The following is a 57,671-nucleotide window of genomic DNA, read 5'->3' as shown; positions in this document are numbered from 1 at the left end:
CGCACGGGTCGTGTGCGGGGTAGGCCTCGTAGACCGGGTCCTGGCCGACCCGCTCGCACCACCGCAGGTAGGCGCTGGTGGACAGATGCGTGTACGTGTCCGTCGTGGTGCCCGTGAGCAGGCCGATGCGGCGGGCGCCGGCGTCGGCCAGGTGGTCGAGGATGTCGAGGACGGCGGCCTCGTGGTCGTTGTCCACCCATGCGGTGACCGGGAGCGTGCCGGCCGGGCGGCCGTCGGAGACGACCGGTAAACCCTGCCGGACGAGCTCGCTGACCACCGGATCCTGGTCGGAGGGGTCGATGACGACCGTGCCGTCCAGGGCAACGTTCGACCACACGTCGTGGCGTGAGGTCGCCGGGAGGATGACGAGCGCGTAGCCGCGGGCGAGCGCGGCCGACGTCGCGGCGCGCGCCATCTCCGCGAAGTACGCGAACTCGGTGAAGGTGAAAGGTTCATCCCCGTACGTGGTCACGGTCAGGCCGATGAGTCCTGACTTGCCGGTACGGAGTGTTCGGGCGGCCGCTGAGGGGCGGTAGCCCAGTCGGTCGGCGACCTCGCGGACATGGCGTCGGGTGGCGTCGGGGAGCCTGCCCTTGCCGTTGAGGGCGTCGGAGACGGTCGTGATGGAGACTCCGGCGGCGGCGGCCACGTCCCTGATGCCCGCCCGGCCCGGCCGGCTGCCTCGGCGTGAGGTTTCCGCGCGGCTCACCTGGTGCTTCCCTGCTGCTGTCATGGCGAGCCGATAGTAGGGCTCATTCGGTGGGGTAGGGCGGACGCATATGCACGCGTTGACAGGCACGTTTCTGCAAGGCTGAACGGCCTCAAGTTCCTTGGAAACAAAGGTAGTTGGCCGTTCCAATGCCAAGACGTGATGTGTCGACACGCATGAGCCTGCCAAGGCACCGATGTTTCGAAGAGGTCTCAACTCACCTGCACGAGGGATGCGCGCCACGGCGTGAGCTACCGGCGCGTAGATATATGTGCAGCGCGCCCCCTGGGGCGTACGCCTTCGTACGCCTTCGTCCTCAGAAGTCGCGGAGGTCCCTCCGATCCGTGCCGAGGTCTCTCCTCTGCGGTACGCAAGCTGTACGCAGCCGCGCCGAATCCTCATAAGGTGAGCAGTATTGAAGCCGGTGGTGGTCCGGTGGTGGTCACGAGGAGGACTGCGGTGAGCGAGACGAGCCCCAAGCTGCGCGCCGAGCTGGAGGGGATCCCCACCTACAAGCCGGGCAAGCCGGCCGTGTCCGGTGGTCCCGCGGCCTACAAGCTTTCGTCCAACGAGAACCCCTATCCGCCGCTGCCGGGCGTGCTGGAGAGCGTGACGGCCGCGGCCGCCTCCTTCAACCGCTACCCGGACCTGGCCTGCACGGTCCTGGTGAACGAGCTTTCCGAGCGCTTCGGCGTCCCCACCTCCCACCTGGCCACGGGCACCGGCTCGGTCGGCGTGGCCCAGCAGCTCGTCCAGGCGACCGCGGGCCCCGGCGACGAGGTGATCTACGCCTGGCGGTCGTTCGAGGCGTACCCGATCATCACGCGGATCAGCGGCGCGCGGGCCGTGCAGGTGCCGTTGACGCCGGGTGATGTGCACGACCTGGACGCGATGGCCGACGCGATCACCGACCGGACCCGGCTGATCTTCGTCTGCAACCCCAACAACCCCACAGGCACCGTTGTGAAGCGGGCCGAGCTGGAACGGTTCCTCGACCGGGTGCCCAGTGATGTGCTGGTCGTGCTCGACGAGGCCTACCGGGAGTTCATTCGCGACCCCGAGGTGCCGGACGGCGTCGAGCTGTACCGGAAGCGGCCCAACGTCTGCGTGCTGCGGACCTTCTCCAAGGCCTACGGCCTCGCGGGTCTGCGCGTGGGCTTCGCCATCGCCCACGAGCCGGTGGCGGAGGCGCTGCGCAAGACGGCGGTGCCGTTCGGCGTGAGCCAGCTCGCACAGGAGGCCGCGGTCGCCTCGCTGCGCGCCGAGGACGCGCTGCTCGGCCGGGTGGGCTCCCTGGTGTGCGAGCGCCTGCGGGTGGTCGAGGGGCTGCGGGCGCAGGGCTGGACGGTGCCCGAGACGCAGGCCAACTTCGTGTGGCTGCGGCTGGGCGAGCAGACGGTCGCCTTCGCGGCGGCGTGTGAGCAGGCGGGCGTCGTAGTGCGGCCGTTCCCGGGCGAGGGCGTGCGGGTGACGGTCGGGGAGAACGAGGCGAACGACATCTTCCTGAAGGTGGCGGAAGGGTTCCTCAAGGAGCTGTAGCCGGCGCTGCACTGGGGGGTTTCCGCGGGTAAGCGGGACCCCCCTTCCCCTGTCGAAAATCAGTGCTGCATACTAGCTTGTGAATGTGAACGCTTTCACAAGCGGCTCTCTCGCAAGCGGCTGAGGTAAGGAGTGACGACGTGGACCTGGCTCTGGCGCCGGAGACACTGGCGCGCTGGCAGTTCGGCATCACCACCGTCTACCACTTCCTCTTCGTGCCCCTGACGATCTCCCTCGCGGCCCTCACCGCCGGGTTGCAGACCGCCTGGGTGCGCACGGAGAACGAGAAGTACCTGAGGGCGACGAAGTTCTGGGGCAAGCTCTTCCTGATCAACATCGCGATGGGTGTCGTCACCGGCATCGTGCAGGAGTTCCAGTTCGGCATGAACTGGTCCGACTACTCGCGCTTCGTCGGCGATGTCTTCGGCGCCCCGCTCGCCTTCGAGGCCCTGATCGCCTTCTTCTTCGAGTCCACCTTCATCGGCCTGTGGATCTTCGGCTGGGACAAGCTGCCGAAGAAGATCCACCTGGCCTGCATCTGGATGGTCTCGATCGGCACGATCCTGTCCGCCTACTTCATCCTCGCGGCCAACTCGTGGATGCAGCACCCGGTCGGCTACCGGATCAACGAGGAGAAGGGGCGGGCCGAGCTCACCGACTTCTGGGCCGTACTGACCCAGAACACCGCGCTCACCCAGGTCTTCCACACCCTGACCGCGGCCTTCCTCACCGGCGGCGCCTTCATGGTCGGCATCGCCGCCTTCCACCTGTACCGCAAGAAGCACATCCCGGTGATGAAGACCTCGCTGCGACTGGGTCTCATCACCGTGGTCATCGCCGGTCTGCTCACCGCCGTCAGCGGCGACCTCCTCGGCAAGGTGATGTTCAAGCAGCAGCCGATGAAGATGGCAGCCGCCGAGGCGCTGTGGGACGGCGAGGCGCCCGCGCCCTTCTCGGTCTTCGCCTACGGCGACGTCGAGAAGGGGCACAACACGGTCGCCATAGAGATCCCCGGCCTGCTGTCCTTCCTCGCGAACGACGACTTCACCTCGTACGTCCCCGGCATCAACGACGTCAACAAGGCCGAGCAGGAGAAGTTCGGGCCCGGCGACTACCGGCCCAACATCCCCGTCGCCTACTGGGGCTTCCGCTGGATGATCGGCTTCGGCATGACGTCCTTCGCGATCGGCCTGGCCGGACTCTGGCTGACCCGTAAGAAGTTCCTGCTGCCCCAGCACCTGAGGGTCGGCGAGGACGAGGTGCCGCATGTGGTGCTGTTCAGGAACAAGGCGCTCAACCCGAAGCTCACCAAGCTCTACTGGCTGACGGCGATCTGGACCCTGGGCTTCCCGCTGATCGCCAGTTCCTGGGGCTGGATCTTCACCGAGATGGGCCGCCAGCCCTGGGTCGTCTACGGCGTCCTGCAGACCCGCGACGCGGTCTCCCCCGGGGTCTCCCAGGGCGAGGTCATCACCTCGATGATCGTCTTCACGACGCTGTACGCGATCCTCGCCGTCGTCGAGGTCAAGCTGCTGGCGAAGTACGTGAAGGCCGGCCCGCCCGAGCTGACCGAGGCCGATCTGAACCCGCCCACGAAGATCGGCGGCGACCCCCGTGACGCCGACAAGCCGATGGCCTTCTCGTACTAGGCCGAGGGAGCTGCACAGTCATGGAACTGCACGACGTCTGGTTCGTCCTGATCGCCGTCCTGTGGACCGGCTACTTCTTCCTGGAGGGCTTCGACTTCGGGGTCGGCATCCTCACCAAGCTGCTCGCCCGCAACCGGCCCGAGCGGCGCGTGCTCATCAACACCATCGGACCCGTCTGGGACGGCAACGAGGTGTGGCTGCTCTCGGCGGGCGGCGCGACCTTCGCCGCCTTCCCGGAGTGGTACGCCACGCTCTTCTCCGGCTTCTACCTGCCTCTGCTGTTCATCCTGGTCTGTCTGATCGTGCGGGGCGTCGCCTTCGAGTACCGGGCGAAGCGGCCCGAGGAGAACTGGCAGCGCAACTGGGAGACCGCGATCTTCTGGACCTCGCTGCTCCCCGCGTTCCTGTGGGGCGTGGCCTTCGGCAACATCGTGCACGGCGTGAAGATCGACCGGAACTTCGAGTACGTCGGCGGCTTCTGGGACCTGCTCAACCCGTACGCGCTGCTCGGCGGCCTGGTGACGCTGACGCTGTTCACCTTCCACGGTGCGGTGTTCACGGCCCTCAAGACCGTCGGTGAGATCCGGGAGCGGGCGCGGAAGCTGGCGTCCCAGGTCGGTCTGGCGACCGCTGTGGCCGCGCTGGTCTTCCTGTCGTGGACGCAGGTCGACGGCGGAGATGCCAAGAGTCTGGTCGCGCTGGTCGTGGCGGTCGCCGCTCTGGTCGCGGCGCTGGTGGCGAACCAGGCGGGGCGTGAGGGCTGGTCGTTCGCCTTCTCCGGCGTCACCATCGTGGCCGCCATGGCGATGCTCTTCCTGACGCTCTTCCCGAACGTCATGCCGTCCTCGCTGAACGAGGACTGGAGCCTCACGGTGACCAACGCCTCGTCGAGCCCGTACACCCTGAAGATCATGACCTGGTGCGCGGCGATCGCCACACCGCTCGTGATGCTCTACCAGGGGTGGACGTACTGGGTGTTCCGCAAGCGGATCGGTACGCAGCACATCGCCGAGCCAGCGCACTGAATCCCGGTTGGGGTGTGTTTCACGTGAAACACACCCCATGAGGAGAGAGCGTGTTTCACGTGAAACATGCTCTTTGAGAAGAGGGTGTTTCACGTGAAACCGATCGACCCGCGTCTGCTTCGGTACGCCCGCGCCACTCGCCTCTTCCTGGTGGCGGTCGTCGGCCTGGGTGTCGTCGGAGCGGCGCTGGTCATCGCTCAGGCGATGCTCATCGCCGAGGCGGTGGTCGGCGCCTTCCAGCACGGCATGTCGGTCGCCGAGCTGCGCACTCCCCTGCTGCTGTTGGCGGCGGTCGCACTCGGCCGTGCGCTGGTCGCCTGGCTCACCGAACTCGCCGCACACCGCGCGAGCGCGGCGGTGAAGTCGGAGCTTCGGGGGCGGTTGCTGGAGCGGGCCACCACCTTGGGGCCCGGCTGGCTGAGCGGGCAGCGCACCGGATCGCTGGTCGCCCTCGCCACGCGGGGCGTGGACGCTCTCGACGACTACTTCTCGCGCTACCTGCCGCAGTTGGGGCTGGCGGTGGTCGTCCCGGTCGCGGTGCTCGCGCGGATCGTGACGGAGGACTGGGTGTCCGCCGCGATCATCGTCGGCACCCTGCCCCTGATCCCGGTCTTCATGATGCTCATCGGCTGGGCCACCCAGTCGCGGATGGACCGTCAGTGGCAGCTGCTGTCCCGGCTGTCCGGGCACTTTCTGGACGTCGTCGCCGGGCTGCCCACCCTGAAGGTGTTCGGGCGGGCCAAGGCACAGGCCGACTCGATCCGGCACATCACCGGTGAGTACCGGCAGGCGACCATGCGGACCCTGCGGATCGCGTTCATCTCGTCGTTCGCGCTGGAACTGCTGTCGACGCTCTCGGTGGCCCTGGTCGCCGTGACGATCGGCATGCGGCTCGTGCACGGGGAGATGGACCTGTACATCGGCCTGGTGATCCTGGTGCTCGCGCCCGAGGCGTACCTCCCGCTGCGGCAGGTCGGGGCGCAGTATCACGCGGCGGCCGAGGGACTGGCGGCCGCCGAGGAGATCTTCGAGGTGCTGCAGACGCCGGCGCCGGTATCGGGAACGGTCGCGGTGGTCGAGGGCGGGGTCGCCTTCGAAGGCGTTACCGTCCGCTACCCCGGACGCTCCGCCGATGCCGTCTCCGACGTCTCCTTCACCGTCGACGCCGGCGAGACGGTCGCGCTCGTCGGACCGAGCGGCACGGGCAAGTCGACCCTCCTGAACGCACTGCTGGGCTTCGTGCGGCCGGCCGAGGGCCGGGTGCTGGCCGGGGGAGTCGACCTCGCGGTGGCCGACCTCGAGCAGTGGCGGTCCCGGATCGCATGGGTGCCGCAGCGCCCGCACCTCTACGCCGGGACGATCGCCGAGAACGTCCGGCTGGCCCGTCCCGACGCCGACGACGCGGCCGTCCGCAGTGCGCTGGCGGACGCGGGGGCGCTGGAGTTCGTCGACGCGCTGCCCGCCGGGGCCGACACCGTGCTCGGCGAGGACGGGACCGGGCTGTCCGCCGGGCAGCGGCAACGGCTCGCGCTGGCCCGGGCGTTCCTCGCGGACCGGCCCGTCCTGCTCCTGGACGAGCCGACGGCCGCGCTCGACGGGGAGACCGAGGCGGAGGTCGTGGCCGCCGTACGGCGGCTCGCGGCCGGGCGGACGGTCCTGCTGGTCGTGCACCGGCCGGCACTGCTGGCGGTGGCGGACCGCGTCGTGCGGCTGGCCGACGCCGAGACGTGCGGGCCCGTGGAAGCCACCCCCAGGCACGCTCCCGCGCCGCTGGAAGAGGCGGCGACGGCATCCGTCACCAGTGAGGCCGAGACGGGCCCCGCCGCGCCCCGGGGCAGCGTCCTCGCCCGGGTCCGTGCCATGGCCGGAGCCCGGCGCGGCCGGCTCGGCCTGGCGCTGCTGTTGGGGAGCCTCGCCCTCGGCAGTGCCGTGGGACTCATGGCCACCTCCGGTTGGCTCATCTCGCGGGCCTCGCAGCAGCCGCCGGTGCTCTACCTGATGGTAGCCGTGACGGCGACCCGGGCCTTCGGGATCGGACGGGCGGTGTTCCGGTACGCGGAGCGGCTCGTGTCGCACGACGCCGTGCTGCGGATGCTGGCCGACACCCGGGTCGCCGTCTACCGGCGACTGGAGCGACTGGCGCCCGCGGGGCTGCGTACGACCCGCCGGGGCGATCTGCTCAGCCGGCTGGTCGCCGACGTGGACGCCCTGCAGGACTATTGGCTGCGCTGGCTGCTGCCCGCCGGGGCCGCCGTGGTCGTGGCGGCCGGGTCCATCGCCTTCACGGCCTGGCTGCTGCCCGCGGCCGGGGCCGTGCTCGCCGCCGGGCTGCTCATGGCCGGGGTGGGCGTCCCGCTGGTCACCGGCGCCGTGGCGCGCAGGGCCGAGCGTCGGCTCGCGCCCGCCCGAGGGGTGCTCGCCACCCGCACGGCCGACCTGCTCACCGGCACCGCCGAACTGACCGTCGCGGGCGCCCTGCCCGCGCGCAGCGCCGAGGTGCGTGCGGCGGACTCCGTGCTCACCCGGATCGCCTCGCGCGCCGCGACCGCCACCGCGCTCGGCGACGGACTGATCGCGCTGCTTTCCGGGCTGACCGTCGCGGCGGCCGCCCTGGTGGGCGCCCAGGCGGTCGCCGACGGTCGACTGGGCGGCGTGACCATGGCCGTCGTCGTCCTCACCCCGCTGGCCGCCTTCGAGGCCGTCCTGGGACTGCCGCAGGCCGTGCAGTACCGCCAGCGGGTCCGGAGAAGCGCGGAGCGGGTGTTCGAGGTGCTGGACTCCCCCGAGCCGGTGCGCGAGCCGGAGCGGCCCCGCCAGAGCCCCGCGTCGCCGTTCCCGCTCGTCGTCGACGGGCTGGCCGCGCGCCACGCCGGACAGGACCGGGACGCGCTCACCGGAGTCGGCCTCACCCTGACGCGCGGGCGCCGGATCGCGGTCGTCGGACCCTCCGGCTCCGGGAAGACCACGCTCGCGCAGGTGCTGCTGCGGTTCCTGGACGCGGGCGCGGGCTCGTACACGCTCGGTGGGGTGGACGCCCGCTCCCTGGACGGCGACGACGTACGCCGACTCGTCGGGCTGTGCGCGCAGGACGCACACCTCTTCGACAGCTCGGTGCGAGAGAACCTGCTGCTCGCCAGGAAGGGGGCGAGCGAGGAGGAGCTGCGGGACGCGCTGGCGCGGGCCCGGCTGCTGGAGTGGGCCGACGGGCTGCCCGACGGGCTCGACACCCTCGTGGGCGAGCACGGTGCCCGGCTGTCCGGCGGGCAGCGGCAGCGGCTGGCGCTGGCCCGGGCGCTGCTCGCGGACTTCCCGGTCCTGGTGCTCGACGAGCCCGCCGAGCATCTGGACCTGCCGACCGCCGACGCGCTCACCCGGGACCTGCTGGCCGCGACCCAGGGCCGCACGACGCTGCTCATCACGCACCGGCTGGCCGGTCTCGAGGCGGTCGACGAGGTGGTCGTGCTGGACGAGGGCCGGGTGGTGCAGCGCGGTCCTTATCTGGCGCTGGCCGCCGAGGAGGGGCCGCTGCGGAGGATGGCCGAGCGGGAGGAGGCCTCGGAGCTGCTGGCGGGCGCGCGGTGACCGGCGCGCACCTGCACTTCGAGTCCGGACAGCGGTGACTACAGCTCGGCGAGCAGTTGCTCGATGACGACGGCCACGCCGTCCTCGTTGTTGGCGACCGTGTGACCGGAGGCCGCCGCGAGCACGTCCGGGTGTGCGTTGCCCATCGCGTACGACCGGCCGGCCCAGGTGAGCATCTCGACGTCGTTGGGCATGTCCCCGAACGCGACGACCTCCTCGTGGGAGATGCCGCGCTCCGCACAGCACAGGGCCAGCGTGCTGGCCTTGGAGACGCCGGGGCCGCTGATCTCCAGCAGGGCGCTGGGGCTGGAGCGGGTGACGTTGGCGCGGTCGCCGATGGCCAGTCGGGCGAGCGTGAGGAAGGCGTCGGGGTCGAGCGTGGGGTGGAAGGCGAGGATCTTCAGCACCGGCTCGCCGGCCCCAGGGCCGTCCGGCGCCAGCAGCCGCTCGGCCGGCGCGAGATGGTCGGGGATCTCCATGTGCATCTTGGGATACTCCGGCTCCTGGTTGAAGCCGTACGTCTGCTCGATGGCGTACATGGTGCCCGGCGCCGCCTCACGCAGCAGCCGTACGGCGTCCAGCGCGTTCTCCCGCGCCAGCTCGCGCACCTTCACGAACCGGTGGGCGCCGGGGCCGCCGTGCAGGTCGACCACGGCGGCGCCGTTGCCGCAGATCGCCAGGCCGTGCCCGTGGACGTGGTCGCTGACGACGTCCATCCAACGGGCCGGGCGGCCGGTGACGAAGAAGACCTCGATGCCCGCCTCCTCGGCGGCGGCGAGGGCGGCGACGGTGCGAGGCGACACCGACTTGTCGTCGCGCAGCAGAGTGCCGTCGAGATCGGTGGCGATCAGCCGCGGCGGAAGGGCGGCGGCCGGGGTCTCGGGCTGTCGAGTCGCTGAGGTCACCGGGCCATTCTCGCGCATATGCCCGCACGGCCGTGCGGGAGCCCGCACACATGAGGCACAGAGCGGCACCGATGGCCTGCTGCCCAGGTCAGCGCAGCTGAGCCGGGGCCTCCATGGCGATCTGCTCGAAGATCTTCTCGTCCACGGCGAAGTCGGAGTCCGGGATGGGCCAGTGGACCACGATCTCCGTGAAGCCGAGCTCCTGGTGTCGGCCGGCGAAGTCGACGAAGGCGTCCAGGGACTCCAACGGACGGCCGCGGTCCGGCGTGAACCCGGTGAGCAGGATCTTGTCCAGCTCCTGCACGTTCCGCCCGCGCACGGCACAGGCGTCGGCCAACCGCTCGACCTGGCCGCGAAGGGCCTGAACCGACTGCTCGGGGGTGCCGTTCTCGTACAGCTTGGGGTCGCCCGTGGTCACCCACGCCCGTCCGTACCGAGCCGCGAGCTGCAGCCCACGCGGTCCGGTCGCGGCGACCGCGAACGGCAGCCGGGGGCGCTGGACGCAGCCGGGGATGTTGCGTGCCTCGTGCGCCGAGTAGTAGTTGCCCTCGTAGGACACGGAGTCCTCGGTGAGGAGCCGGTCCAGCAGCGGTACGAACTCGGCCAGCCGGTCGGCCCGCTCGCGCGGGGTCCATGGGTCCTGGCCCAGAGCGGTGGCGTCGAAGCCGGTGCCGCCCGCGCCGATCCCCAGGGTCACCCGGCCGCCGGAGATGTCGTCCAGGGAGATCAGTTCCTTGGCGAGGGTCACCGGGTGCCGGAAGTTCGGCGAGGTCACCAGCGTGCCCAGGCGGAGGCGCTCGGTGGCGGACGCGGCGGCGGTCAGCGTCGGGATCGCGCCGAACCACGGACCGTCGCGGAAGCTGCGCCAGGACAGGTGGTCGTAGGTGTACGCGGTGTGGAAGCCGAGCTGCTCGGCCCGTGTCCATGTGGAACGGCCTCCCTCGTTCCAACGGAGATACGGGAGGATCACGGTGCTCAGACGCAGACTCATGTCATCGAGCGTATGCGGCCGACCGTGTTTCACGTGAAACGGTCACCGCACGCGGCCGACCCGCCACGGGCTGAGGCCGACCGGGATGACTTCCTTGTGCACTCAGTGCTGCTTGGGAAAGCGCAGATAGCGCGCCGGTACGGCCTGTGTCAGCCACACTCCGTTCGCGCTGACGTGGAAGACATGGCCGTCACGGTGCATGGCGCCCGCGTCGACGGAGAGCACCACCGGGCGGCCCCGGCGGGCGCCGACGCGGTTCGCGGTCTCCCGGTCGGCCGAGAGGTGCACGTCGTGCCGGTTCATGGGCCGCAGCCCCTCGGCCCGGATCGCGTCCAGGGAGCGGGCCACGGTCCCGTGGTACAGGTACGGCGGTGGGGTCGCCGGGGGCAGCCCGAGGTCGACCTCGACGCTGTGGCCCTGGCTGGCGCGGATCCGGGTGCCGTCGATCGCGAAGCGCTTCTTGTCGTTGGCGTCGATGACGTGGTCCAGTTCGTCCCGGGTGAAGTGGAAGCCGTGCGCGGCGCACGCCGCGATGAGCTCGTCGATCTCGACCCAGCCGGCCTCGTCGAGGGTGAGGCCGATGCGCTCGGGCTGGTGCCGCAGATGCTTCGAGAGGTACTTCGACACCTTCACGGTGCGTCTCTCGTCCATGCCCGCTTTCTGCATGTCCTTTTCGTTCATCCGCTCAGCATGACGTGAGAGACGCGGATCACGCATTTTGTTTTGGGCGGAGGTTTGATCCACAGCCAACTGTAGTTATCCACAGGCCAATTGGCGATTCTGTGGACAACTGGAGGACGATTCAACGGGCTTCATCAAGATCATCTGACGGACGGTGACTTGAGGCAAGGCGGTCCAAGGCGCGGGCCCGCACCTCACGTTCGGCCGCGAGCACGAGGAACTCCGCGGCACGCTCCGCGCCGACCAGCGCCTCCACGGCCCGTATTGTCGCAGCCGGGATCGGCACGGAGCGCTGCTCGGCGGAATCGGCGGAACCGGGCGGGGGACCGTCTCCGCCAAGGTGCCGGCGCAGCTGACGGGCGGCGAACAGGCGCATGGCACGGGCCAGTTCGGCGTCCACGGTCTGCTGGGCGAGCGGGCGCAACCGTCGTACCAGCGAGGCGGCCTCGGCCGCGTCCGCGTCGGTCGGCCGGTGCGGACCTTCGAGGTACCGCGCGAAGACGTGCTCGGTGGTGAACTCCAGGAAACGGGAGGCGATGTGCTCGACCTGGACCCTCAACTCCCGCAGATGCGCGGTGATCGCCCCGAGCGGAACCCCGGCCGCGTGCAACTCCACTGCCACGGCCAGCTCCTGGGGGCTGGGCACGAGGAAGGCGTCGTCGTCGCCGGGCACCGGCTCCAGCACGCCCAGCGCCACGGCGTCGGCGATCGCCGTGGCGTCGGTGGTGCCGGCGAAGCGGGCGGCGAGGTCGGTGCGGGAGACCCGGGAGGGCTCTTCGTCGGTCCACGGGCCGTCGACCTCGGCGACCAGCCCCAGGACGCCGCCCAGGCCGCGGCCGGTGTCGTGGGCGTCGAGGAGTTCCTTGATGGAGGCGAGGGTGTAGCCGCGGTCGAGGAGGTCGGCGATCCGGTGGAGCCGGGTGAGATGGACGTCGGAGTAGTGGTTGGCCCGCCCACGGCGCTCGGGGCGGGGGAGCAGACCGCGGTCCTGGTAGGCGCGGATGGTCCGGACGGTCGCCCCGGAGAGCTGGGCGAGGGCCTCGATGCGGTACGCGGGCCGGGCCGCCGAGGGGGCGGCGGTCAAAGTGCCGCTCCCCGGACCGGCGTTGTCGCGGCCCGGGCCGAACCGGCTCCCGCGCGCGCTCGATCGACGCGGCGGCTCACAGGGGCGGTTCCATGCGCGCCAGCGCCCTCAACGCCCGCGGCAGGAACCGCGACAGCGCGTACGCGCCCTTGGCCTCCACCGTGACCGGAACCACCGCCTCGTTGCGGGTGACCGCCCGCAGGATCGCGTCCGCGACCTTCTCCGGCGGGAAGTTGCGCAGCCCGTACACGCGCGTGGAGCGTTCCTGGCGGCGCTGCTCCTCCTGCGCGTCCACACCCACGAAGACGGCCGTGGAGGTGATGTTGGTGTTCACCAGGCCGGGGCAGATCGCCGTGACGCCGATGTCCCGGCCGGCCAGTTCCGCGCGCAGGCACTCGCTCAGCATCAGGACCGCCGCCTTGGAGGTGCTGTACGCGGGCAGTGCCTTGGAGGGCTGGTAGGCGGCCGCGGAGGCGATGTTGACGATGTGGCCGCCCTGTCCGCGCTCGGCCATCCGCCGGCCGAAGAGACGGCAACCGTGGATGACGCCCCACAGGTTGACGTCCAGCACCCTGCGCCAGTCGTCCGACGACGTGTCGAAGAAGGAACCCGAAAGACCGATGCCCGCGTTGTTCACCAGCACGTCCAGCACACCGTGGTCGGCATGGACCTTCGCCGCGAGCTTCTCCATCGCCTGCTCGTCGGAGACGTCCACCGCCTCCGCCCAGGCCCCGGACGCGCCGATCAGACGGGACAGCTCGGCGGTGCGGGCCGCGCCCTCCGCGTCCCGGTCGACGGCGATCACCCGGGCCCCGGCCTCGGCGAACGCGAACGCCGTGGCCCGCCCGATGCCGCTGGCCGCGCCGGTGACCAGCACCAGCCGCCCGCCGAAACGCTCGGCGTACTCGCCGGCCGCGGCCTTGCGCACCGGCCCTGCGCCGCTGTCCTCCCGGTCCTCCCCTGCCCGTTCCCGCTCGATCGCCGTGACGAAGTCGTCGATCCAGGAGGCGAGCTGGTCGGGGCGGGTGCGCGGGATCCAGTGCCCGGCGGGGAGGGCGCGCCGGGTCAACCGCGGCACCCACTCCTCCAGTTCGTCGTACAGCCGCTCCGACAGGAACCTGTCCCCCAGCGGCGTGATGAGCTGCACGGGCGCGTGCGCGTACGCGTCGGGGCGCGGGCGGCGCAGCCGGGTCCGAACGTTGTCCCGGTACAGCCAGGCGCCGTGTGCCGCGTCCGACGGCAGCGACGGCGTCGGATACGCGTCGCCCCGGACCTTCTCGACGCGTCGCAGGATGCCCGGCCAGAGCTTGCCGAGCGGCCCGCGCCAGGCGAGTTCGGGCAGCGCGGGCGTGTGCAGCAGGTACACGTACCAGGACTTGGCTCCCTGACCGAGGAGTTGACCGACCCGGCGCGGAGTCGGCCTGGCCAGACGCTTGTTGATCCAGTGGCCGAAGTGGTCGAGGGACGGTCCGGACATCGACGTGAAGGACGCGATCCTGCCCTCGGCGCGGCGCACGGTGACGAACTCCCAGGCCTGCACCGATCCCCAGTCGTGCCCCACCAGGTGCACCGGCCGGTCCGGGCTGACCGCGTCCACGACCGCCAGGAAGTCGTCCGTCAGTTTCTCCAGGGTGAAGCCGCCCCGCAGCGGCTTCGGCGCGCTGGAACGGCCGTGGCCCCGGACGTCGTAGAGGACTACATGGAAGCGCTCGGCCAGCCGGGGCGCGACCTCGGACCACACCTCCTTGCTGTCCGGATAGCCGTGCACCAGGACGACCGTCGGATCCGAGGGGTCCCCCAGCTCGGCGACGCACAGCTCGATCCCGCCGGTCCGCACCCGGCGCTCGCGCGCACCTTCGAACGACACCGCTGCCGTCACCTCTCCTCCGCCCAGCGCCGCGTGTGCGGCAGATCGTCGTCCAGCCAGAAGGCGCTCTCCTCGAGATCCTTCGAGTCCGTGACGACGAGGATCTCCTCGAACTTCGCGCCCGTGCGCCGGAAGCCCAGGTGGGGCTCGACCGCCCACAGGCCCGGCCGGGGCGGATGGTCGGAGAAGCGGTACGGCGACCACAGCGGGGACCAGCCCTCACGGTGGCCGTGCAGCGCGTCGGCGGCGAGGCCCTTCAGGGACTGCGTCCCGAACCCGAAGAGACGCGGGGACCAGCGGCGCGGTGCGACCCGGTCCACCTTGTGCGCGATCACGCCGAAGGGGTACGCGCGGTGCCGGTTGGCGTAGCCCTGGCGGGCCATGAGGCGGTCCACGTCCTCGTAGATCTCCCGCAGCGACCGGCGCTCGCGCACCTCGCGCAGGATCAGCTCGCGGTGTGCCTCCAGGTCGGCCATCAGCTGCTCCTGCACCGGGTGGCGGCCGAGCGCGCCCGAGTAGCCGATGTCCGCCGTGTAGCCCCGGTACACCGGGGCCAGGTCGAGGATGAACGGCATCCCGGGCTCCAGCCGGCGGCCGGTCGGGAAGAACTGGAGCGGGATGCGGAAGTCCACGAACGCCGTGCGGTCGCCGAACCAGGCGAAGGGGAGATGGAACCAGTCCCGGACCCCGCGCTCGCGCAGCCACTCCCGCTGCATCCGAGCCGCTTCGCGCTCCGTCACCCCCGGTCGCAGTTCGGCCGCGACCGCCTCCGCGCACTCGTACGCGAGCCGCTGGACCTGCCTGAACCCGCCTAGTTCCGCGGCGAGTTCGCTGTTCACTGCCGTCGCCATGCCGCCCCGTCCCCATCGACTGCGGTACGTGTCCGTAACGTGACACCGGTGAATGTGACAGTTGTTAGAGGCGGCGTCAACAGGGGGTGAGCGCAGCTGTGGACAAGTCAGGGACAGGTAGCTCTCAGGGTGGGGATCCCCTAGGGCCCCGTACATCTGAGGTGTGATGCGAAGACGGCTCTCCGGGGTGACGCCCGGAGTGGTCCAGGTCACTACCGTTTGTGCCGTGACTGTGATCGCGACCGAAAGCCTGAGCAAGCGGTTCCCCCGGGTGACCGCTCTTGACCGGCTCTCCGTGGACGTCGGGCCCGGTGTGACCGGGCTCGTCGGAGCCAACGGGGCCGGCAAGTCCACGTTGATCAAGATCCTGCTGGGTCTGTCGCCCGCCACGGAGGGCCGAGCCGAAGTGCTCGGTCTCGACGTCGCGAGCAAGGGCGCCGACATCCGCGAGCGGGTCGGCTACATGCCGGAGCACGACTGTCTGCCGCCCGACGTCTCGGCCACCGAGTTCGTCGTGCACATGGCGCGGATGTCCGGCCTCCCGCCCACCGCCGCCCGCGAGCGCACCGCGGACACCCTGCGCCACGTCGGTCTGTACGAGGAGCGCTACCGCCCCATCGGCGGCTACTCGACCGGCATGAAGCAGCGGGTGAAGCTCGCCCAAGCCCTCGTCCACGACCCGCAGCTGGTCTTCCTGGACGAGCCGACCAACGGCCTCGACCCGGTCGGCCGCGACGAGATGCTCGGCCTCATCCGCCGTATCTACACCGACTTCGGCATCTCGGTCCTGGTCACCTCCCACCTGCTGGGCGAACTGGAACGCACCTGCGACCACGTCGTCGTCGTGGACGGCGGCAAGCTCCTGCGCTCCAGCTCCACCACCGACTTCACACAGACCACGACCACCCTCGCGATCGAGGTCACCGACACCGACGACCACCCGGACGGCACCCGCGCGGTGCGCGAGGCGCTCCACGCGCGCGGAGTGGACGTCCTGGACGCCAACAGCGGTCTGCCGGGCGCCGGGCACATCCTGCTGCTGACCGCGCAGGGCGAGGAGACATACGACGTCGTTCGGGACGTGGTCGCCGACCTGGGCCTCGGCCTCGTCCGCATGGAACAGCGCAGGCACCACATCTCCGAGGTCTTCACGGACAGCGACGCCGCCACCGGCACCGGCACCGGCAACGACCAGCAGCGAAAGGAGGCCGTCGGCCATGGCAGTTGAGCACCCGGTCACCGCCCCCTCGGGTGACCAGACCCGGATCCACAACATCGGCTACCGCAGCTACGACGGCCCCCGGCTGGGCCGCGCCTACGCCCGCCGCTCCCTCTACTCGCAGTCCCTGCGCGGCTCCTACGGCCTCGGCCGTTCGGTGAAGTCCAAGGTGCTGCCGATGCTGCTGTTCGTCGTGATGTGCGTGCCCGCGGCCATCATGGTCGCCGTCGCCGTCGCCACGAAGGCCAACGAACTCCCGGTGGACTACACGCGCTACGCGATCGTCATGCAGGCCGTGCTCAGCCTGTACATCGCCTCCCAGGCGCCCCAGTCCGTCTCGCGCGACCTGCGCTTCAAGACCGTGCCGCTGTACTTCTCGCGGCCCATCGAGACCGCGGACTACGTACGCGCGAAGTTCGCCGCGCTGGCCTCGGCGCTCTTCGTCCTCACCGCCGCCCCGCTGCTGGTGCTCTACGTGGGCGCGCTGCTGGCCAAGCTGGACTTCACCGACCAGACCAAGGGATTCGCTCAAGGACTCGTCTCCGTGGCACTGCTCTCGCTGCTCTTCGCCGGCATCGGCCTGGTCATCGCCTCGGCGACCCCGCGGCGCGGCTTCGGCATCGCCGCCGTCATCGCCGTCCTGACCATCTCCTACGGCGCCGTCTCCACGCTCCAGGCCATCGCCGAGGCCCAGAACAGCAGCAGCTCCATCCCCTGGATCGGTCTGTTCTCGCCGGTCACGCTGATCGACGGCGTGCAGTCGGCCTTCCTGGGCGCCTCCTCCGCCTTCCCCGGCGGAGTCGGCCCGTCCACCGGAGAGGGCGTGGTCTACGTCCTCGTCGTCCTCGGCCTGATCGCCGCGAGCTACGGCCTTCTGATCCGCCGCTACCAGAAGGTGGGCCTGTGACCACGCTCAACATCGACCATGTCTCCCGCTGGTTCGGCAACGTGGTCGCCGTCAACGACATCACCATGACCATCGGCCCCGGCGTCACCGGCCTGCTCGGCCCCAACGGCGCCGGAAAGTCCACCCTCATCAACATGATGGGCGGCTTCCTGGCCCCCTCCACCGGCACGGTCACCCTCGACGGCCAGCAGGTCTGGCGCAACGAGGACATCTACAAGCACATCGGCATCGTCCCCGAGCGCGAGGCGATGTACGACTTCCTCACCGGCCGCGAATTCGTCGTCGCCAACGCCGAACTGCACGGCCTGGGCGCCAAGGCCGCCCAAAGGGCACTGGCCACGGTCGAGATGGAGTACGCGCAGGACCGCAAGATCTCCACGTACTCCAAGGGCATGCGCCAGCGTGTGAAGATGGCGTCCGCCCTGGTCCACGACCCGTCGCTGCTCCTGCTCGACGAGCCGTTCAACGGGATGGACCCCCGCCAGCGCATGCAGCTCATGGACCTGCTGCGGCGCATGGGCGACGAGGGCCGCACCGTGCTGTTCTCGTCCCACATCCTCGAAGAGGTCGAGCAACTCGCCTGGCACATCGAGGTGGTCGTCGCCGGGAGGCACGCGGCCAGCGGCGACTTCCGCAAGATCCGCCGCCTGATGACCGACCGCCCGCACCGCTACCTGGTGCGCTCCAGCGACGACCGCGCCCTCGCGGCCGCGCTGATCGCCGACCCGTCGACCTCCGGCATCGAAGTCGACCTGGCGGAGGGCGCGTTGCGCATCCAGGCCGTCGACTTCGGCCGCTTCACCGCGCTGCTGCCGAAGGTCGCCAGGGACCACGGCATCCGGCTGCTCACGGTCTCGCCTTCCGACGAGTCCCTCGAGTCCGTGTTCTCGTACCTGGTCGCGGCGTAGGAGGCCCAAAGATGTACGACCCCACAGTCGCCCGACTCACCTACCGGGCCCTGCTCGGCCGTCGCCGGGCCCTCATCCTGGGCGCCCTGCCCCTGCTGCTGATCGCGATCTCCGTGGTCGTGCGCGGCCTGGCCGGCGCCGACGATCAGACGGCGTCCGACCTGCTCGGCGGGCTCGCGCTCGCCACGATGGTCCCGATCATCGGCGTCATCGCCGGCACGGGCGCGATCGGCCCGGAGATCGACGACGGCTCCGTCGTCTATCTGCTGTCCAAACCGCTGAAGCGGCCGACGATCATCTTCACCAAGCTGATCGTGGCGATCGCGGTGACGATGGTCTTCTCGGCCCTGCCGACGCTGATCGCCGGGTTCATCCTCAACGGCAACGGCCAGCAGATCGCCGTGGCCTACACGGTGGCCGCCCTGGTCTCGTCGATCGCCTACGCGGCGCTGTTCCTGCTGCTGGGCACGGTGTCCCGGCACGCGGTGGTCTTCGGCCTCGTCTACGCCCTCGTCTGGGAGGCGCTGTTCGGCTCCCTGGTGCCGGGTGCGCGCACGCTCAGCGTCCAGCAGTGGTCGCTGGCCGTCGCCCACAAGGTGGCCGGCGGAGACCTCGTCACCTCGGACGTCGGCCTGACCACGGCGACGGTGCTGCTGGTCGCGGTGACCGTGCTGGCCACCTGGTACGCGGGCCAGAAGCTGCGGGCGCTCACGCTCGCGGGCGAGGAGTGAGGGGCCCTGCCGGGCGGGCCGTTCGTTCTTGACGGCGGCTTCACCCGCGCTTCTGCACACTGGGCGAAGCGGCCACCGCGCGGACGGTGCGCGGACATTGCTGGGAGGACGGGGATGGCGGACGACAATGCGGTGAGCGGCGGTCGCGGGCCGTCCGAGGGCGAGGTCTGGGACGACCTCGTCCTGGACGAGGACTTCATACGGGCCGCCGAGACGTCCGAGCCGTCCGCCCGGGCCCGGATGCTGGCCGCACGGTGGCGGGCGGAGGAGCCCGAGCCGCAGCCCTGGCGCTCCGACGATCCGCCCGCGGGCTGGTTCTTCAGCAAGGCGCGTCGACGCAGGTGGCGCCGCCGGTAGAGCCGCTGTGGGTCCATCGGTAGAGCCGCTGTAAATCCGTGCCCGGTCCTGCTCGTCGCACGGTTGTTTTATTCGGTGGCGTCCAACTCGTCCCCCGGGCACAGTGGTTGTACCCGCGGGGCCGGGAAGGGATCCGGCGCCACAGACCGGGGACAGACCGGGAGAGGGAAGCTCGACGATGTCCATGCACGGCATCGCGTCGAGTCACCTCGAGGGCAGCCAGTGGCGGGTTCGGGTTCCGGAGTAGTTACTCCTCCGTCGAATCCGCCCCGCACAGGGGAGCTGCCCGGGGCGGCCGCTTCGAGCACGCGATGTCGCTCTCGCGTGGGCCGCCCTCCCTCCCGGCAGTCGCACAGGTGCGGGAGCGTCGTGACTGGTCGCGCAGTTCCCCGCGCCCCCGATCGCCTGCGGCGATCGGGCGACCGCCGGGGGCCGACCGTCGGGCTCCGACCGCTCGGGTTCAGCTCAGCAGGCGTTCCAGGACGACCGCGATGCCGTCGTCCTCGTTGGACGACGTCGTCTCGTTCGCCACAGCCTTCAGTTCCTCGTGGGCGTTGGCCATGGCCACACCGTGCGACGACCAGCCGAACATCGGGATGTCGTTGGGCATGTCGCCGAAGGCGATCGTGTCGGCGGCCTTCAGACCCAGCCGGCGGGCCGCCAGGGAGAGGCCCGTGGCCTTGGAGAGGCCCAGGGGGAGCAGCTCCACGATGCCCTCGCCGGCCATCGCGACCGTGACGAAACCGCCCGCGGCCTGCCGGGCGGCCTCGGCCAGCGCGTCGTCCGACAGCTCGGGATGCTGTATGTAGATCTTGTTCAGCGGCGCGGACCACAGGTCGGACACGTCCGTGAAGGGGGTCGAGGGGAGCGCGCCGGTGACCGCGTAACCCGGTCCCACCAGCACGTCTCCGTCCAGGCCGTCCCGGCTTGCCGCCAGGTACAGCGGGCCGACCTCCGCCTCGATCTTGGCCAGCGCCACGCCGGCCAGCTGCCGGTCCAGGGTCACCGATGTCAGCAGCCGGTCCTCGCCGGCGTCGTACACCTGTGCGCCCTGGCCACAGACCGCGAGGCCCTGGTAGCCGAGGTCCTCGAGGATGTGCTTGGTCCAGGGGACCGCACGGCCCGTCACGACGATGTGCGCCGCGCCCGCCGCGGTGGCCGCGGCGAGGGCGTCACGGGTGCGTTGCGAGACCGACTGGTCGGAGCGCAGCAGCGTTCCGTCGAGGTCGGTCGCGATCAGGCGGTAGGGGAACGCGGCGGTCACTTGGCCACCGGCTCCAGGATCTCCCGCCCGCCGAGGTAGGGGCGCAGCACCTCGGGCACGTACACGGAGCCGTCGGCCTGCTGGTGGTTCTCCAGGATCGCGACGATCGTGCGCGGGACCGCGCACAGCGTGCCGTTGAGCGTGGCCAGCGGGCGGACCTGCTTGCCCTCACGCACGCGGATCGACAGCCGGCGGGACTGGAACTCGGTGCAGTCCGAGGTCGAGGTCAGCTCGCGGTACTTGCCCTGCGTCGGGATCCAGGCCTCGCAGTCGAACTTGCGGGCGGCCGAGGAGCCGAGGTCACCGGAGGCGACGTCGATGACGCGGAACGGCAGCTCCAGCGAGGACAGCCACTGCTTCTCCCACGCCAGCAGCCGCTGGTGCTCGGCCGCCGAGTCCTCGGGCGTGACGTACGAGAACATCTCGACCTTGTCGAACTGGTGGACGCGGAAGATGCCCTTGGTGTCCTTGCCGTGCGAGCCCGCCTCGCGGCGGAAGCAGGGCGAGAAGCCCGCGTAGCGCAGCGGCAGCTTGTCCGCGTCGATGATCTCGTCCATGTGGTACGCGGCGAGGGGGACCTCGGAGGTGCCGACCAGGTAGAGGTCGTCCTTGTCGAGGTGGTAGACGTCCTGGGCCGCCTGGCCGAGGAAGCCGGTGCCCGCCATCGACTGGGGGCGGACCAGGGCGGGCGTCAGCATCGGGGTGAAGCCGGCCGCCGTGGCCTGGGCGATCGCCGCGTTGACGAGGGCGAGCTCCAGGAGCGCGCCGACGCCGGTGAGGAAGTAGAAGCGGGAGCCGGAGACCTTCGCGCCGCGCTCGACGTCGATCGCGCCGAGGATCTGGCCGAGCTCCAGGTGGTCCTTGGGCTCGAAGCCCTCGGCGCCGAAGTCGCGGATCTCGCCGTGCGTCTCCAGCGTGACGAAGTCCTCCTCGCCGCCGACGGGCACGTCGGGGTGCACGAGGTTGCCGAGCCTCTGCAGGAGCTCCTGGGTCTCGGTGTCGGCGGCGTCGCGCTCGGCGTCGGCGACCTTGACGTCGGCGGCCAGCTGGCTCGCCTGCTTCAGCAGCTCGGCCTTCTCGTCCGGGGAGGCCTTGGGGATGAGCTTGCCGAGCGACCGCTGCTCGGCGCGCAGCTCGTCGAAGCGGACGCCGGACGACCTGCGCCGCTGGTCGGCAGACAGGAGAGCGTCGACGAGCGCGACGTCCTCTCCACGGGCGCGCTGGGACGCGCGCACACGGTCGGGGTCCTCACGGAGCAGGCGAAGGTCAATCACGCGGCCAAGGCTACCCGTGCGGGCTTGCGGCTCACGACTCCATTCCGACGCGCGCCTGCTCGCCGTTCCGGCCTTTGTCCTGAATGATGCCTTACGTTCAGCTATGGGGTAATTGCCGAGCGTGTCAATAAAAAGTGTCTCACTCCCTGGGACGGGGCATGCGGCGGGCGTCGTGTTGACTCGATTCCCTTGTGGAAAGCGGGACTTGGAGGCGGCGTTGTCCACAGGCGTCCACCCGCTCGGAATGGTTATCCACAGGGTGTGCGAAAGATCTGTGGACATCGGAATCGATCATTCCGATACCGCTGTACGGCGTCGTCGATTCCTTGCCCAAACCCGCCCCGGACCCACTTTCGGGTGGAAATGGGTCGCCCCAAAGGATTGATCCAAGGAAACAGGTGGACGAAGGGTGACCCGCGGGGTGGGGGTCCCGGGTGGAGGCGGTAGGGCGATTTGTCGACTGGATGGCGCTTCGTTGTCGACTTGTCCCCAGGTCGAGAAGCAGTCCTGTGGATAACTTCTGTGGATAACGAAGATGTGCAGATAGGACTGGGCTGGAACCGGGCTAGAACCGGCCGTCCTGGCAGCGCGCGACCCAGTCCGACGCCGCCACGAACTCCCCGTCCGAGGTCCCGGGCAGCGGAGCGGCGACGTCCGCCACGCTGACCTCCGCACGCGGGTACGAGCCGAGGAAGCGCACCTCGCGGCAGATCCGCTTCAGTCCCATGAGCGCCTCGGCCATCCGACGGTCGGAGATGTGTCCCTCGGCGTCGATGCAGAAGCAGTAGTTGCCGATGCCGGCGCCCGTCGGACGGGACTGCAGCAGCATCAGGTTGACGCCCCGGGTGGCGAACTCGCCCAGCAGGTCGCGCAGGCCGCCGGGATGGTCGTCGCTCTGCCACAGCACCACGGACGTCTTGTCCGCGCCGGTCGGCGCCGCCGGTCGGGCGGGCCGGCCCACCAGCACGAACCGGGTCTGGGCGTTCTCGGCGTCGTGGATCCCGGTCTCCAGGGCGGTCAGCCCGTACCGCGCGGCCGCGAACTCGCCGGCGAAGGCCGCGTCGTAACGGCCCTCCTGGACCAGCCGGGCGGCGTCCGCGTTCGAGGCGGCCGACTCCCAGAGGGCGTCCGGGAGGTTCGCCTTCAGCCAGTTGCGCACCTGCGGCTGCGCGGCAGGATGCGCGGAGACCGTCTTGATGTCGGCCAGCTTCGTGCCGGGCCGCACCAGCAGCGCGAAGGTGATCGACAGCAGCACCTCGCGGTAGATCATCAGCGGCGCGCCCGCGACCAGCTCGTCCAGGGTGGTCGTGATCCCGCCCTCGACGGAGTTCTCGATGGGCACGAACGCGGCCTCGGCCTCGCCGCCGCGCACCGCGTCGAGCGCGGACTGCACCGACACATACGGGATCAGCTGCCGGGTGGCCGCCTCCGGAAGCGTGCGCAGGGCGACCTCCGTGAAGGTGCCCTCGGGGCCGAGATACGCATAGCTCGCTGGCATGACCTCACCCTAATGGCCCTTGCGGAGACAGACGTACGCATCTCACGGCAGCCCCTGGAAGGAATGAATCCGCCCGAGGGGCCGTAACTTCGCGAGAGCCGTGACTTCCGGTGGGCCGTGGCTGTCCGTAGGGCCGTGGCTTCACACCACCTCGGCTCACGCCCGCTCGGCTCACGCCTCCAGCAGGCGCTGCCCCACGTACTCCCCCTCCGCCGCGCCGCCGGGCACCGCGAACAGGCCGCTCGCCTCGTGGCGGATGTACTTCGACAGGGCGTCGCCGCGGTCCAGCTTGCGCTGCACGGTGACGAAGGCGCGCAGCGGGTCCGCCTGCCAGCAGACGAACAGCAGGCCCGCGTCCGGAGTGCCGTCCGGGTCGATGCCGTCGTGGTAGGAGAAGGGCCGCCGCAGCATGGCCGCGCCGCCGTTCTGGTCGGGCCGGGTGATACGGGCGTGCGCGTTGATCGGGACGACCAGATCGCCCTTCGCATCGGTCTTCTCGAGGTCCATCTCGGTCGTCTCGCTGCCCCCGGACAGCGCCGCCCCGTCGGACTTCCGCCGCCCGACGACCTGCTCCTGCGCCTTGAGCGTCAGCTTCTCCCAGTCGTCGAGGAGCATGCGGATACGGCGGACGACGGCGTAGGAGCCGTCGGCCATCCACGCCGGGTCCTTGGTGCCGGACGCCGGGACGAAGATGCGCTCGTCGAAGTCGGAGTCGGTCGGCTTGGGATTGCGGGTGCCGTCCATCTGGCCCATGAGGTTGCGGGCCGTCATGGGGTGGGCCGTGGCCCCCGGGGTCCGGTTGAAGCCGTTCATCTGCCAGCGGACCTTCGCCGCGCTGCCCGCGTCCTTCTGGATCGCGCGCAGGGCGTGGAAGGCGACCAGAGCGTCGTCCGCACCGATCTGCACCCACAGGTCGCCGTTGCTGCGGGTCTTGTCGAGGTGGTCGGAGGAGAAGTCGGGGAGCGGGTCCAGCGCGACCGGGCGCTGCTTCTCCAGCCCGGTGCGGGCGAAGAAGCTGTTGCCGAAGCCGAAGGTGACCGTGAGCGAGGAGGGGCCGGCGTCCCGGGCCACGTCGGTGTCGTCGTTCGCGGTCGCCTCGCCCGCCATCAGCCGCCGGGCCGTCTCCGACCAGCGGCGCAGCAGTGCGGCGGCCTCCTTGCGGCCCGAGCCGGCCGCGAGGTCGAAGGCGACCAGATGGCCGCGGGCCTGGAGGCCCTGGGTGATCCCGGGCTGATGTTTCACGTGGAACATCGCCTGCCCGGCCCCGATCGAGGAGAGCGGGGTCGCCTGTGCGGGCGCCGCCGCATAGCCCGCGGCCGCGCCCGCCGCGCCGAGGACGAGCCCGGTGGCTCCGGCCGTGCCGAGCAGCTTGCGCCGCGTCAGCCGCTCGGGGGAAGAGGACTCCGACAAAACACCCGAATCGGTGCGTGTGGGGGTCTCGGGTGTGCGGACCTCTGGAATGGACTGGTCGGGCATGGTGCGGTCAGCCGATCTGCGCGTTCTTGGAGACGGTCACCTGGTCGATGTCGGAGGTCCGTACGGTCACGGCGATCTTCCACTCGCCGGCCATGGGGATCTGCACTCCGTTCGCCGACCAGTGGCCGGTCGTGATGTGGTCGGGGACGACGGGCAGCGGCCCGATGTCCTGGGCTTCGAGGGTGAAGGCGACCTTGACCTCGGGCACGTCGAACGCGCGGCCGTTGGGCCGGGTCACATAGACGTGCATCTCGTTGGCGCCGGCGCGTGCGGGGTCGAGATCCACGCTGACCACGCCCTTGCCGTCGGCGCCGCCGGTGTCGAACGACATGTCCAGCGTCAGGGCGCCCGAGGTGGAGTCCGAGGAGTCCGCGGACGGGTCCGTGGAAGAGGACGAGGAGGAGCGGGTGGCCTTCGCGGCGTCCTGCTCCGTACGGCCCGGTTCGGTCGAGGTCAGGACGGTGGTGACGGCGAGCAGTACGACGGCGACGCCGGCCTCGGCGAGCACCGAGCGGCGCAGGCCGAAACGGTCGGCGTCGGACTCCCGCAGCCGCTTCTGCCGCGTGGCGTCGACGGCGGCCTGCTGCCGGGCGAGCTGCGTGGCCCGCGCGGAGCCCGAGCCCCCGGAGCCGGTCTTGGCGCCCTCGGAGGCCGCCTTCGAGGCGGCGGTGTCGCTCGTCCCGGCCGAGGCGGCGACGGGCTCCTTCTCCGATGCGGACGCTTCGGAGCCGGATGCCACGGAGACCACCGCTGCCTCGGTCGTCATATCCCCCGTAGTGGCCCCCGCGGTGTCCCCTGCAGTGGCCGCCGCGGTATCCGTCGCGGTGTCCGCCGTCGTATCCGCCAGCCGCGCCGTCCACCGTCGCGAGATCCACGCGATGCCGACGAGCAGCGCCACGAGACAGATCTTGATGAGCAGCAGTTGGCCGTAGCGGGTGTCGGTGAAGGCGGACCAGGAGCCGAGCTGGCGCCAGGACTGGTAGACGCCGGTGGCGACCACGGCGAGGACGCTGCCGAAGGCGACCTGGGAGAAACGGCGCACGGCGGTGGCCTCGACGGGCCGGTCGGCGGGTGCCCGGTACAGCGCGACGAGGAGCGCGGTGAGCCCGCCGAGCCAGGTCGCGACCGCCACGAGGTGCAGCACGTCGACCGGCATCGCGATGCCCGGCTGCAATCCGGTCGACGCGTGCTCGGCCATGGCCCAGCTCGCCGCGAGCCCGGCTGCCACGACCGTTCCGCCGATGGCGAGCCCGAAGGTCAGATCCCGCTTCTCCTCGCCCTCGCGCTTGTCGTAGGCGCCGAAGAGCACGGCGATGAACAGCGCGGCCGCGGCGAGCAGCAGCAGCCGGGAGACCAGGGCCGCGCCGGTCTTGGTCTGCAGGACCTGGCCGAGGAGTTCGAGGTCGAAGACGTCGCCGAGCTTCCCCGAGCTGGTGTAGGCGCCGCGCAGGAGCAGCAGGAACAGGGTGGCCGCGGTCATCGCCAGCCAGCCGGAGACGACGAACCGCTGCAGCGCCCGTACCCCGGTGCCGCGCTGCCAGCAGGCCAGCACGAAGGCGGCCCCGCCGACCATCACGATGAACCCGGCGTACGACACATACCGGCCGAAGCCGTAGAGCCAGCCGACGACTCCGCCGCCGGCCGTCTGGTCGGACACCGAGACGCTGGTCTTGGAGGGGGAGCCGATGGAGAAGGTGTAGGCGCCGGCGACGGGATGGCTGTCGGCGGACACGACCTGGTAGGTCACGGTGTACGTGCCGTCGGGCAGCCCGGAGTGCAGTTGCACGGCGTAGGTGGTGCCGCTGAGGTTGCTCGGCTTGCCGGTGTCGACCCGGGTGCCCTTGGGGTCGAGGACGCGCAGCGAGTCGTCGCTCAGCGAGACCGTCTCGGAGAAGGTCAGCGACACCTGAGTGGGCGCCTTGTCGACCACCACCCCCTGCGCGGGGTCGCTGCCGGTCAGCGCGGCGTGCGCGGACGCGGGTCCGGCGCCGACGAGGAGCGCGCCGGCGACCGCCAGGAACAGCAGCACGAGCATCCGGACGCGGGGGGCGATGGTCTGCGTCAAGGTGGTCCCTCCCTCAGTGGCCGGTCTTCGGGTTGTACACGGCGGACTTCACCGGAATCTCGACCTTCACGGGGTCGGACGCGGCGAAGTGCAGCTCGACGGTCACCGTCTCGCCCTGCACCGGCTTGCTCTTCAGCTTCTCGAACATCAGGTGGTTCCCACCGCTCTTGAACACGAGTTGACCGTGTGCGGGGACGTCGAGGGACGTGACCTCCTCCATCGAGGACCCGACGGTCTCGTGGAGGGTGACGCTGCCCGCCGCGGCACTGGTGACGGAGGTCAACTCGTCCTTCGTCCCGCCCTCGTTGACGATGGTCAGGAAACCGGCGGCCATCGTGTCGGAGACGGGCTGCGGAATGTAGGCGGCCCGGACCGACAACTCCGCCTTGCCGCCCGAGTCCTGGCCGCCCGAGCCCGAGCCGCACCCCGCCAGCAGCAGCGCCCCGGCGACCACCGCGGACGGCGCCACGAGGAGCCTCACAGACCTCGCAGAACTCACAGACCTCACGGGTTCTCGCCCTTGACGATCTTGGGGAGGTCCTTGGTGTAGTCGTCGACCGTGGCGTCCTCGCCGTACAGGAGGTATCCGCCGTTCGTCTTCGGGGAGAAGGCGACGACCTGGGTGCCGTGGGTGGAGACGATCTTGCCGTTCTTGTCCTTGTGCGGCGCCTCGACGGAGATGCCGACGGTACGGGCGGCGGCCTGGATGGTCGCGAACTTCCCGGTCAGACCGATGACCTGGGAGTCGATGCCCTTGAGCCACTTGCCGAGCGCGGCCGAGGTGTCGCGGTCCGGGTCGGTGGTGACGAACACGACGCGCAGTTCGTCCTGTTCGGCCTGGGGCAGCTGCTTCTTGGCGATGGCGATGTTGTTCATCGTCAACGGGCAGACGTCCGGGCAGTTGGTGTAGCCGAAGTAGATCAGCGTCGGGTGGCCCGCGGTCTCCTTGCGCAGGTCGTAACTCTTGCCCTGGGTGTCGGTGAGCACCAGGTCGGGCTTGGTGAAGGGCTGGTCCAGCACGGTCGCGGCCTGCTGCGAGGAGTCCTCGGAGACGACGGCGACCGGGCTGCTGCTGTCGTCGCCGCCGTTGCCGCAGGCGGAGAGGGTGAGGGTGGCGGCGGCGAGCAGCGCGGCCACGGCGAACGTCTTCTTGCGCATAGAAAAATATCCCATATGTGTGAAATCCGGCGTCGGGCGACCGCGGCCGCCCGATGCCGGCGTGGGGCTCAGGCCTCGGTCGTCGTGGTCCGGCGGCGGCCGGCGAGCACGCCGTACGCCACACCCGCGGCGCCGACGACGATGCCGACCACGCCGAGGACCCGGGCGGTGGTGTCGCTGCTGTCGGAGTCGGAGGCCGCCACGGTCGTCGCGGCGGCCTCCTTGGCGTCTTCGGACTCGTCGGAGGCCGCCTCGGCGCTCGTGCCGTGGTGGCCGTCCTCGGTGGCGGCGGTCAGGGCCAGCACCGGGGCGGGGTTCTCCGGCTCCTCGGCGCCGTCCTCCTGGACCTCGATCCAGCGCACGACCTCCTTGTTGGAGTACGTCTGGATCGCCTTGAAGACGAGTTCGTCGGCGTCCTCGGGGAGCGCGCCGACGGAGACCGGGAACTTCTGGAAGAAGCCGGCCTCGATGCCCTTGCCGGTCGCGGTCCAGGTGATCTTGGAGACGGCCTCGGAGATCTGCTTGCCGTGCACCGTGAGCGGCTTGGCGAGCTTGGCCTTGGTGACGACGATCGTCCAGCCGTTGATCGGCTCCGGCAGCGCGGAGGCCAGCGGGTGGTCGGTCGGGAAGGTGACCTCGAGCTTGGTCGTCGAGGCGTTGTCCCGCTCGTTGGGGACCTTGAAGTCGACGACCGCGTAACCGCCCTTGGCGGCGGAGCCCTCGGCGGCGACGCTGACGTGCGCGAAGGCGGGCGCGGACAGGGCGAGAACGGCGGAACCGGCGACGGCAGCGGCGGCGGCGACGCGGGAGGCGATACGAGAGGCCTTCATGACAGCGAGCACTCCACTCTGAGTGAGTCTGTGGGTGAGGAGGCGTGAGCACAGACGTACGCACGCGCGCGTGCCGCACGACAGCGGCCGTCCCCCCCAGGTGCGGTGGAGTGCTGGTCGTGTCGCGTCAGGCAGCGAGGACGAGAGCGGATACGTCCGGTGGGCCTCGTCTGATCACCGAGTGCTGCAGTGCGGTCGTCCGGGGCGCCGCCGACGGGAACAGCGCGGTGGGCGGGACGCGCGGTCCCGCCCCGGGCGTGGCGGGCAGCCCCGCGAGCAGGGCGCGCACCAGCGCGAGCGCCCCGCGCAGGGACCGTACGAGCGCCCCCTCGGCGACGCCGTGGGCCGACAGGGCGAGCAGCCGCAGCAGGGCCGTGTCGCCGCGCCGCAGCAGCCAGCCGGCGGCGACGGCCGCGAGGACGTGACCGAGCAGCATCGGCAGGGACGGCAGCAGGGCCATCGATGTGCCGGCGGTGGACAGGGCGTCGGCGGGATGGTGCATGGAGTCGCTCATCCCGGCCATGCCGCTCATGGCACTCGTGGCGCCGCCGGTTCCGGTCCCGGTGCCGGTGGCATCGGGGTAGAGCCGTGCGTCGACGAGGATCTGCTGGGCGCGGGCCGGGCTGATCGCGCCCGCGGCGGCCCCGCACACCAGCCGGGCCGCGCGGGCGACGAGCGTGGCGTCGGACGCGGACAGCGCGGCCGAGGCCGACGTCGAAGCGGAAGCCGAAGCGGAGGCGGTGTGCTGGCCGAGTCCGAACAGCGTGTGCAGCACGGTCTGTCCGACGGCGAGCAGCGCCGCGATGCCCGGCAGCGAGCGCTCGCGTCCGGCGAGCGGCGCCACGACCGCGAGGACCCCCAGGAATCCCGCGCCCAGCGTCCACGGCGGGACGGTGGCGCAGGAGGCCAACGTGTGCCCGGCAGCGGCCAGCACGACGCAGACCGCGGCGAACACCGCGGCCCGCAGCAGCCGTAGATCGCGACCGGAGCGCTCGCTGTGGGGGGCAGACATGGCGGGCTCATCATCGCACTGGCCTTACCGCCGTCATACGGCAGGTCCACAAGGTTCCCTACGATGCGGAAGATCAGCTTCTGTTACGACTGATGCTACTGATGTCTGTTGAGTCCCTACATACACCGATTCCAGGCCCGAGTGCATCCCCCATATGGGCGGCATCACGTGGAATTCGCGCTTACATACGCCCGCGCGCGGCAATACGTATCGGTATGTCGAGCCGCGGCCAGGAGGCTGGAGCATGAGCATCTGGTGGTCACTCCATCTGCGGCGCGAAGCCGCGAGCGTTCCGCTCGCCCGCCGCCTGTTGCTCGGCACCATGGAGACGGCGGGCGTCGATCCAGACGTCAGTTACGACCTCTCGGTGGCCCTGAGCGAGGCCTGTGCCAACGCCGTCGAGCACGGTGGGGACACCGCGCACGGCGGCTGTTCGGAGGCGTACCGCGTCACCGCCTACCTCGACGGCGAGAAGTGCCGTATCGAGGTCGCCGACTCGGGGCCGGGGTTCACCGGCGGGCGTTCCGCGCCCGCGCCGGGGCCGGTGCGCATGAGCACCGACGCAGAGCAGGGCCGGGGCCTCTTCCTCATCCGGGAACTCGCCGACCACGTCCACATCGGCAACAAGCCGGGGCGCGGCGGCGCGGTGGTGAGCTTCGACAAGATGCTCAAGTGGCGCAAGGACGCACCCCTCATGGCCGTCTGACCAGGCGTCAGTCGGTCTCGGTCAGCGTCGGTCGACGCCGGATCCCTTTCGCGCGGCGGGGGATTTCAGGTTTCCCAGCACTCACAGGTTCCTCTCAGCGTTCGCCCATGTAGCTGACTGGTGGCGTTCCTACGTTCATGCTCATGACGGGAAATCGCAAAGACACCACCATCACCCGGCGCCGCGCCCTCGTGGTGACCGGCGGCACGGTCGCGGCGGGCGGGCTCGCCGTCGCCGGTTACCAGTCGGCCTTCGCCGACACGTCCACGGAGGCCGAGGCGAGCGCGTCGGCGTCGGCCACCTCCACGAGCAGCAGCTGCATGACGCTGATGACGAGCGTCACGGAAGGGCCCTACTACCTCGACGGTGCCCTGGTGCGCAAGGACATCACCGAGGGCAAGAGCGGTGTGCCGCTGACCCTGCGGCTCACCGTCGTCGACGCCACCGACGGCTGCACGCCGGTCGCCGGCGCCGCCGTCGAGATCTGGCACTGCGACGCCTGGGGCTACTACTCCGGCTACACGACCGCCAACCCCGGCGGCTCGGCCCCGGCGGAGAGCGAGGACGGCTCCACCGCCAACGACAACACCTACCTGCGCGGCTACCAGGTCGCCAACGCCAACGGGGTCGTCAAGTTCGAGACGATCTTTCCCGGCTGGTACACGCCCCGCACCTGCCACATCCACCTCAAGGTGCACACGGGCGGCCAGAAGGAGGACGGCACCTACGAGGGCGGCAAGGTCAACTACACCGGACAGCTGTTCTTCCCCGACGACGCCGCCCAGGAGATCTTCACGCTGGAGCCCTACTCCCAGCACTCCGGCAGCTACACCACCCTCGACAACGACATGGTCTACGACGGCGGCGGCACCTCCAGCGGCCTGCTGACGCTGAAGGCCGTGCACAAGGCGGACCCGTCCAAGGGCTACAAGGGGTCCATCACCCTGGGCGTCGACCCCGACGCGGAGAACACCGGCGCGGGTGGCGGCGGTGGCGGCGGCACGCCCCCGAGCGGCGACGCCCCCACGGGCACCCCGCCGAGTGACGCCCCGTCGGCCTCCGCGTCCTCCTGAGGCCGGGCCATGACAAGCCGTGAGGACGATGCGCTCGCGCAGGCCGCGGTGGCCGCGCTGACCGGTCAGCTGGCCCTGGCTCCCAAGCCGGGCCTGCCCGACCCTCGTGACCTGGCCGCCCGCATCACCCGCAAGGACCACTGCGGGCTGCGCTGGTCGGCCAAGGCACTCGCACCCGGCCTCGCGGCGATGGCCGCGGCGGCCCGCCGCACCGGCGAACCCACGCTCCGGCTCCGGGCGGAGCTGGGCGCGATCGGGAGGTGCACCGAGCACTCGGTGGGCCTCGCCGGCGGCGGGCACCGGGGCGCGCTGTGGACGCTCGGCCTGCTGGTCGCGGCAGCCGCGCTCGAGCCCCGCGCGCGGGGCGTCGAGGTCGCCGCGACCGCCAAGCGGATCGCCGCGCACCCCGACAAGGGCGCCCCACGGCGGCCGTCCCGGGGCGCGACGGTCTCGGCGAAGTACGGCGCGGCCGGCGCCCGCGGCGAGGCACGCGCCGGGTTCCCGCACGTCCGGCGGGCCCTGGACGCGCTCGCCGCGGCCCGCAAGGCCGGTGCGGACGAGCCCGCGGCCCGGCTCGACGCCCTGCTCACCGTGATGTCCACCCTCCAGGACACCGAACTCCTGCACACCGCGGGCCCGCTGGGCCTGCGCCATGTGCAGGCCGGCGCGCGCGGGGTCCTGGAAGCGGGCGGCACCACGACCCCGGCAGGCCGCAAGGCCCTCGCCGAGTTCGACACCGACCTCCACGCGCGCGCGTGGAGCCCCCGGGGCAGCGCGGGCCTCCTGGCAGGAGCCCTGTTCGTGGACGCCCTCCCGGTCACCGCGCTCGCCCGCGCCGCTTGAGGCCGCCGTCCCGCGCGCTGCCTTGCGGACGCACGGCACAGCCCCGCACCCCAAGGGGCGCGGGGCTGTGATCTGAGCGGCGGATCAGCTCTTGTCCCCCTGGGGACCCTTGAGCGCCGCCATCCACGCCTCGACCGCGTCGGAGCGGCGCGGCAGCCCGTCCGACAGGTTCCGGTTGCCGTCCTCGGTGACGAGGATGTCGTCCTCGATGCGGACGCCGATCCCGCGGTACTCCTCGGGCACCGTCAGGTCGTCGGCCTGGAAGTACAGCCCGGGCTCGACGGTCAGCACCATGCCCGGCTCCAGCGTGCCGTCGACGTACGACTCCACGCGCGCGGCGGCGCAGTCGTGGACGTCCAGGCCGAGCATGTGACCGGTGCCGTGCAGCGTCCAGCGGCGCTGCAGACCGAGCTCCAGGACCCGCTCCACCGGGCCCTCGACCAGGCCCCACTCGACGAGCCGCTCGGCCAGCACGCGCTGTGCGGCATCGTGGAAGTCGCGGTACTTGCCGCCCGGCCGGACGGCCTCGATACCGGCCTCCTGGGCGTCGTACACGGCGTCGTAGATCTTCTTCTGGATCTCGCTGAAGCGGCCGTTGACCGGCAGCGTGCGCGTGACGTCGGCGGTGTAGTACGTGTGCGTCTCGACGCCCGCGTCGAGCAGCAGCAGGTCGCCGGAGCGGACCGGGCCGTCGTTGCGCACCCAGTGCAGCGTGCAGGCGTGCGGGCCGGCGGCGGCAATGGTGCCGTAGCCGACGTCGTTGCCCTCCACGCGCGCGCGGAGGAAGAACGTTCCCTCGATGTAGCGCTCGCTGGTGGCCTCCGCCTTGTCGAGGACCTTCACGACGTCCTCGAAGCCGCGCACCGTCGAGTCGACGGCCTTCTGCAGCTCGCCGACCTCGAAGTCGTCCTTGACCAGCCGGGCCTCGGAGAGGAAGACGCGCAGCTCCTCGTCGCGTTCGCCGGTGACCTTGTCGGTCAGGGCGGCCTCGATGCCCGCGTCGTGGCCGCGCACGACCCGCACCGGGCCGGTGGCCTCGCGCAGCTTGTCGGCCAGCTCGCGCACGTCGGAGGCGGGGATGCCGTACACCTGCGCGGCCTCGGTGAGCGAGTGCCGACGGCCGACCCACAGCTCGCCCTGGCCGGACAGCCAGAACTCGCCGTTCTCGCGGTCGGAGCGCGGCAGCAGGTAGATGGTGGCCTTGTGGCCGTCGGCGACCGGCTCCAGGACGAGGACGCCGTCCTCCGTCTGGTTGCCGGTGAGGTACGCGTACTCGACGGAGGCGCGGAAGGCGTACTCCGTGTCGTTCGAGCGGGTCTTCAGATTGCCCGCGGGGATCACCAGGCGCTCGCCCGGGAAGCGGGCGGAGAGCGCGGCGCGGCGGGCGGCGGTCTCGGCGGCCTGGGCGATCGGCTGCAGGTCGTGCAGCTCCGTGTCGGCCCAGCCGGACTTCATGTTCTCGGCCAGCTCGTCGGACACGCCCGGGTACAGACCGTTCTTCCGCTGCTTGATGGGCTCGTCTTCGGCAGTCTCCGGGGTCTCCGGAAGCTCCTCCGCCACGGTCATCCTCCTCGATACGGCACTGGACCCCCTCCATCGTACGGTCGTACGTGAGGGGGCCCAGGAGGGGAAGACCTGTCAGGGCCGGTTACTCGAAGCGGGCCGCCAGGAGCACCACGTCCTCGTCGCTGTCCTGCTCGTCCAGGCCGTCCGGCAGGACCGTGCGCAGCACGTGGTCGGCGATCGCGCCCGGGTCGTTCCGCAGCGGCTTGGGCACCCCGGCGGCGGCGGCGTGCAGCCGGGCGAAGGCGCGGTCCACGGGGTCGCCGGTGCGGTGCAGCAGGCCGTCGGTGTAGAGCAGAACCGTCTCGCCGGGCTCGGCCTCCAGTTCCACGCTCGGCGCCTCCCAGCAGGCCAGCATGCCCAGCGGCGCGGAGACGGACGTCTCGGCGAACTCCGTGCGCCGCTCGCCGACCAGCAGCGGCGGGCAGTGCCCGGCGCCGGCCAGGGTGATCTTGCGCAGGGCGGGTTCGCAGTAGGCGAACAGGGCGGTGGCGGACCGGGCGGGCTCGGTCAGCCGCAGCAGCAGCTCCAGGTCCGACAGGACGGCGACGGGATCCTCGCCCTCCATCACCGCGTACGCCCGCAGGGAGGCGCGCAGCCGGCCCATCGCGGCGACGGCGCTCGGCCCGGACCCGGTGACGGACCCGACGGCGAGGCCCAGCGCGGCTTCCGGCAGCGGCAGTGCGTCGTACCAGTCGCCGCCCCCGCGCGGGCCGGTGCGATGCCGGGCGGCGAGCTGGACGCCGGGCACGCGCGGCAGCCGGGACGGCAGCAGTTCCTCGGTCATCGTCTTCATGCACACGCGTGTGCGCTCGAGCTCCACCAGCCGGGCCAGGTGCTCGGCGGCGTACCGGACGTACAGGCCGACCAGGTGGCGCTGGCGCTCGCCGGGCTCGGCGGGCTCGTCGTAGAGCCATACGGCCGCGCCCAGACGGCTCCCTGCCGCGCCCCCCGACGCGCCGTCCGACTCCAGCGGCAGCGCGTAACTGGCGGCGTAGCCGAGCCGGGCGGCCACCTCGCGGTGGCGGGGGTCCAGGCCGTCCCCGGCGAACAGGTCGGGCTCGGCGATCTCCCCCTCGCCGCCGGGCAGCCCGTCGAGGATCCGGCCGTAGGACAGGGCGCTGCGCGGCACGGTCTCGATGTGGCCGAGATCGGCGCGGCCGAGGCCCAGCCCGATCGTGGTGTCGGGCCCGAGACGGTCGGCGGGTTCGAGGACGACAAGACCGCGCCGGGCGCCCACGAGGGCGGCTCCGGCGTGCAGCAGTTCCTGGAGGGCTTCCGGCAGTGCGTCCGTGCGGGCCAGACGTTCGGTGAGTTCGTGGAGGGTTGTGAGATCCGACACCCAGCCGGCGAGCCGGTCCGTCAGCAGGGCGCCCGGGCCGGAGGAGCCGGGGGAGGCCACGGGGACCGTCGAGACGCCCGGGGAAGCGGGCGCGGGCGGGACAGTGTGTGCGGGCGAGGGAACCGTTGAATCGATTCCAGCCACTTTCGGAGGGTGAGGGGCGTTCATGGCGTCCGGCTCTCGGACCGGAGCGTATTGCTCAAAAGCATCGCAAACCCCCATGTCATTCTGCGCCGCTAGCGGTGTCTCCACATGTACACGCACTCGTGAGGGGATGTCCAGCATTGTCCTGCTGGGATTGCTGGTGTCCGTGGGGTCTTCGGGGGAATCGCGCACGCCTCTGACGGCTCCCTTGCGGAATCGTAAAGTTGGCTTAAAACTGCCTCGGGTAACGGGTGATTGCGGTCGACTGGGTTTGCTCCACGGAGCGTCACAGCGGTCGTGATGGGTACGTACTCGGTAAGGGCCAGGGATCGTTGGGAGCTCGTAGGGAGCCTTCCGGAACCTGGTGACCGGCCCGGGCGTCATAGCCATCGACGACCGTGCCCCATCCTCCCGTGGCGGAGGCGAAGAGAAATACGTGCGACGTTAAACGCCAGACTTCGCCACCCCACGCCACGCCCAGGCATTAGACGGACGCAAGTCGAACGGAGTGGCCGCGCAAGCAGCCACCGCTCGACCCTGAGGGGTTCCCCTTGTCCAGGACAGGGGTGTGATGCGCCAACAGGTACGCACAGTGAAGTGATCGACACATGGTGTGATGTGACCCACGGTGTTGCCAGCGGTGCAACGGAAAGGAACGAGCGCTCATGCGCGAGATCCTCGGAAAGCGACGCAGGCTCCTGTCCCAGCGCAGCGACGGGGGGCCTGAGTTGATCGACTCGGCCCTCACCTTCGCGACGGAATGGCAGTGGCCCGTCCTCCCGGGGGCGACGGCGGATCAGCGGAGTGCCTCCCGCTGTACCTGCCCCGACCCCGAGTGCACGGTCCCCGGTGCTCACCCCTTCGACCCAGGCCTCCTCGCGGCCAGCACCGATGCGCGCATGGTGCGCTGGTGGTGGACAAACCGGCCGGCCGCACCGATCGTCCTGGCCACCGGGGGCACGGCTCCCTGCGCGGTCAGCCTCCCCGCCCTCGCGGCGTCGCGCGCGCTCGTGGCGCTCGACCGGCAGGGCATGCGGCTCGGCCCGGTGGCCGCCTCGCCGACCCGCTGGTTCATCCTTGTCCGGCCGTACACGATGGAGCAGTTGGGTGAACTGCTCTACGCCAAGGACTTCGTGCCCGGCTCCCTGCGCTTCCACGGCGAGGGTGGCTACATCGCCCTGCCCCCGTCCGAGACGGGCCGCGGCGACATCTGGTGGGAGCGCGCGCCTTTGCCCGGCTCGGCCTCGCCCTGGGTGCCCGACGTCGAGGCCGTGGTGGACGCAGTGGTGGACGCCCTCACTCGTACGGGTGTGAGCGCCCCCGAGTTGTAAGGGTGTCGGGCGTGCGGCGGACGGCACGCCCGGGTTCGCCCTCTATCTTCCGCTATATGAACCTTCGTCTCCTCGCCCTCGGGGGCGCCGTGGCATGCGCGATCGTGCTGCCCCTGGCCATGGCGTCCGCGGGGCCCGTGGGCGACGAAGGGCGCGCGGCCGGCACGTTTGCGTCCGGCAGGCGCGCGGCTGACGTGGCCGATACACGCGCCGCCGGGCAGGGCGGACAGACAGGGCGGGCCGGGCGTACGGATCCCAAGGCGCCGCCCGCCGAGCCCTCCCGGTCCCCGCTGACGCTCGGGCTGGGGCTGGCCACCGCCGCCCGCTGCGGCCCCGAACTCACCTCCCCCGACGGCGTGGAGGCGCAGACCTGCGTGCTGTCCCAGGGCCAGGACACCTGGGCGCGCACCTACTACCGCAACGCCACCGGACGCGCACTGGACGCGTTTCTGAGCCTCATGGGGCCCGCGGGCCGCACGATGCAGACGCACTGCGCCGTGGGCGCCGAGGACGAGCCGGAATCCTGCGAGACGCCCCATGAGCGGACTCGGGGGGACCTGGCGGCGTACACGGCGGTCGCGGAGTTCGCCCGAGCGGGCGATGGCGGGCCACTGCTGCTGCGCGCCGGGAGCAACTCCCGGTCGATCAACTCCCGATCGGCCAACTCGCAGGAGAGCACGGGGAGTTGACGTGTGCCGACACCCTGTAAACGGAGTCGGGCACGGAGCGGGGCCGGGGTCAGGGCAGAGAAAAACCCGGTTGCTGGCGACGGGGGATGCACCAGCAACCGGGCTCCTCGAACGTTAACAAGAGATCGGCGCTACGCAAATTCGATCTCTTGTTTTCATCGGCTTTCCGGACACCGGCGAATCGGCGCTTCTGGCGTCGACTCGCCTTGTGCGGACGGCAGTTGTGAGCAGGCTCACGCCAACCGCAGGCATCGGGGCTGCTGACCGGTCGGTCAGTGCGGCCGGGTTCCGTCCGTGTGCGTCAGCTGAGCGTCACCTGTCGGTTGGTCAGGCCGCCGCGCGCGCGACGCTCGTCGGCCGTGAGCGGTGCGTCCGAGGCCAGAGCGGTCGCGAGTCGCTCGGCGAACTCGGCGGCGGGCTTCTCCACGTCGTCCGCGGTGAGCGCGCTGGGCAGGTCCCAGACCGGCACCGTCAGACCGTGCGCCCGGAAGGAGCCCACCAACCGGGTGCCTTCCCCGAGGCCGGCGCCGCCGGCCGCGTGCAGCCGCGCGAGGGCGTCCAGAAGCTGCTCCTCCGGGTGCGGCATGACCCAGCGCAGGTGGTTCTTGTCCGGCGTCTCGCACCAGTACGCGGCGTCCACACCCGTCAGCTTCACGGTCGGGATCGCGGCGGCGTTGGCCCGCTCCAGGGAGGCGGCCACCTCCGGAGCGGCGTTCTCCGGGTCCGGCACCCAGAACTCGAAGCCGCTGTGCACAACTGGCTCGAAGGCGCCTTCGGGGTCGAGCAGGTCCTGCATCCGCGGGCCGTCCGCCGGGGCGCGGCGGGCCTGCACCGGAGTGCCGGGGTCCGCGGCCAGGGCCCGCTGCAGGGTGTCGGCCAGGTCGCGGCTGATGTCGCCCGACGGCGTGTCGTTCTGCAGGCCGAGCAGTACCGAGCCGTCGTCGCGGCGCAGGGCGGGCCAGGCCATCGGCAGCACGGTGGCGAGCGTGACCGACGGGACGCCCTCGGGCAGGCCGTCCTTCAGCGCCAGCTCGACGGTGGCGGCCGGGACCAGCTCGCGCAGTGCCACCCAGTCGCACTCGCCCGGCAGGCCGTCGAACGGGCGCTGCACCAGCTCGGTCACGGCATGCGCGGCGGCCCGGCCGTGACAGGCCTTGTAGCGGCGGCCACTGCCGCAAGGGCAGGGCTCCCGCGCGCCGACGACCGGGATGTCCGCGTCGTTGAGCTGCGGCCGCTTGGCCGTCGTCTGGGGTCGCTTCTTGGCCATCTGGGTGTCTCCCGGGTACGGCTCGTCTGGTACGGCGGGAGCCTAGCCGCTCGTACGCTCCGTCACGGGAACCTGTGGACAACCCATGGCCTGTGGAAAACCGGCGCGGACCTTGTTGTCCGCTTCGTACGGCCGGAGTTTCTTCTGTCCCGGTCCGGCCTGTCCGGCGCGTCCCGTGTCCCGTCCGGCAGGCCCGGCAGGTCCGGCAGGTCCGGCAGGCCCGGTAGGTCTCCGGCAGACCCGGCTGGTCCCGGCAGGTCTCCGCCAGGTCCGGCTAGTCCAGGTCGTCGAACGCGTCCGCGAAGTCGAGGCCGGGCATCGACGCCACCGAAGGGGCTGCGACCCGGGACGCGAAGTCGTCGCGTCGACAGCCGGCGTCGGGGTCGTACACGTCCGCGTGGACGACGACCCACACCGTGACCTCGCCGCGGGCGTCGTCCCGGACGCCCCAGTCGTCGGCCAGTGCCGTGATGATGTTGAGCCCGCGGCCGCCGTGCGCGGTCACGGAGGGAGTGGCCGGGGACGGACGGGTCGGGCCGCCGCCGTCGGTCACCTCGACCACCAGCCGGCCGCCCGGTTCGACACGCCATGCGGCCCGGACGTCGCCGTCCCCGACCAGGGCCTCGCCCAGCGGCCTGCCGTGCTTGCAGGCGTTGCTCAAGAGTTCGGAAAGGATCAGTACGGCGTCGTCGATGACCGACTCCGACACCCCGCCCCTGCGTAGTTGATCACGCATGCGGTGTCTTGCATTCCCCACGCCCGCAGGGCCATGGGGTACGGCCATGCTCGACGACGCGGGCACCTCCTGTGCCACCACCAACGCCACCCCCGAGACCTCCTTCGCCCCACGCCACGGTTTGGATGCCCCATTGGCCTGTACCGGAAACCGGCCAATGCGGGTCCGGCGACGCATTCGGAATGACCGAACACGGACCGAACGCGCCGGAGCACTCCCTGTGATGGACCTGTCAGCGAGTGGCTGGATTTGGACGGTATGGCTGAGAACGGAGAATGCTGTAGTGGTGCGGGCCGGGTCAAGAGGTGTGGATGGTGTGGATGGGGCTTCTGGGACTTCTGTGAGGCTTCTGTTACTTCCTCGGCCGTCGCTCCGTTCCCTCGGCCGCCGCTTCCGCGGCTGTCGGTTTCCTCAGCGGCCCAGTCGTTGCAGTACCGCGCGCGGGCGGTTGGTGATGATGGCGTCGATGCCCAGTTCGGCGCAGAGATCGACGTCTTCCGGTTCGTTCACGGTCCACACGTGCACCTGGTGGCCGGCCCGCTTCAGGCGCTCGATGTACGCCGGGTGGTTGCGCACGATCCGGATCGAGGGGCCGGCGATCCCGACCCCCGCGGGCAGCCGCCCGTCGCGCAGCCGGGGCGAGACGAACTGCATCAGGTAGACCGTCGGCATCGTGGGCGCGGCGGCACGCACGCGGTGCAGCGAGCGGGCCGAGAAACTCATGATCCGCACCGGGGAGTCGGCCGCCGAGGCCGGCGCGTCCAGCCCGAACCGCTTCAGGAGCACCAGCAGCCGCTCCTCCACCTGTCCGGCCCAGCGCGTCGGATGCTTGGTCTCGATGGCCAGCTCCACCCGGCGCCCCGCGTCGGAGACGAGCTCCAGCAGTCGCTCCAGGGTCAGGACGGACGTCTCCTCGCGGTCCTCCGGGCGGACCTCCCAGTCGGGATCCTCCTCGCGCGCGTGCCAGGCCTCGCGTGCCTCTCTCGTCTTCCAGGAACCCGTCTTCCAGGAGCCGAAGTCCAGCGCCGCGAGGTCGGCGAGTTCCAGGGCGGAGACCGCGCCGCGGCCGTTGGACGTACGGTTGACGCGGCGGTCGTGTACGCAGACGAGATGGCCGTCCGCGGTCAGCCGTACATCGCACTCGAGGGCGTCCGCACCGTCCTCGATCGCCTTCTTGTACGCGGCCAGGGTGTGCTCGGGGGCCTCCTCGGAAGCCCCTCGGTGAGCGACGACTTGAATGTGGTGCTGCCGTGCGTGGGTCACCGCGTCATGGTGCCACCGGGGTGCGGTCGTCTGAGAACCCTCTGAGATGTTTCGAGGATGCGCACTTATTGTGCGTAATGGGCCATATAAAGGATGGTCACGGACCCACAGCCACCGCTTATGGTGCTCTGACGGCCCGTGGGAAAAGCTGGGACATGCAAAAGCACCTGCACAGCTTCAGCGCGCCGGGTCGAGGACAAAGCGTGCGACGAAGCGCGACAGCGCGGACGTGCGCCAGCTGAGTGCGACCTAGTGCGACCGACGACAGCCGTGGATCGAGGAGAAGAGCTGTGAGCACCGAGAACGAGGGCACCAACGAGGGCACCCAGGTACCCCCGGCCCCGTCCGCACCCCCCGTGCCGGTGGATTCTCCCTCGGCCTCACCGCAGTCGGCCGCGCCGGACTCCGGCGCACCCACGACCCCGCTGCCGGTGACGCCCGAGCAGGCGCCGGAAGCCGCGCCTGCCCCCGTGGGAGGCGCGCCGGAGGGCGGCTGGCCGCCGCCCACCGTGCCTCAGGCGGCCCCGGCCCCGGTCGACGGCGACTGGCCGCCGCCGACCGCTCCGCAGACCTCCACGGCCCCGCAGGGCTCTCCGGTCGCCTCCGGGGGCGACTGGCAGAACCCGCCCCCGGCCACGCCGCTGTACGCCGAGGCCGGCGTGGGCGTCGGCGCGGCCACGCACGCGTACGGCGAGGGCGCCCCCTCAGCCGCCGGCGCAGGCGGCGCGGGGGGTGCCGACGGGACCGTCTGGGGCGCCGCGTACCAGCAGCCCGCGCCCAAGCCCTCCCGTGGCCGCGGCGGCCTGGTCGCCGCGGTCCTGGTGGCCGCGCTGGTCGCGGGCGGCCTGGGCGGCGGCCTCGGCTACACGCTGGCCAAGAACGACGACGACAGAGGCTCGACCACCGTCTCCGCCTCCACCAACGGCGGCGACGTCAAGCGCGAGCCGGGCACGGTCGCCGGGGTCGCGGCGAGCGCCCTGCCCAGCACGGTGACCATCGAGGCCGAGTCCAGCAGTGGCGAGGGCGGCACCGGCACGGGCTTCGTCTTCGACACCCAGGGGCACATCGTCACCAACAACCACGTCGTCGCGGACGCGGTCGACGGCGGCAAGGTGACGGCCACCTTCCCGGACGGCAAGAAGTACGACGCCGAGGTCGTCGGGCACGCGCAGGGCTACGACGTCGCCGTCATCAAGCTGAAGAACGCCCCCACGGACCTGAAGCCGCTGGCCCTCGGTGACTCCGACAAGGTGGCGGTCGGCGACTCCACGATCGCGATCGGCGCCCCCTTCGGCCTGTCCAACACGGTCACGACCGGCATCATCAGCGCGAAGAACCGCCCGGTCGCCTCCTCGGACGGCACCGGCAGCTCCTCCTCCTACATGAGCGCCCTGCAGACGGACGCCTCGATCAACCCGGGCAACTCCGGCGGCCCGCTGCTGGACGCCTCCGGCAACGTCATCGGCATCAACTCCGCGATCCAGTCCACCGGCAGCGGCGGCCTGGGCGGCACCACCCAGTCCGGCTCGATCGGCCTCGGCTTCGCCATCCCGATCAACCAGGCCAAGTACGTCGCCCAGCAGCTGATCAAGACGGGCGAGCCGGTGTACGCCAAGATCGGCGCGTCGGTCTCCCTGGAGGACTCCACGGGCGGCGCGAAGATCACCGACACGGGCGCGGGCGGCGCTTCCGCGGTCGAGTCCGGCGGCCCGGCGGACCAGGCCGGCCTCAAGCCCGGCGACGTCATCACCAAGCTCGACAGCATGGTGATCGACAGCGGCCCGACCCTGATCGGCGAGATCTGGACCCACCAGCCCGGCGACAAGGTCAAGATCACCTACGAGCGCGACGGCAAGTCCAACACCGTCGAACTCACCCTGGGCTCCCGCAAGGGCGACAGCTGACGCCCACGCGCGCGTACCCACCGGCGTCGGCGGACCCCATGTGGACCACGGCCCCCGCGAAACGCCCGCGGCCGGTACTCTGTACCCGCTCCGCCCCTGGTGGGCCGGGGCGCAGGTGGGTTGCCCGAGCGGCCTAAGGGAACGGTCTTGAAAACCGTCGTGGCAGCGATGTCACCGTGGGTTCAAATCCCACACCCACCGCGCAGGTCAGACGCTATGCAGGTCAGAAGGGGTGCCCCTCGGTCGAGGGGCACCCCTTCTGCGTTCAGCGTGTCTCACTCTGTCTCGCCCATATCCCAGCCTTGACCAGTGCGTATGGGCCATCTGCGGGCCAACGCGGGCCAGTCACCCGCCCTGGCGCACGAACTCAGGGCTGCACGCGTACCACGAACGGCTGGGCTTCCAGCACGTCCGCGCTGAGGGGCCGTCCCACAGGCTCTCAAGGTGGCTTGCTCAGCGGCCGGCGGGTGAACTCTCGAACTCTCCATGCCCCACGACCTCTTGCCTAGGTCCGCAGTGATCGCCCCACCCGGCTTCCCGCTACAACTGCACCCCAGGTTGTACGCCGACGACCACCCTGGTTGCAGGCGCAGTTGAACCCTTGGGTGGACGAGAAGGAACGGCCCCTGCAGCTAGCTTTTCCATGCACTCGGGGAACATCGCCCCGGGCGGGCTCCAACGCAGCCGGGTGGGACAGGCTCATCGGGCAGGCGATCGTGACCGATGCCCGAACGCGGTGCATGGGGACGTTCCCGTCGCGCTTTCACCCTCAGGAGATGGCCATGGCACGAGGAATTTCGTTCAGAGGCACCCGGAAGAAGCTCGCGGTCGCGGCCGCCGCCGCAGGGCTGGTCATAGCCTTCTCCGGCCAGGCTCAGGCTGCGGACTACGAGGCGACGACGAAAGACAAGTGCGCCTGGGTCGGTGGCGCCTACGACTACTACCGGACCGGGACGGTCAGCGGCCACCCGCTCTACAACACGAGCTGGAATTTCACCATCTTTGACAGGTGCACCGACGGCAAGGGTGCGGGGCTCTACACCACGTACTGGAAGTGGGAGAACGGAGGGTGGTGGTTCCACGATTACACCAAGCTCGGTTCCGACAGCAACGGCAACAACTACGACCCTGGCTACGCCGAGGGGTCCGGGTCCAAGGTCGACGAGGTGAAGCTGTACGTCTGCTTGGTCGGTGACAAGAGTTCCTGCGTGGCGCTGTTCTAGCGTTCCCAGGAGTCGGTCCGGGTGACCTCCCGACATACGGAGATGGCGTGGACGGCACGGGACCGGAGGAGGGGTCGGCGTGATCGCGGTGGCAGCGGCTCGGTCGCTGCCACTGGATCCGGGCAGTACACCTGCGGTCTCCAAGCCCAGGCGCGGGCTACTCGTGGAGTGCTTGGCGCAGCGCTTCGATGGCCATCGTGCGTGCGACAACGGTCGCTTTGGAGTCGCGGAGGCTGTCGAGCATGAGGAAGTCGTGGACCATCCCCAGCACTCGTACCGCCGTGACGTCCACTCCCGCCTCGCGCAGCTTGGATGCGTACGCCTCGCCTTCGTCACGCAGCACATCGGCCTCATCGGTGATGACCAAGGTGGGGGGAAGACCGCGGAGTTGCTCGATGTCGGCGCGCAGTGGTGAGGCATAGATTTCGGCGCGCTGCTCGGGGTCGGTGGTGTAGGCGTCCCAGAACCACTTCATCCCGTCGCGAGTGAGGTAGTAGCCGTCGGCGAACTGCTGGTACGAAGGGGTGTCGAAGTTGGCGTCGGTGACCGGGTACAGCAGCACCTGGGCCGCCAGGCGAACATCGCCGCGTTCCTTGGCCATCAGCGCGAACACGGCGGACATGTTGCCGCCGACCGAATCGCCGCAGACCGCCATCCGGGAGGCATCGAGGTTCCGCTCCTCGGCGTTCTGGACGATCCACTTGCCGACCGCGTAGTTCTGCTCGATCTGAGTGGGATATTTCGCCTCAGGGGCCAGGTCGTAGACCGGGAAGACCACCGCGGCATCCGTTCCGGTCGCCAGTTCCCGGACCAGTCGGTCGTGGGTGTTCTCATCGCCGAACACCCATCCGGCACCATGAATGTACAAAACCACCGGGAGGGTTTTCGTCGCCCCCTGGGGACGGATGATTCGGGCCCGGACCTGGCCGTATTGGCCTGCGTCGACGCTCGCCCACTCCTCGTCCACCGCGGGCTTGACCACCCCCTGCCCCGCCTGCAGATCATCAAGGATCTCTCGGCCGTTCTCCGGTGGGACTTCGTAGAGGCGCGGGTGCGGCTTCGTGGCATCCGCCAGTTCCTGGGCCGCAGGCTCCAGAACTGGCGTCGGGAGCAACGAAGAAATAGCCATGGGTGTGCCTCCTGCCGCAGAATTCGGTCGTGACGGCCGGGCCCGACCATCTCCCATCGTCTCTCAGCAGCGCAGCGGTGCAACTCTGGCAAGGTGCGGGAGCGAAGACGGTGTCGATCTCGTCGAACAGCAGCGTGGGCGTGGTTGGCCGGCGCTGGGGTGATCGATCGGTTCTGGTGATGACGGTTTCTTGACCGGTCCTGCGTTCGATCATGACCGCCTGTTAGGCGTGCCTTGAACGGCTGTGATGTGTCTTTGACGGGGGGCTCTCCGGGGCTCGCTCAGCGGCCCTGGGGGCCTTCTCGTCGCATCCTGATCGATCGTGAAGGACAAGCGTGTCTCGTTCATCTCGCGCCGCCGTGGCGGCCCGCGTCATTGGAACTCTCGCGGCTTCGGCCGCACTCGCCGTCGGCACCGCCGACACGGCGCTCGCGTGCACCATCGGTGACTTCTCCGCCGCCGCCGTCTGCGATGCAGGCGGCAACGGTGTCATCCGAGTCACCGACAAGGACGCCTCCGGCACTCCGGCCACCGTCTCGCTGTACCTGCAGTTGGATCAGCCGATCAACAACCAGCGGCTCGTCGACACCAAGACCATCGCGCACCCGACCGCTCAGGGCGTCACCGTCGATCTCAACCCCCTCGAATGGCATGCAGGGACGACGTTCCGGGTCCACGTCAAGGCGGGTGACCTCGTCGACGACGACATCCAGCCGCTGGTCGTCGTGGAGGACGAGAACTGCGCTTCCGCCAGTCCTTCGGCTTCGGCTTCGGCTTCGGGATCGGCATCGGCGTCGGCCTCGGCCGTCGGCACGCCGTCCGGTCAGGCTTCGGCCACGTCGGCACAGCCCTCCTCCTCGTCGGACTCGGACTCGGACTCGGCCTATGCCTCGGCTTCTGCGTCGCCCAGCAGCGTTCCGTCTGCCCTCGGCGGTAGTGGCAATCTCGCCGAGACCGGGGCGAGCAGCGGTACCGCCGTCATCGCCGGTGTCGCCGGGGCGCTCGTCGTGGTCGGCGGCGGCATCGTCCTCGGGTTGCGTCGTCGGGCGGATCGGCGGATCGCGCGCTGACGTACGCGTAGCTCAGTGCAGGTCCGGGCGGTGTGTTGTCATCCGGGCCGCCGAGGCGATCGTCCCCCTTGCCTCCCTGGCCGTCAGGCCCGTTCGTACGGCCGCGGAGACCAGGTCCTCGGTCAGGTCCGGGCCGATGCCGTCCTCGTAGGCCCGGCAGGCCGCCCAGAACAGGCGGGTGTTGCGTTGGCCCTCGTGGGCGGCCAGGACGAACTGGACCAGGCCTCGGCCGTGTGCGCCGCCCGCCGTCGAGGCCTGTGCCTGGCCGGCGTGGGGGGAGCGCGGGGGCGGGAGCAGCAGGCGCAGGAGGGAGCGCGGGCAGGGGGCCGGGGTGAGGTGGGTCGTGCCGGGGGCGGTGGCGTAGACACCGTGCGCGGTGCGGGAGCCGGGGCCGACCAGGTAGCCGCCGGCGCCCCGGATGTCGATCCCGGGGGCGAGACGGCCCGCCGAGTTGGGGACGACGACGTCCGGTGGGCCGGTGAGCCAGAGGTGCCGGCCGCCGGACGGGGTGAGGACGACGATCGTCGGCGGGATCGTGAAGAGGTGGCGCAGGGCCAGTTCGCGCAGGGCGGAGGTGGAATCCGTGTCCGACTTGGTGTCCAGGTCGACGCCGATGAGGTGGTACGGGGGCAGGCCGCAGGCGATGCCGTAGCCGGTGGCCCAGGGCGCGGCGGCGAACAGCGCGCGGATGCGGGCCGGGTCGGTGGAGGCGTCGTACACACCGTGGCCGGGGCGGCCGCACTCGCCGTGGCAGGGCGGGCCCGGGACGGGTTCCGGGGCGTCGCGGTGCGGGGAGCGCAGGGCCGGGAGCTTCGTTCGGGACAGGGGGATGACGGCCAGGCCGCGTTCGGCGGCCGACAGGGCGTGGGCGAGGGCCAGCGTGGTGGCCTGCCGGGGGTACCGGTCGGTGGTGGCCATGTATTCAGTATCGTACGCGTGTTCGAAGAAAGGAAGAGGGTGCGGTGCGACGCGCCCGGGGGCCGTCCGGTGACCCGGGAAATGGCGGGCGAGTGCCGTAACGCTTCGCCCCTTGTGGGGCCTGAGGGGCGCGTGTCCGACTTGCCGGGGGTTGTGTGGGCACGGGCAGGAAAAGTGGTGCTAGGGGTTTATCGACTTGTCATCACGCTTGAGTGCTAATCATGGCTTGCGGGGTGGTTCGCCGGGGATTCGGTGGGCAACTCTGGTCCTGCGACGTCGTCACACAGCGCCGGGACGGTCGGCCAACTGTCCTGGTGGAAGCCGTACTTCAGGTACTTCCGGTACTGCGGGTACTCACGCACTTCTCTTCTGGAGGAAAAAACATGGCAAGCATCCGTACCGCCCGCGTCATCGCCGCCGTCGCCGCCCTTCCGCTGGCCGCCGCCCTCTTCAGCGGCGTCGCGGTGGCGGACAACGGCGGATTCGCGGACGACGGATCGAATGCCGGCGTCGCGAGCATCGTCGGCAGCGGTGTCGGGGACGACAACAACGGCAACTCGGCCACGACGCAGCAGAACGCCGTGGGATCGGGCGCCTCGAACCAGAGCAACACCGCGCAGGTCAACGGCTCGGCGTTCACCGCGATCAACCAGGGCAACAGCAACGTGGCGGTCTCCTTCACCCCGCTGTGGTGGTGATCTGAGGGGGCCGGCGCTCGGGGCCGGCCCCCTCGGGGAGTGCCGTACTGGGTGTGCTTTGTGGGGTGGTAACGCGTCTGCGCGGCGGGGCTTCGGCTCCGCCGCGCAGACGTTTTCGCGTCCTGCCGCGATGTCCTGCCGCGACCTTGACAGGCCCCCGTATCTGACGGACAGTCAGAAACTCTCTCCCGTATCGGTCCTGGAAGGAGTGCTGTCGTGGACGACGGCGATCTCCACCCGCTGCTCAAGGCCTACGAGGGGCTGCCCGCCGCGGTCGCCGGCACCGGCCGGGACCCCGTCAACGCGCCCATGATCCGGCACTGGTGCGAGGCGATGGGCGACCTCAACCCGGCGTACACCGGGCCCGACGCGATCGCCCCGCCCACCATGCTCCAGGCGTGGATCATGGGCGGCCTGAGCGGTCACGAAGGGCGTGCGCAGGCCTATGACGAACTGCTCCGCCTGCTCGACGAGGCGGGCTGCACCTCGGTCGTCGCCACCGACTGCGAGCAGGAGTACGCGCGCCCGCTGCGGCCCGGGGACGAGGTCGCCTTCGACACGGTCATCGAGTCGGTCTCGCAGCGCAAGACGACCAAGCTGGGCACCGGGTACTTCGTCACGACCCGGACGGACGTACGCGTCGGCGAGAGTCTCGTCGGCACGCAACGCTTCCGCATCCTCAAGTACGCCCCCGCCCAGGCCCGCGACCGTTCGCGGAAACCCCAGGAACACCAGAAACCCCAGCAGACGCAGCCGACGGAGCCACCTCGGGCCCTCCGCCCCCGCCCCGTCGTCAATCGCGACAACGCCGGTTTCTGGAAGGGCGTGCGCGACCACCGGCTGCTGCTCCAGAGCTGCGCCGCCTGCGCCGTCCTCCGCTTTCCGTGGCTGCCCGGCTGCCAGTCCTGCGGGTCCCCGGAGTGGGACACCGTCGAGGCGTGCGGCGAGGGGACCGTGTTCTCGTACGTCGTCATGCACCATCCGCCGTTCCCGGCGTTCGATCCGCCGTACGCGATCGGGCTGGTCGAGCTGGCCGAGGGCGTGCGGATGGTCAGCAACGTGGTCGGGACGCCGTACGACAAGGTGCGGATCGGGATGCCGGTGCGGCTCGAATTCCGGGAGTACGACGACGAGTTGACGCTGCCCGTGTTCCAGGGGGTGACCGGGTGAACGCCGGTGACGTGCTGCCGCCGCTGGAGATCGAGGTCACCCGCACGCTGATCGTCGCCGGAGCCCTCGCCTCGCGTGACTACCAGGACGTCCACCACGATCCCGAGGCGGCCCGGCGGAAGGGGTCCCCCGACATCTTCATGAACATCCTCACCACCAACGGGCTGGTCGGCCGCTACATCACCGACCAGTTCGGCCCGCAGGTGGTCTTCCGCAAGGTCGCCATCCGGCTGGGGGTGCCCAACTACCCCGGGGACAGCCTGGTGTTGAGGGGCACGGTCGAGGAAGTCCGGGACGGGGACACGTTCGTGGTGCGCATCACCGGCGACAACGGCATCGGCCGGCATGTGAGCGGCACGGTGACGTTCGCCGTGCCGGGGTGGGGCGCGCAGGCGAAGGGCGAACGGCACGGCATCGGCACGGTGACGGTCACGGTCCAGGACGGAGGCCCGGCGTGAGCGTACGCACGCGGGACGACCTCGGCGGGCGCGCCGCGATCGTCGGCATCGGCGCCACCGAGTTCTCCAAGGACTCGGGACGCAGCGAACTGCGGCTGGCGGCGGAGGCGGTGCGGGCGGCCCTCGCCGACGCGGGGCTGACGCCCGCCGACGTGGACGGCCTGGTGACGTTCACGATGGACACCAGCCCCGAGATCACCGTGGCCCAGGCCTGTGGAATGGGCGAGCTGTCCTTCTTCTCCCGGGTCCACTACGGGGGCGGGGCGGCCTGTGCGACCGTCCAGCAGGCGGCGCTCGCCGTCGCGACCGGCGTGGCCGAGGTCGTCGTCTGCTATCGCGCCTTCAACGAGAGGTCGGGGCGTCGGTTCGGCTCGGGCGTACGGCATCGCGAGCCCTCGGCGGAGGGGACGGCGCTCGGCTGGACGCTGCCGTTCGGGCTGCTCACCCCCGCCTCCTGGGTGGCGATGGCGGCGCAGCGGTACCTGTACACGTACGGGCTGACCGCGCAGGACGCGTTCGGGCCGGTCGCCGTCACGGCCCGTCGGCACGCGGCGGGCAACCCGGCCGCCTACTTCCACGGCCGGCCGATCACCCTCGCCGACCATGCGGCCTCCCGCTGGATCGCGGAGCCGCTGCGGCTGCTCGACTGCTGCCAGGAGACGGACGGCGGCCAGGCCCTGGTCGTCACCTCGGTGGAGCGGGCCCGCGACCTGCCGCAGCCGCCCGCCGTGGTCGCCGCGGCCGCCCAGGGCGCCGGCCGGGCGCAGGAGCAGATGACCAGCTTCTACCGCGACGACCTGACGGGCCTGCCGGAGATGTCCGTGGTCGCCCGCCAGCTGTGGCGCGGCTCCGGGCTGGCGCCGGCCGACATCGACGTGGGGATCCTCTACGACCACTTCACGCCGTTCGTGCTGATGCAGTTGGAGGAGTTCGGCTTCTGCGCCCCCGGCGAGGCCGCGGCGTACGTGACGGAGGACCGGCTGCCGCTCAACACCCACGGCGGCCAGCTCGGGGAGGCCTATCTGCACGGCATGAACGGCATCGCCGAAGCCGTACGGCAGCTGCGCGGCACGTCCGTGAACCAGATACCGGGGGCCGCCCGCACCCTGGTGACGGCGGGCACCGGAGTGCCGACCTCGGGCCTGGTCCTGACCGCCGATGTATAGGCGGGGATGAGCCCCCAGGGGTCATCCCGTAGTAGTCGGCGTGTTCTCGTCCACCTTCAGGAGGTGGGGCAGGCACCACCCCTACAACCTGAGACGGAGTCGGCTTCGGGACCTGCGGCCGATCCGCCCGAGCGGGATCCGAACCTAGCGTGGAGCCATGACCACACTCGTCTGCACCAGCGCTTCGAACGGCAGGACGCGGCCTTCGCCGTACCCGTCCTTCGCGTCGTACGTCAGAGCCCGTCAGCCGGTGCTGCTGCGCACCGCCCGGTCGCTGACCGCGAACCCGAGCGACGCGGAGGATCTGCTGCAGACCGCGCTCACCAAGACGTATGTCGCGTGGGAGCGGATAGAGGACCATCGGGCGCTCGACGGCTATGTCCGCCGGGCGCTGGTGAACACCCGCACGTCGCAGTGGCGCAAGCGCAAGGTCGACGAGTACATGTGCGACGAGCTGCCGGAGCCGGATCCGGTGCCGGACGGGAACGACCCGGCCGAGCAGCAGGCGCTGCACGACGCGATGTGGCGGGCGATCACGAAGCTGCCCGCGCGACAGCGCGCGATGGTAGTCCTCAGGTACTACGAGGATCTCAGTGAGGCCCAGACGGCCGAAGTGCTCGGGGTCTCGGTCGGCACGGTGAAGTCGGCGGTCTCCAGGGCCCTGAGCAAGCTCCGCGAGGACCCCGAGCTGGTACTCGTCCGATAGGCGCTCGTCCGATAAGCGCTCGTGCGATATGCGCTCGTCCGATCAGCGGACGCCGCGCCGACGTGGTGTTTTGACCCGGGCTTTAACGTGACCTGATCGATCATCGCCACCTAGTGACATACCGAGTGGTATGTGCGCAGAATCAGCACAACCGTTACCACCGCGTAGGCAATGTCGCCGCCCTGGGAGGACGCCGTGCTGAGCACCATGCAGGACGTACCACTGCTGATCTCGAGGATTCTGACCCACGGGGCGAAGATCCACGGCACATCACAGGTGACCACCTGGACGGGCGAGGGCGAGCCGCAGCGCCGCTCCTTCGCCGAGATCGGCGACCGCGCCGCCCAACTGGCGCACGCCCTGCGCGACGACCTCGGGGTGACCGGCGACGACCGCGTGGCCACGCTCATGTGGAACAACGCAGAGCACGTCGAGGCCTACTTCGCGATCCCCGCCATGGGCGCCGTGCTGCACACCCTCAACCTGCGGCTGCCCCCCGAGCAGTTGGCGTGGATCGTCAACCACGCCGCCGACAAGGCCGTCATAGTCAACGGCTCCCTGCTGCCGCTGCTCGCCCCGCTGCTCCCGCACCTCAAGACGGTCGAGCACGTGGTCGTCTCCGGCCCGGGTGACCGCTCGCTCCTCGCGGACGTCCGCCCGCAGGTCCACGAGTACGAGGACCTGATCGCCGGCAAGCCCACCGGCTACGACTGGCCCGAGCTGGACGAACGCGCGGCCGCCGCCATGTGTTACACCTCCGGCACCACCGGCGACCCCAAGGGCGTGGTCTACAGCCACCGGTCGATCTATCTGCACTCCATGCAGGTCAACATGGCCCAGTCGATGGGCGTGACCGACGAGGACACCGCGCTGATCGTGGTCCCGCAGTTCCATGTCAACGCCTGGGGACTGCCGCACGCCACCTTCATGACCGGCGTGAACCTGCTGATGCCGGACCGCTTCCTGCAGCCCGCGCCCCTCGCCGAGATGATCGAGGCAGAGAAGCCCACCTACGCGGCGGCCGTCCCCACCATCTGGCAGGGCCTGCTCGCCGAGCTCACCGCCCGGCCGCGGGACGTCTCCACCCTCACCCAGGTCACCATCGGCGGCTCGGCCTGTCCGCCGGCCCTGATGGCGGCCTTCGACGACCTCGGCATGCGGGTCTGTCACGCCTGGGGCATGACGGAGACCTCCCCGCTCGGCACGATCGCCCGCCCGCCGGCCCACGCGGTCGGCACCGACGCGGAGTTCGGCTACCGCCTCACCCAGGGCCGCTTCCCGGCCGGCGTCGAGGCCCGCCTGAGCGGCCCCGGCGGCGAACGCCTCCCCTGGGACGGCGAGTCCGCGGGCGAGCTGGAGGTGCGCGGCGCGTGGATCGCGGGCGCCTACTACAACGGGCCCGACGCCGAACCCCTGCGCCCCGCCGACAAGTTCAGCGAGGACGGCTGGCTCAAGACGGGCGACGTCGGCACCATCTCCCCCGACGGCTTCCTCACCCTCACCGACCGCGCCAAGGACGTCATCAAGTCCGGCGGCGAGTGGATCTCGTCGGTGGACCTGGAGAACGCGCTGATGTCCCACCCGGCCGTCGCCGAGGCCGCCGTGGTCGCCGTCCCGGACGAGAAGTGGGGCGAGCGTCCGCTGGCCACGGTCGTCCTCAAGGAGGGCACGACCGCCGACTTCGAGTCCCTGCGCGCCTTCCTCGCCGCCGAGGGCGGGATCGCCAAGTGGCAGCTCCCGGAGCGCTGGACGATCATCGAGGCCGTCCCGAAGACCAGCGTCGGCAAGTTCGACAAGAAGGTGCTGCGCAGGCAGTACGCCGAGGGCGAGCTGGACGTCACCCGGCTCTGACGACCGGCCCCCGGTCCCGCCCGCTGTCCCGCTCCCCGTCCCACCCCCCCCGGTCCGTACGCCGGGCAGGTCACCTCGCGGCACCTGTCCGGCGTACCTCTGTCCGGCGTACCTCTGTCTGCCTGGGGTGCGGCGTCAGTCGTACCTCAGTTGGTGCCGATGCGGGCCAGCAGATCCACGATCCTGCCCTGCACCTCGGCACTGGTGGACCGCTCGGCGAGGAAGAGGACCGTCTCCCCCGACGCCAGCCGCGGCAGGTCCGCCTGGTCGACGGCGGCCGTGTAGACGACCAGCGGAGTGCGGTTGAGCTGCCCGTTCGCCCGCAGCCAGTCCAGGATCCCGGACTGGCGACGGTGCACCTGCATCAGGTCCATCACCACCAGGTTCGGCCGCAGCTGCCCGGCGAGCGTGACGGCGTCCGCGTCGCTCGCCGCCCGCGCCACCTGCATCCCGCGCCGCTCCAGCGTCGAGGTCAGCGCGAGGGCGATCTCGGCGTGCTCCTCGATGAGCAGCACCCGCGGCGGATGCTGCTCGCTGTCGCGCGGCGCGAGCGCCTTCAACAGGACGGCGGGGTCGGCGCCGTACGCGGCCTCGCGCGTCGCCTGCCCGAGCCCGGCCGTGACCAGCACCGGCACCTCGGCGGCGACGGCGGCCGTACGCAGCGACTGCAGCGCGGTGCGGGTGATCGGTCCGGTCAGCGGGTCCACGAACAGCGCGGCCGGGAAGGCGGCGATCTGCGCGTCGACCTCCTCGCGCGAGTTCACGATCACCGGACGGTAGCCACGGTCGCTGAGCGCCGCCTGCGTGCTGACGTCCGGCGCCGGCCACACCAGCAGCCGACGCGGATTGTCCAGCGGCTCCGGCGGCAGCTCGTCGTCCAGCGGCTGCGGGCGCGGCGGATCCGCCACCTCGACGGCCCCGCCGGGCCCGTCCAACGGCTCGGGTCCCTCGGCGGCGTTCTCGTCCGGGGCCCCTATGGCGTACGACCGCCCGGCCCCCTCGGTGTTCGTTCCACCGGGCACGAGCCGCACCTGCCCGGCGAGGGAGGGCTGCGGCACGGCCGGAGTGGGGGTGGGCGCGGCGGGTGCGACCGGGGGCTGAGCCGCCGGTGCCGCCGCGACGGCGGCCTGCGGCGGCTGCGCGGCTGCCGGGGGCTGCGGGGCCCTCGGGACCTGCGGGACGACGGGCTGCTCGGCCGACGGGTGCGGACGGGCCGTCTGCTCCGGGCGCGTCGCCGGATCGGGCGGGGTCCCCAGCTTGCGGCGGCGTCCGGAGCCACCGGGTCCGTGCGGGGCGGGGGTGGCCGTGGCCTGGGCCGCCTGGGCCTGCTGCACCGGCGTCGGCTGGGCGTGCTGGGTGTGCTGTGGGTGTTGGGCCTGCTGTGTCTGCTGCAGTTGCTGCACCTGCGCGGCCTGGCGGGTGAAGGGCACGCCCTGCCCCAGCGTCCGCACGCTGATCGCCCGCCCCTGCGTCGAGTGGGGGTCCATGGGCGCGGCGGCCTCGGCGGGCAACGGCTGAGCCGCCCGCGGCGGCCCGACGACGGCCTCGGGCGGCAGCGGGGTGCCTCCACCGGGAGTCGACGCCGCCGGGACGGCGGGCGCGGCCTGCGCGGCGGCGGGGGAGTTCTGGGCAGGACTCGGCACCGCCTCGGCCGGAAGCGGCTGCCCGACGCCGTCCTGCACCTGCACCTGTGCCTGCGCTTGTGCCTGCAATTGGGGCTGCAATTGGGGCTGAGGCAGGGGCTGAAGTTGCGGCTGGGGTTGCGGGTGAGGCTGTGCCTGGGGTTGTGACTGGAGCTGTGCCTGGGCCTGTGCCTGTGCCGGGACGGCGGCCTGGGCCACCGCGGGAACACCCTGCCCGGGCGCGCCGACGACCTCCGCGGCCTCCGCGGGGTGCGTGGCGGCCCGTCGGCGGCGGCCCGTGGGCGCGCTGGTGGGGTGCGGTTGCGGCGGGGTGTGGTCGTCGGCCTGGTCGAGCGGGACGGCGTCGTGACGTCCGTGGTCGATCGCGGAGTCCTCGACGGACCCCGCGCCGGGCGGCTGGGCCTGAGCCGGAATCGGAACCTGAACCGGCACCGGAGCGGGGCTCGGCACGGGCACGGGAGCGGGAGCGGGCATGGGGGCGGGAGCGGGGATGGGAACAGCGACCGGTACGGGACCCATAGCCGGAACGGGGCCCGAGGTCGGCACCGGCCCCGCCGCTCGGGCCTGCTCGGCCGCACTCGTACCGCCGGAGCCCTCCGGCACGCGGTCCGCCTCGGCGGGCGGCAGGGCGAACACCGCACGCGGCCCCGCCTCCTGCGCGGCGGCGCGCTCGTTCGCGGCGGCGAGGGCACGCCGACGGCGTCCGCTCGGCTGCCCGTTCTCCGCATCCCCGTCCGTGATCGAGGTCTCGGACGGGGCGCTCGCGAGCGCCGGCAGCGGCGCGGGCGGCAAGGCGTTCTGCAGCTGCTGAGGGCCGTCCGGCTCGCGCTGGGCCCGGCGTCCGCCCGGCACCACCGGTACGCCCTGGGGCGGAACGGTGCCGCCGAGCCCCGTACCCGAGGCGGCGGTCCCCGCGGCGTGCTCCGCGGCCGTGACGACGGCGCCCTCGCTCACCCCCGCGTCGGCCCCCGCGACAGCCCCGGCCCCGGCGATGGCGACCTCGGCAGACCGCCCACGCCGCCGCCCCGAGCCCCCCGCGCCTCCCGCACTCTCCACCTCGGCCGCCATCGGAAGCGACGCCTCGGCCGGCGTCTCCTCCACCGCCGCGGCCCCGGCACGCCTGCGCCGACGCCCGGTCGGAACCGCGGCTTCCACCTCGGCACCGCCCTCGGCGCCGGGGACGTCGCTCTCCAGGAAGGCGTCCACGGAGGACCGTCGGGCCCGCCGACGCCCACCGACGGCCTCCTCCTGCGAGGCCGCACCCGTACCGGTGCCCGTGCCGGCCGCGAGGGCGGGCAGGGCGGCCGCGGCCGGAGCCGGCACGGCCCCCGCGCCACCGCCCAACGGCACCTCCAGCACATACGCGCTGCCGCTCATGCCCGGCACCTCGTGCGTCTGCAGCACACCCCCGTGCGCCCGGACGATCCCCCGCACGATCGGCTCGTGCACGGGGTCGCCGCCGGCGTACGGCCCGCGCACCTCGATGCGCACGACCTCTCCCCGCTGCGCAGCCGCGACGACGACCGTGTTGTCCATGTAACCGCCCGCCGAGACGGGCGCGTTGCCGGTGGCGTCGACGCCCGCGACGTCGGCCACGAGATGCGCGAGCGCGGTCGCGAGGAGCCGCGGATCGACCTCCGCCTCGATGGGCGGCGCGTGCACGGCGAACTGGACCCGCCCCGGCCCGATGAGCTCCACCGCGCCGTCGACACCGGCGGCGACGACGGCGTCGAGCATCACCTTCGTACGGGCGACGGTCTCCACGCCGGTGTCGAGCCGCTGATAGCCGAGGACGTTGTCGATGAGCGTGGTGATCCGGGAGTAGCCGGCCGACAGGTGATGAAGCACCTGGTTGGCCTCGGGCCAGAGCTGACCGGCGTCGTCGGCGGCGAGCGCGGCCAGCTCGCGGCGCAGCTCGTCCAGCGGGCCGCGCAGGGAGTCCCCGAGCAGCGTGAGCAGCTGCTCGTGCCGCCCGGCGAGCGCCTCGTACCGGTCCTTCTCCCGCTCGCCCAGCGCGGCGTAGCGCTCCTCGCCGCCCGCGAGCTCCTCCTCGTGCCGCTCCTGCAGCTCCTCGAGCGCGGTGACGTGCTGCTGGCGCAGCGCGGTGAGGTCGGAGGCGTGCTCCTCGGAGAGCTTCTCCAGCTCCTCCGTGTGCCGCTTCTCGACGGCGTCCTTCTCCTCGGCGAGGGCGTCGTAGGACCGCCGGTCGGTGAAGGTCATGACAGCGCCGACGAGTTGGTCGCCGTCGCGCACGGGCGCGGTGGTCAGGTCGACGGAGACCTTCTCGCCGCCCTTCGACCACAACACCTGCCCCCGCACCCGGTGCTTGCGCCCGGAGCGCAGCGTGTCGGCGAGCGGCGACTCGTCGTAGGGGAACGGCGAGCCGTCGGCGCGCGAGTGCACCACGAGGGTGTGCAGCTCCTTGCCGCCGAGATCGCTCGCCCGGTAACCCAGTATCTGCGCGGCGGCCGGATTGACGAGCACGATCCGCCCGTCGGTGTCGGTGCCGACGACGCCCTCGGCGGCGGCCCGCAGGATCATCTCGGTCTGCCGCTGCGAACGCGCCAGCTCGGCCTCGGTGTCGACGGTGCCGGAGAGATCGCGGACGACGAGCATCAGCAGCTCGTCGGAGGCGGAGGTGTAGCCGTAGCCGTCATAGGCCTGCTGGCCGTTCTCCAGGTTCGCGCTGGTGACCTCGACGGGGAACTCGGACCCGTCGGTCCGCCGGGCGACCATCCGCGTCGGCTTGGTCTGCCCGCGCGGGTCCATGTGATCGGGGCGCCGCATGGACCCGGGGATGAGCTTGGAGTCGAACTGCGGCAGCAGATCGAGCAGCCCCCGTCCGACCAGGGCCGTCCCCGGCGTCTCGAAGGCCTCGAGCGCGATGGTGTTCGCGTTGACGACGGTCCCGTTGGCGTTGACCAGTACCAACGCGTCGGGAAGCGCGTCGAGTATGGCTGCGAGGCGAGCAGCGCCTCGGGATGGCCTGCTGCTCACGAGTCGCTTCCTCCCTGTTACCGCACCTTGCCCACCGCTCAGGCCATCTTGCCAACCGGCCCGCAACGTGTCACGCGAGGGAGTCTAAGGGCTGGGGTCCCGCCGACGGAGCCGGATGAGAGGGAGCTCGCACGACGAAGTGACACAGAACGTATGTCCTCGCCCGCCCCCACACCCGCTGGCCTGCACCGACACCGAC

The 57,671-nt window shown here is 71.1% G+C and carries 47 protein-coding genes and 1 tRNA gene (1 of these 48 only partly in view); 24 read left to right on the top strand and 24 right to left on the bottom strand.

Going from position 1 to position 57,671, the window contains the following annotated elements; genetic code table 11:
* Window positions 1–733, bottom strand: the 5' portion of a protein-coding gene (locus ABZ725_RS09870) for a LacI family DNA-binding transcriptional regulator (protein WP_351907669.1). Its footprint begins 380 nt before the window's first position; only the first 733 of its 1,113 coding nucleotides appear in the window; it begins with the start codon at window positions 731–733; its stop codon lies off the left edge, out of view.
* 435 nt (window positions 734–1,168) lie between these two features.
* Here ABZ725_RS09870 and hisC point away from each other — a divergent pair, with 435 nt between their 5' ends.
* From hisC to cydD, 4 genes are all read left to right on the top strand, one after another.
* Entirely contained in the window at window positions 1,169–2,248 is a 1,080-nt protein-coding gene (gene hisC / locus ABZ725_RS09865; RefSeq protein ID WP_358802218.1) for a histidinol-phosphate transaminase, read from the top strand.
* A 140-nt stretch (window positions 2,249–2,388) separates the two neighbouring features.
* Window positions 2,389–3,897, top strand: coding sequence for a cytochrome ubiquinol oxidase subunit I (locus tag ABZ725_RS09860; RefSeq protein WP_358802217.1), 1,509 nt, complete (start codon window positions 2,389–2,391; stop codon window positions 3,895–3,897).
* Between the two features lie 20 nt (window positions 3,898–3,917).
* Window positions 3,918–4,922, top strand: coding sequence for a cytochrome d ubiquinol oxidase subunit II (cydB, locus tag ABZ725_RS09855; protein ID WP_358802216.1), 1,005 nt, complete (start codon window positions 3,918–3,920; stop codon window positions 4,920–4,922).
* 93 nt (window positions 4,923–5,015) lie between these two features.
* Window positions 5,016–8,504 carry a thiol reductant ABC exporter subunit CydD gene (cydD, locus tag ABZ725_RS09850; RefSeq protein WP_358802215.1) on the top strand — a complete coding sequence of 1,163 codons (3,489 nt, stop codon included), beginning with the start codon at window positions 5,016–5,018 and terminating at the stop codon, window positions 8,502–8,504.
* A 38-nt stretch (window positions 8,505–8,542) separates the two neighbouring features.
* Here cydD and ABZ725_RS09845 read toward each other — a convergent pair whose 3' ends face one another.
* From ABZ725_RS09845 to ABZ725_RS09820, 6 genes are all read right to left on the bottom strand, one after another.
* On the bottom strand, window positions 8,543–9,427 hold the full coding sequence (locus tag ABZ725_RS09845) for a Cof-type HAD-IIB family hydrolase (protein WP_358802214.1): 885 nt from the start codon (window positions 9,425–9,427) through the stop codon (window positions 8,543–8,545).
* Window positions 9,428–9,497: 70 nt separating this feature from the next.
* Entirely contained in the window at window positions 9,498–10,400 is a 903-nt protein-coding gene (locus tag ABZ725_RS09840; RefSeq protein WP_358802213.1) for an LLM class flavin-dependent oxidoreductase, read from the bottom strand.
* Window positions 10,401–10,502: 102 nt separating this feature from the next.
* Window positions 10,503–11,051, bottom strand: coding sequence for an RNA 2'-phosphotransferase (locus tag ABZ725_RS09835; RefSeq protein ID WP_358802743.1), 549 nt, complete (start codon window positions 11,049–11,051; stop codon window positions 10,503–10,505).
* A gap of 151 nt (window positions 11,052–11,202) precedes the next feature.
* On the bottom strand, window positions 11,203–12,165 hold the full coding sequence (locus tag ABZ725_RS09830; RefSeq protein WP_358802212.1) for a MerR family transcriptional regulator: 963 nt from the start codon (window positions 12,163–12,165) through the stop codon (window positions 11,203–11,205).
* Window positions 12,166–12,241: 76 nt separating this feature from the next.
* Complete coding sequence (locus tag ABZ725_RS09825) at window positions 12,242–14,032, bottom strand: SDR family oxidoreductase (protein WP_358802211.1); 1,791 nt, start codon at window positions 14,030–14,032, stop codon at window positions 12,242–12,244.
* A gap of 8 nt (window positions 14,033–14,040) precedes the next feature.
* Window positions 14,041–14,883, bottom strand: a complete 843-nt coding sequence (locus ABZ725_RS09820; RefSeq protein WP_358802210.1) for a M24 family metallopeptidase — start codon at window positions 14,881–14,883, stop codon at window positions 14,041–14,043.
* 232 nt (window positions 14,884–15,115) lie between these two features.
* Here ABZ725_RS09820 and ABZ725_RS09815 point away from each other — a divergent pair, with 232 nt between their 5' ends.
* From ABZ725_RS09815 to ABZ725_RS09795, 5 genes are all read left to right on the top strand, one after another.
* A complete protein-coding gene (locus ABZ725_RS09815; RefSeq protein WP_358802742.1) occupies window positions 15,116–16,111 on the top strand; it encodes an ABC transporter ATP-binding protein in 996 nt (331 codons plus the stop codon).
* Complete coding sequence (locus ABZ725_RS09810) at window positions 16,101–17,009, top strand: ABC transporter permease (RefSeq protein ID WP_358802209.1); 909 nt, start codon at window positions 16,101–16,103, stop codon at window positions 17,007–17,009. Before ABZ725_RS09815 ends, ABZ725_RS09810 begins: the two co-directional genes overlap by 11 nt.
* A complete protein-coding gene (locus ABZ725_RS09805; RefSeq protein ID WP_358802208.1) occupies window positions 17,006–17,917 on the top strand; it encodes an ABC transporter ATP-binding protein in 912 nt (303 codons plus the stop codon). The genes ABZ725_RS09810 and ABZ725_RS09805 overlap by 4 nt, the downstream gene beginning before the upstream one ends.
* 11 nt (window positions 17,918–17,928) lie before the next feature.
* Window positions 17,929–18,648, top strand: coding sequence for an ABC transporter permease (locus tag ABZ725_RS09800; RefSeq protein ID WP_358802207.1), 720 nt, complete (start codon window positions 17,929–17,931; stop codon window positions 18,646–18,648).
* Window positions 18,649–18,762: 114 nt separating this feature from the next.
* Window positions 18,763–19,005, top strand: a complete 243-nt coding sequence (locus ABZ725_RS09795; protein WP_351907697.1) for a hypothetical protein — start codon at window positions 18,763–18,765, stop codon at window positions 19,003–19,005.
* A gap of 460 nt (window positions 19,006–19,465) precedes the next feature.
* Here ABZ725_RS09795 and ABZ725_RS09790 read toward each other — a convergent pair whose 3' ends face one another.
* The 9 genes from ABZ725_RS09790 to ABZ725_RS09750 all read right to left on the bottom strand — a co-directional run bounded on the left by ABZ725_RS09790 (window position 19,466) and on the right by ABZ725_RS09750 (window position 29,582).
* Window positions 19,466–20,269: an HAD family hydrolase gene (locus ABZ725_RS09790; RefSeq protein ID WP_358802206.1), complete on the bottom strand. Its 804-nt coding sequence runs from the start codon at window positions 20,267–20,269 to the stop codon at window positions 19,466–19,468.
* Entirely contained in the window at window positions 20,266–21,543 is a 1,278-nt protein-coding gene (gene serS, locus ABZ725_RS09785) for a serine--tRNA ligase (RefSeq protein WP_358802205.1), read from the bottom strand. Before serS ends, ABZ725_RS09790 begins: the two co-directional genes overlap by 4 nt.
* Window positions 21,544–22,108: 565 nt before the next feature.
* Window positions 22,109–23,041, bottom strand: a complete 933-nt coding sequence (gene pheA / locus ABZ725_RS09780; protein WP_358802204.1) for a prephenate dehydratase — start codon at window positions 23,039–23,041, stop codon at window positions 22,109–22,111.
* Window positions 23,042–23,212: 171 nt separating this feature from the next.
* Entirely contained in the window at window positions 23,213–24,517 is a 1,305-nt protein-coding gene (gene efeB / locus ABZ725_RS09775; RefSeq protein WP_358802203.1) for an iron uptake transporter deferrochelatase/peroxidase subunit, read from the bottom strand.
* A gap of 7 nt (window positions 24,518–24,524) precedes the next feature.
* On the bottom strand, window positions 24,525–26,582 hold the full coding sequence (locus ABZ725_RS09770) for a copper resistance protein CopC (protein WP_358802202.1): 2,058 nt from the start codon (window positions 26,580–26,582) through the stop codon (window positions 24,525–24,527).
* 13 nt (window positions 26,583–26,595) lie between these two features.
* Complete coding sequence (locus ABZ725_RS09765) at window positions 26,596–27,063, bottom strand: copper chaperone PCu(A)C (RefSeq protein WP_358802201.1); 468 nt, start codon at window positions 27,061–27,063, stop codon at window positions 26,596–26,598.
* Window positions 27,064–27,086: 23 nt separating this feature from the next.
* Window positions 27,087–27,740, bottom strand: coding sequence for an SCO family protein (locus tag ABZ725_RS09760; protein WP_358802200.1), 654 nt, complete (start codon window positions 27,738–27,740; stop codon window positions 27,087–27,089).
* Window positions 27,741–27,808: 68 nt separating this feature from the next.
* A complete protein-coding gene (locus ABZ725_RS09755) occupies window positions 27,809–28,570 on the bottom strand; it encodes a YcnI family protein (protein WP_358802199.1) in 762 nt (253 codons plus the stop codon).
* Between the two features lie 127 nt (window positions 28,571–28,697).
* Complete coding sequence (locus ABZ725_RS09750; protein ID WP_358802198.1) at window positions 28,698–29,582, bottom strand: hypothetical protein; 885 nt, start codon at window positions 29,580–29,582, stop codon at window positions 28,698–28,700.
* A gap of 244 nt (window positions 29,583–29,826) precedes the next feature.
* Here ABZ725_RS09750 and ABZ725_RS09745 point away from each other — a divergent pair, with 244 nt between their 5' ends.
* The 3 genes from ABZ725_RS09745 (at window position 29,827) to ABZ725_RS09735 (ending at window position 32,204) form a co-directional block, all read left to right on the top strand.
* The gene (locus ABZ725_RS09745; RefSeq protein WP_351907718.1) at window positions 29,827–30,288 is read left to right on the top strand and encodes an ATP-binding protein; all 462 of its coding nucleotides are present in this window, start codon (window positions 29,827–29,829) and stop codon (window positions 30,286–30,288) included.
* Window positions 30,289–30,431: 143 nt separating this feature from the next.
* Window positions 30,432–31,361: an intradiol ring-cleavage dioxygenase gene (locus ABZ725_RS09740; RefSeq protein ID WP_358802197.1), complete on the top strand. Its 930-nt coding sequence runs from the start codon at window positions 30,432–30,434 to the stop codon at window positions 31,359–31,361.
* 9 nt (window positions 31,362–31,370) lie between these two features.
* Window positions 31,371–32,204, top strand: coding sequence for a triphosphoribosyl-dephospho-CoA synthase (locus tag ABZ725_RS09735; RefSeq protein ID WP_358802196.1), 834 nt, complete (start codon window positions 31,371–31,373; stop codon window positions 32,202–32,204).
* An 84-nt stretch (window positions 32,205–32,288) separates the two neighbouring features.
* On the opposite strand, the gene ABZ725_RS09730 is transcribed toward ABZ725_RS09735, so the two are convergent.
* Together ABZ725_RS09730 and ABZ725_RS09725 are read right to left on the bottom strand one after the other, a co-directional pair.
* The gene (locus tag ABZ725_RS09730; protein WP_358802195.1) at window positions 32,289–33,770 is read right to left on the bottom strand and encodes an aminopeptidase P family protein; all 1,482 of its coding nucleotides are present in this window, start codon (window positions 33,768–33,770) and stop codon (window positions 32,289–32,291) included.
* Between the two features lie 82 nt (window positions 33,771–33,852).
* Complete coding sequence (locus ABZ725_RS09725; RefSeq protein ID WP_358802741.1) at window positions 33,853–35,394, bottom strand: PP2C family protein-serine/threonine phosphatase; 1,542 nt, start codon at window positions 35,392–35,394, stop codon at window positions 33,853–33,855.
* A gap of 524 nt (window positions 35,395–35,918) precedes the next feature.
* Between ABZ725_RS09725 and ABZ725_RS09720 the strand changes: the two genes are divergently transcribed.
* Both ABZ725_RS09720 and ABZ725_RS09715 read left to right on the top strand, forming a co-directional pair.
* Complete coding sequence (locus tag ABZ725_RS09720) at window positions 35,919–36,584, top strand: bifunctional DNA primase/polymerase (RefSeq protein ID WP_358802194.1); 666 nt, start codon at window positions 35,919–35,921, stop codon at window positions 36,582–36,584.
* Between the two features lie 56 nt (window positions 36,585–36,640).
* Complete coding sequence (locus tag ABZ725_RS09715) at window positions 36,641–37,273, top strand: hypothetical protein (RefSeq protein ID WP_358802193.1); 633 nt, start codon at window positions 36,641–36,643, stop codon at window positions 37,271–37,273.
* Window positions 37,274–37,574: 301 nt separating this feature from the next.
* On the opposite strand, the gene ABZ725_RS09710 is transcribed toward ABZ725_RS09715, so the two are convergent.
* The 3 genes from ABZ725_RS09710 to ABZ725_RS09700 form a co-directional block, all read right to left on the bottom strand.
* Window positions 37,575–38,540 carry a DUF5926 family protein gene (locus ABZ725_RS09710; RefSeq protein ID WP_358802192.1) on the bottom strand — a complete coding sequence of 322 codons (966 nt, stop codon included), beginning with the start codon at window positions 38,538–38,540 and terminating at the stop codon, window positions 37,575–37,577.
* 274 nt (window positions 38,541–38,814) lie between these two features.
* Window positions 38,815–39,453 (bottom strand): ATP-binding protein, encoded by a 639-nt coding sequence (locus tag ABZ725_RS09705; protein ID WP_358802191.1) that lies wholly within the window; start codon window positions 39,451–39,453, stop codon window positions 38,815–38,817.
* 234 nt (window positions 39,454–39,687) lie between these two features.
* A complete protein-coding gene (locus tag ABZ725_RS09700) occupies window positions 39,688–40,539 on the bottom strand; it encodes a glycerophosphodiester phosphodiesterase (protein ID WP_351907732.1) in 852 nt (283 codons plus the stop codon).
* 290 nt (window positions 40,540–40,829) lie between these two features.
* On the opposite strand from ABZ725_RS09700, the gene ABZ725_RS09695 reads away from it, so the two are divergent.
* From ABZ725_RS09695 to ABZ725_RS09685, 3 genes are all read left to right on the top strand, one after another.
* The gene (locus tag ABZ725_RS09695) at window positions 40,830–42,443 is read left to right on the top strand and encodes a trypsin-like peptidase domain-containing protein (RefSeq protein ID WP_358802190.1); all 1,614 of its coding nucleotides are present in this window, start codon (window positions 40,830–40,832) and stop codon (window positions 42,441–42,443) included.
* A 114-nt stretch (window positions 42,444–42,557) separates the two neighbouring features.
* Window positions 42,558–42,644 (top strand) — tRNA-Ser (locus ABZ725_RS09690).
* Window positions 42,645–43,225: 581 nt separating this feature from the next.
* Window positions 43,226–43,666 carry a Tat pathway signal protein gene (locus ABZ725_RS09685; protein ID WP_358802189.1) on the top strand — a complete coding sequence of 147 codons (441 nt, stop codon included), beginning with the start codon at window positions 43,226–43,228 and terminating at the stop codon, window positions 43,664–43,666.
* 157 nt (window positions 43,667–43,823) lie between these two features.
* Here the strand turns inward: ABZ725_RS09685 and ABZ725_RS09680 are convergent, their stop codons facing one another.
* Window positions 43,824–44,789 (bottom strand): alpha/beta hydrolase, encoded by a 966-nt coding sequence (locus ABZ725_RS09680; RefSeq protein ID WP_358802740.1) that lies wholly within the window; start codon window positions 44,787–44,789, stop codon window positions 43,824–43,826.
* Between the two features lie 341 nt (window positions 44,790–45,130).
* Here ABZ725_RS09680 and ABZ725_RS09675 point away from each other — a divergent pair, with 341 nt between their 5' ends.
* Window positions 45,131–45,865 carry an LAETG motif-containing sortase-dependent surface protein gene (locus ABZ725_RS09675; protein ID WP_358802188.1) on the top strand — a complete coding sequence of 245 codons (735 nt, stop codon included), beginning with the start codon at window positions 45,131–45,133 and terminating at the stop codon, window positions 45,863–45,865.
* A 12-nt stretch (window positions 45,866–45,877) separates the two neighbouring features.
* Here ABZ725_RS09675 and ABZ725_RS09670 read toward each other — a convergent pair whose 3' ends face one another.
* On the bottom strand, window positions 45,878–46,783 hold the full coding sequence (locus ABZ725_RS09670; RefSeq protein ID WP_358802187.1) for a bifunctional DNA primase/polymerase: 906 nt from the start codon (window positions 46,781–46,783) through the stop codon (window positions 45,878–45,880).
* Between the two features lie 383 nt (window positions 46,784–47,166).
* Here ABZ725_RS09670 and ABZ725_RS09665 point away from each other — a divergent pair, with 383 nt between their 5' ends.
* From ABZ725_RS09665 to ABZ725_RS09640, 6 genes are all read left to right on the top strand, one after another.
* Window positions 47,167–47,481, top strand: coding sequence for a hypothetical protein (locus ABZ725_RS09665; RefSeq protein ID WP_358802186.1), 315 nt, complete (start codon window positions 47,167–47,169; stop codon window positions 47,479–47,481).
* 216 nt (window positions 47,482–47,697) lie between these two features.
* Window positions 47,698–48,651 carry a bifunctional MaoC family dehydratase N-terminal/OB-fold nucleic acid binding domain-containing protein gene (locus tag ABZ725_RS09660; protein ID WP_358802185.1) on the top strand — a complete coding sequence of 318 codons (954 nt, stop codon included), beginning with the start codon at window positions 47,698–47,700 and terminating at the stop codon, window positions 48,649–48,651.
* Window positions 48,648–49,109 (top strand): MaoC/PaaZ C-terminal domain-containing protein, encoded by a 462-nt coding sequence (locus ABZ725_RS09655; protein ID WP_358802184.1) that lies wholly within the window; start codon window positions 48,648–48,650, stop codon window positions 49,107–49,109. The genes ABZ725_RS09660 and ABZ725_RS09655 overlap by 4 nt, the downstream gene beginning before the upstream one ends.
* Window positions 49,106–50,275 carry a lipid-transfer protein gene (locus tag ABZ725_RS09650; protein WP_358802183.1) on the top strand — a complete coding sequence of 390 codons (1,170 nt, stop codon included), beginning with the start codon at window positions 49,106–49,108 and terminating at the stop codon, window positions 50,273–50,275. Before ABZ725_RS09655 ends, ABZ725_RS09650 begins: the two co-directional genes overlap by 4 nt.
* Window positions 50,276–50,432: 157 nt before the next feature.
* Window positions 50,433–50,981, top strand: coding sequence for a SigE family RNA polymerase sigma factor (locus tag ABZ725_RS09645; RefSeq protein WP_351907751.1), 549 nt, complete (start codon window positions 50,433–50,435; stop codon window positions 50,979–50,981).
* 195 nt (window positions 50,982–51,176) lie between these two features.
* A complete protein-coding gene (locus ABZ725_RS09640) occupies window positions 51,177–52,832 on the top strand; it encodes a long-chain fatty acid--CoA ligase (RefSeq protein WP_358802182.1) in 1,656 nt (551 codons plus the stop codon).
* A gap of 146 nt (window positions 52,833–52,978) precedes the next feature.
* Here ABZ725_RS09640 and ABZ725_RS09635 read toward each other — a convergent pair whose 3' ends face one another.
* Window positions 52,979–57,472 (bottom strand): PAS domain-containing protein, encoded by a 4,494-nt coding sequence (locus ABZ725_RS09635; RefSeq protein WP_358802181.1) that lies wholly within the window; start codon window positions 57,470–57,472, stop codon window positions 52,979–52,981.
* Window positions 57,473–57,671 lie beyond the last annotated feature (199 nt).

The sequence above is a fragment of the Streptomyces sp. NPDC006872 genome (genome assembly GCF_040635845.1).
Lineage (GTDB): Bacteria > Actinomycetota > Actinomycetes > Streptomycetales > Streptomycetaceae > Streptomyces.
The sequence above is the reverse complement of the archived record's forward strand: the minus strand, read 5'-3'. Positions and strand labels throughout refer to the sequence as shown.

Excerpts from the sequence above, each read along its gene's own strand:
- pheA (WP_358802204.1), bottom strand. The coding sequence starts at position 23,041 with ATGCCAGCGAGCTATGCGTATCTCGGCCCCGAGGGCACCTTCACGGAG.
- ABZ725_RS09845 (WP_358802214.1), bottom strand. The coding sequence starts at position 9,427 with ATGCGCGAGAATGGCCCGGTGACCTCAGCGACTCGACAGCCCGAGACC.
- ABZ725_RS09840 (WP_358802213.1), bottom strand. The coding sequence starts at position 10,400 with ATGAGTCTGCGTCTGAGCACCGTGATCCTCCCGTATCTCCGTTGGAAC.
- ABZ725_RS09795 (WP_351907697.1), top strand. The coding sequence starts at position 18,763 with ATGGCGGACGACAATGCGGTGAGCGGCGGTCGCGGGCCGTCCGAGGGC.
- ABZ725_RS09645 (WP_351907751.1), top strand. The coding sequence starts at position 50,433 with ATGACCACACTCGTCTGCACCAGCGCTTCGAACGGCAGGACGCGGCCT.
- ABZ725_RS09835 (WP_358802743.1), bottom strand. The coding sequence starts at position 11,051 with ATGGACGAGAGACGCACCGTGAAGGTGTCGAAGTACCTCTCGAAGCAT.
- cydB (WP_358802216.1), top strand. The coding sequence starts at position 3,918 with ATGGAACTGCACGACGTCTGGTTCGTCCTGATCGCCGTCCTGTGGACC.
- ABZ725_RS09720 (WP_358802194.1), top strand. The coding sequence starts at position 35,919 with ATGCGCGAGATCCTCGGAAAGCGACGCAGGCTCCTGTCCCAGCGCAGC.
- ABZ725_RS09715 (WP_358802193.1), top strand. The coding sequence starts at position 36,641 with ATGAACCTTCGTCTCCTCGCCCTCGGGGGCGCCGTGGCATGCGCGATC.
- ABZ725_RS09685 (WP_358802189.1), top strand. The coding sequence starts at position 43,226 with ATGGCACGAGGAATTTCGTTCAGAGGCACCCGGAAGAAGCTCGCGGTC.
- ABZ725_RS09760 (WP_358802200.1), bottom strand. The coding sequence starts at position 27,740 with ATGCGCAAGAAGACGTTCGCCGTGGCCGCGCTGCTCGCCGCCGCCACC.
- ABZ725_RS09755 (WP_358802199.1), bottom strand. The coding sequence starts at position 28,570 with ATGAAGGCCTCTCGTATCGCCTCCCGCGTCGCCGCCGCCGCTGCCGTC.
- ABZ725_RS09725 (WP_358802741.1), bottom strand. The coding sequence starts at position 35,394 with ATGCTGGACATCCCCTCACGAGTGCGTGTACATGTGGAGACACCGCTA.
- ABZ725_RS09750 (WP_358802198.1), bottom strand. The coding sequence starts at position 29,582 with ATGTCTGCCCCCCACAGCGAGCGCTCCGGTCGCGATCTACGGCTGCTG.
- ABZ725_RS09710 (WP_358802192.1), bottom strand. The coding sequence starts at position 38,540 with ATGGCCAAGAAGCGACCCCAGACGACGGCCAAGCGGCCGCAGCTCAAC.
- ABZ725_RS09705 (WP_358802191.1), bottom strand. The coding sequence starts at position 39,453 with ATGCGTCGCCGGACCCGCATTGGCCGGTTTCCGGTACAGGCCAATGGG.
- ABZ725_RS09735 (WP_358802196.1), top strand. The coding sequence starts at position 31,371 with ATGACAAGCCGTGAGGACGATGCGCTCGCGCAGGCCGCGGTGGCCGCG.
- ABZ725_RS09820 (WP_358802210.1), bottom strand. The coding sequence starts at position 14,883 with ATGGCGACGGCAGTGAACAGCGAACTCGCCGCGGAACTAGGCGGGTTC.
- ABZ725_RS09740 (WP_358802197.1), top strand. The coding sequence starts at position 30,432 with ATGACGGGAAATCGCAAAGACACCACCATCACCCGGCGCCGCGCCCTC.
- ABZ725_RS09665 (WP_358802186.1), top strand. The coding sequence starts at position 47,167 with ATGGCAAGCATCCGTACCGCCCGCGTCATCGCCGCCGTCGCCGCCCTT.
- ABZ725_RS09730 (WP_358802195.1), bottom strand. The coding sequence starts at position 33,770 with ATGACCGTGGCGGAGGAGCTTCCGGAGACCCCGGAGACTGCCGAAGAC.
- ABZ725_RS09745 (WP_351907718.1), top strand. The coding sequence starts at position 29,827 with ATGAGCATCTGGTGGTCACTCCATCTGCGGCGCGAAGCCGCGAGCGTT.
- ABZ725_RS09810 (WP_358802209.1), top strand. The coding sequence starts at position 16,101 with ATGGCAGTTGAGCACCCGGTCACCGCCCCCTCGGGTGACCAGACCCGG.
- ABZ725_RS09800 (WP_358802207.1), top strand. The coding sequence starts at position 17,929 with ATGTACGACCCCACAGTCGCCCGACTCACCTACCGGGCCCTGCTCGGC.
- efeB (WP_358802203.1), bottom strand. The coding sequence starts at position 24,517 with ATGCCCGACCAGTCCATTCCAGAGGTCCGCACACCCGAGACCCCCACA.
- ABZ725_RS09670 (WP_358802187.1), bottom strand. The coding sequence starts at position 46,783 with ATGGCCACCACCGACCGGTACCCCCGGCAGGCCACCACGCTGGCCCTC.